55 protein-coding genes, 2 tRNA genes and 1 riboswitch (1 of these 58 running past the window's edge) are annotated in these 54,935 nt (G+C 67.4%); of the genes, 26 read left to right on the forward strand and 31 right to left on the reverse strand.

Features of this window, described 5'->3' with window-relative positions:
* The first annotated feature begins 224 nt into the window (after positions 1–224).
* The 4 genes from FBT96_RS06125 (at position 225) to hisH (ending at position 1,760) form a co-directional block, all read left to right on the forward strand.
* Positions 225–299: transfer RNA gene (locus FBT96_RS06125), tRNA-Gly, on the forward strand.
* A gap of 54 nt (positions 300–353) precedes the next feature.
* Positions 354–428: transfer RNA gene (locus FBT96_RS06130), tRNA-Gly, on the forward strand.
* Between the two features lie 103 nt (positions 429–531).
* Positions 532–1,119 carry an imidazoleglycerol-phosphate dehydratase HisB gene (hisB, locus tag FBT96_RS06135; protein WP_136905445.1) on the forward strand — a complete coding sequence of 196 codons (588 nt, stop codon included), beginning with the start codon at positions 532–534 and terminating at the stop codon, positions 1,117–1,119.
* Positions 1,119–1,760, forward strand: coding sequence for an imidazole glycerol phosphate synthase subunit HisH (gene hisH / locus FBT96_RS06140; RefSeq protein ID WP_136905446.1), 642 nt, complete (start codon positions 1,119–1,121; stop codon positions 1,758–1,760). The genes hisB and hisH overlap by 1 nt, the downstream gene beginning before the upstream one ends.
* 133 nt (positions 1,761–1,893) lie before the next feature.
* Here hisH and FBT96_RS06145 read toward each other — a convergent pair whose 3' ends face one another.
* A complete protein-coding gene (locus FBT96_RS06145) occupies positions 1,894–2,103 on the reverse strand; it encodes a YgaP family membrane protein (protein ID WP_136905447.1) in 210 nt (69 codons plus the stop codon).
* 130 nt (positions 2,104–2,233) lie between these two features.
* On the opposite strand from FBT96_RS06145, the gene FBT96_RS06150 reads away from it, so the two are divergent.
* Both FBT96_RS06150 and FBT96_RS06155 read left to right on the forward strand, forming a co-directional pair.
* Positions 2,234–4,654 carry a heavy metal translocating P-type ATPase gene (locus FBT96_RS06150; protein ID WP_136905448.1) on the forward strand — a complete coding sequence of 807 codons (2,421 nt, stop codon included), beginning with the start codon at positions 2,234–2,236 and terminating at the stop codon, positions 4,652–4,654.
* Positions 4,655–4,764: 110 nt separating this feature from the next.
* Entirely contained in the window at positions 4,765–5,232 is a 468-nt protein-coding gene (locus tag FBT96_RS06155) for a transglycosylase SLT domain-containing protein (RefSeq protein WP_136905449.1), read from the forward strand.
* Between the two features lie 60 nt (positions 5,233–5,292).
* On the opposite strand, the gene FBT96_RS06160 is transcribed toward FBT96_RS06155, so the two are convergent.
* Complete coding sequence (locus tag FBT96_RS06160) at positions 5,293–7,800, reverse strand: ABC transporter permease (RefSeq protein WP_136905450.1); 2,508 nt, start codon at positions 7,798–7,800, stop codon at positions 5,293–5,295.
* Positions 7,797–8,465, reverse strand: a complete 669-nt coding sequence (locus tag FBT96_RS06165; RefSeq protein WP_136905451.1) for an ABC transporter ATP-binding protein — start codon at positions 8,463–8,465, stop codon at positions 7,797–7,799. The genes FBT96_RS06160 and FBT96_RS06165 overlap by 4 nt, the downstream gene beginning before the upstream one ends.
* On the opposite strand from FBT96_RS06165, the gene FBT96_RS06170 reads away from it, so the two are divergent.
* Entirely contained in the window at positions 8,455–9,162 is a 708-nt protein-coding gene (locus FBT96_RS06170; protein WP_249306335.1) for an arylesterase, read from the forward strand. The two genes, FBT96_RS06165 and FBT96_RS06170, sit on opposite strands and share 11 nt — an antisense overlap.
* A 39-nt stretch (positions 9,163–9,201) precedes the next feature.
* Here the strand turns inward: FBT96_RS06170 and FBT96_RS06175 are convergent, their stop codons facing one another.
* The 3 genes from FBT96_RS06175 to hemC all read right to left on the reverse strand — a co-directional run bounded on the left by FBT96_RS06175 (position 9,202) and on the right by hemC (position 12,869).
* On the reverse strand, positions 9,202–10,404 hold the full coding sequence (locus tag FBT96_RS06175; protein ID WP_136905452.1) for an MFS transporter: 1,203 nt from the start codon (positions 10,402–10,404) through the stop codon (positions 9,202–9,204).
* A 38-nt stretch (positions 10,405–10,442) separates the two neighbouring features.
* Positions 10,443–11,819 carry an FAD-binding oxidoreductase gene (locus FBT96_RS06180; protein WP_136905453.1) on the reverse strand — a complete coding sequence of 459 codons (1,377 nt, stop codon included), beginning with the start codon at positions 11,817–11,819 and terminating at the stop codon, positions 10,443–10,445.
* Positions 11,820–11,924: 105 nt separating this feature from the next.
* Entirely contained in the window at positions 11,925–12,869 is a 945-nt protein-coding gene (gene hemC, locus FBT96_RS06185; protein ID WP_169583253.1) for a hydroxymethylbilane synthase, read from the reverse strand.
* A gap of 119 nt (positions 12,870–12,988) precedes the next feature.
* Here hemC and hemE point away from each other — a divergent pair, with 119 nt between their 5' ends.
* Positions 12,989–14,023, forward strand: a complete 1,035-nt coding sequence (gene hemE, locus FBT96_RS06190) for a uroporphyrinogen decarboxylase (protein WP_136905455.1) — start codon at positions 12,989–12,991, stop codon at positions 14,021–14,023.
* Positions 14,024–14,093: 70 nt separating this feature from the next.
* On the opposite strand, the gene FBT96_RS06195 is transcribed toward hemE, so the two are convergent.
* The gene (locus tag FBT96_RS06195) at positions 14,094–16,079 is read right to left on the reverse strand and encodes a DEAD/DEAH box helicase (RefSeq protein ID WP_136905456.1); all 1,986 of its coding nucleotides are present in this window, start codon (positions 16,077–16,079) and stop codon (positions 14,094–14,096) included.
* 204 nt (positions 16,080–16,283) lie between these two features.
* On the opposite strand from FBT96_RS06195, the gene FBT96_RS06200 reads away from it, so the two are divergent.
* Positions 16,284–16,685, forward strand: coding sequence for a hypothetical protein (locus FBT96_RS06200; protein ID WP_023921029.1), 402 nt, complete (start codon positions 16,284–16,286; stop codon positions 16,683–16,685).
* A gap of 18 nt (positions 16,686–16,703) precedes the next feature.
* Here the strand turns inward: FBT96_RS06200 and FBT96_RS06205 are convergent, their stop codons facing one another.
* Both FBT96_RS06205 and clpS read right to left on the reverse strand, forming a co-directional pair.
* Positions 16,704–17,768, reverse strand: coding sequence for a class I SAM-dependent methyltransferase (locus tag FBT96_RS06205; RefSeq protein ID WP_136905457.1), 1,065 nt, complete (start codon positions 17,766–17,768; stop codon positions 16,704–16,706).
* A gap of 21 nt (positions 17,769–17,789) precedes the next feature.
* Positions 17,790–18,143: an ATP-dependent Clp protease adapter ClpS gene (gene clpS / locus FBT96_RS06210; RefSeq protein ID WP_023921033.1), complete on the reverse strand. Its 354-nt coding sequence runs from the start codon at positions 18,141–18,143 to the stop codon at positions 17,790–17,792.
* A 173-nt stretch (positions 18,144–18,316) separates the two neighbouring features.
* Between clpS and FBT96_RS06215 the strand changes: the two genes are divergently transcribed.
* Positions 18,317–19,027, forward strand: coding sequence for an HAD family hydrolase (locus FBT96_RS06215; protein ID WP_136905458.1), 711 nt, complete (start codon positions 18,317–18,319; stop codon positions 19,025–19,027).
* A 200-nt stretch (positions 19,028–19,227) separates the two neighbouring features.
* Positions 19,228–20,850: a D-alanyl-D-alanine carboxypeptidase family protein gene (locus FBT96_RS06220; protein WP_136905459.1), complete on the forward strand. Its 1,623-nt coding sequence runs from the start codon at positions 19,228–19,230 to the stop codon at positions 20,848–20,850.
* 107 nt (positions 20,851–20,957) lie between these two features.
* On the opposite strand, the gene ccoS is transcribed toward FBT96_RS06220, so the two are convergent.
* The 8 genes from ccoS to ccoN all read right to left on the reverse strand — a co-directional run bounded on the left by ccoS (position 20,958) and on the right by ccoN (position 29,019).
* Complete coding sequence (ccoS, locus tag FBT96_RS06225) at positions 20,958–21,116, reverse strand: cbb3-type cytochrome oxidase assembly protein CcoS (protein WP_013066901.1); 159 nt, start codon at positions 21,114–21,116, stop codon at positions 20,958–20,960.
* 17 nt (positions 21,117–21,133) lie between these two features.
* On the reverse strand, positions 21,134–23,362 hold the full coding sequence (locus FBT96_RS06230; protein ID WP_136905460.1) for a cation-translocating P-type ATPase: 2,229 nt from the start codon (positions 23,360–23,362) through the stop codon (positions 21,134–21,136).
* A 5-nt stretch (positions 23,363–23,367) separates the two neighbouring features.
* Positions 23,368–23,823, reverse strand: a complete 456-nt coding sequence (locus FBT96_RS06235; RefSeq protein WP_136905461.1) for a FixH family protein — start codon at positions 23,821–23,823, stop codon at positions 23,368–23,370.
* A 1-nt stretch (position 23,824) separates the two neighbouring features.
* The gene (ccoG, locus tag FBT96_RS06240; protein ID WP_136905462.1) at positions 23,825–25,285 is read right to left on the reverse strand and encodes a cytochrome c oxidase accessory protein CcoG; all 1,461 of its coding nucleotides are present in this window, start codon (positions 25,283–25,285) and stop codon (positions 23,825–23,827) included.
* Between the two features lie 267 nt (positions 25,286–25,552).
* A complete protein-coding gene (gene ccoP, locus FBT96_RS06245) occupies positions 25,553–26,446 on the reverse strand; it encodes a cytochrome-c oxidase, cbb3-type subunit III (RefSeq protein WP_136905463.1) in 894 nt (297 codons plus the stop codon).
* Between the two features lie 45 nt (positions 26,447–26,491).
* Positions 26,492–26,668, reverse strand: a complete 177-nt coding sequence (locus tag FBT96_RS06250) for a cbb3-type cytochrome oxidase subunit 3 (protein WP_136905464.1) — start codon at positions 26,666–26,668, stop codon at positions 26,492–26,494.
* Positions 26,669–26,679: 11 nt separating this feature from the next.
* Positions 26,680–27,408: a cytochrome-c oxidase, cbb3-type subunit II gene (ccoO, locus tag FBT96_RS06255; protein WP_136905465.1), complete on the reverse strand. Its 729-nt coding sequence runs from the start codon at positions 27,406–27,408 to the stop codon at positions 26,680–26,682.
* Between the two features lie 12 nt (positions 27,409–27,420).
* Positions 27,421–29,019 (reverse strand): cytochrome-c oxidase, cbb3-type subunit I, encoded by a 1,599-nt coding sequence (ccoN, locus tag FBT96_RS06260; RefSeq protein WP_136905466.1) that lies wholly within the window; start codon positions 29,017–29,019, stop codon positions 27,421–27,423.
* A gap of 249 nt (positions 29,020–29,268) precedes the next feature.
* Between ccoN and FBT96_RS06265 the strand changes: the two genes are divergently transcribed.
* Positions 29,269–30,108: a universal stress protein gene (locus FBT96_RS06265; RefSeq protein WP_136905467.1), complete on the forward strand. Its 840-nt coding sequence runs from the start codon at positions 29,269–29,271 to the stop codon at positions 30,106–30,108.
* A gap of 74 nt (positions 30,109–30,182) precedes the next feature.
* On the opposite strand, the gene FBT96_RS06270 is transcribed toward FBT96_RS06265, so the two are convergent.
* Positions 30,183–30,566 carry a DUF2147 domain-containing protein gene (locus FBT96_RS06270; RefSeq protein WP_136905468.1) on the reverse strand — a complete coding sequence of 128 codons (384 nt, stop codon included), beginning with the start codon at positions 30,564–30,566 and terminating at the stop codon, positions 30,183–30,185.
* 137 nt (positions 30,567–30,703) lie between these two features.
* Here FBT96_RS06270 and hisA point away from each other — a divergent pair, with 137 nt between their 5' ends.
* The 4 genes from hisA to FBT96_RS06290 all read left to right on the forward strand — a co-directional run bounded on the left by hisA (position 30,704) and on the right by FBT96_RS06290 (position 33,036).
* Positions 30,704–31,423 carry a 1-(5-phosphoribosyl)-5-[(5-phosphoribosylamino)methylideneamino]imidazole-4-carboxamide isomerase gene (gene hisA / locus FBT96_RS06275; protein WP_136905469.1) on the forward strand — a complete coding sequence of 240 codons (720 nt, stop codon included), beginning with the start codon at positions 30,704–30,706 and terminating at the stop codon, positions 31,421–31,423.
* 170 nt (positions 31,424–31,593) lie between these two features.
* A complete protein-coding gene (gene hisF, locus FBT96_RS06280; protein ID WP_136905470.1) occupies positions 31,594–32,355 on the forward strand; it encodes an imidazole glycerol phosphate synthase subunit HisF in 762 nt (253 codons plus the stop codon).
* Positions 32,352–32,663, forward strand: coding sequence for a phosphoribosyl-ATP diphosphatase (locus tag FBT96_RS06285; RefSeq protein WP_136905471.1), 312 nt, complete (start codon positions 32,352–32,354; stop codon positions 32,661–32,663). Before hisF ends, FBT96_RS06285 begins: the two co-directional genes overlap by 4 nt.
* Positions 32,664–32,733: 70 nt before the next feature.
* Positions 32,734–33,036 carry a DUF1330 domain-containing protein gene (locus FBT96_RS06290; RefSeq protein WP_136905472.1) on the forward strand — a complete coding sequence of 101 codons (303 nt, stop codon included), beginning with the start codon at positions 32,734–32,736 and terminating at the stop codon, positions 33,034–33,036.
* Between the two features lie 3 nt (positions 33,037–33,039).
* Here FBT96_RS06290 and aroC read toward each other — a convergent pair whose 3' ends face one another.
* Entirely contained in the window at positions 33,040–34,140 is a 1,101-nt protein-coding gene (gene aroC, locus FBT96_RS06295; protein ID WP_136905473.1) for a chorismate synthase, read from the reverse strand.
* Between the two features lie 280 nt (positions 34,141–34,420).
* Here aroC and FBT96_RS06300 point away from each other — a divergent pair, with 280 nt between their 5' ends.
* Genes FBT96_RS06300 through FBT96_RS06320 form a run of 5 tightly spaced genes read left to right on the forward strand, consistent with a single transcriptional unit; the run spans position 34,421 to position 38,213 of the window.
* On the forward strand, positions 34,421–34,924 hold the full coding sequence (locus FBT96_RS06300; RefSeq protein ID WP_136905474.1) for a type III secretion system chaperone family protein: 504 nt from the start codon (positions 34,421–34,423) through the stop codon (positions 34,922–34,924).
* A 24-nt stretch (positions 34,925–34,948) separates the two neighbouring features.
* A complete protein-coding gene (gene proC / locus FBT96_RS06305; protein ID WP_136905475.1) occupies positions 34,949–35,761 on the forward strand; it encodes a pyrroline-5-carboxylate reductase in 813 nt (270 codons plus the stop codon).
* Complete coding sequence (locus FBT96_RS06310; protein WP_136905476.1) at positions 35,758–36,096, forward strand: tRNA-binding protein; 339 nt, start codon at positions 35,758–35,760, stop codon at positions 36,094–36,096. The genes proC and FBT96_RS06310 overlap by 4 nt, the downstream gene beginning before the upstream one ends.
* Complete coding sequence (locus tag FBT96_RS06315) at positions 36,096–37,037, forward strand: 2-hydroxyacid dehydrogenase (protein ID WP_136905477.1); 942 nt, start codon at positions 36,096–36,098, stop codon at positions 37,035–37,037. The genes FBT96_RS06310 and FBT96_RS06315 overlap by 1 nt, the downstream gene beginning before the upstream one ends.
* A gap of 57 nt (positions 37,038–37,094) precedes the next feature.
* Positions 37,095–38,213, forward strand: coding sequence for a beta-ketoacyl-ACP synthase III (locus FBT96_RS06320; RefSeq protein WP_136905478.1), 1,119 nt, complete (start codon positions 37,095–37,097; stop codon positions 38,211–38,213).
* Positions 38,214–38,446: 233 nt separating this feature from the next.
* On the opposite strand, the gene gcvP is transcribed toward FBT96_RS06320, so the two are convergent.
* The 4 genes from gcvP to gltX all read right to left on the reverse strand — a co-directional run bounded on the left by gcvP (position 38,447) and on the right by gltX (position 44,503).
* Positions 38,447–41,281 carry an aminomethyl-transferring glycine dehydrogenase gene (gene gcvP, locus FBT96_RS06325; RefSeq protein WP_136905479.1) on the reverse strand — a complete coding sequence of 945 codons (2,835 nt, stop codon included), beginning with the start codon at positions 41,279–41,281 and terminating at the stop codon, positions 38,447–38,449.
* A gap of 13 nt (positions 41,282–41,294) precedes the next feature.
* Complete coding sequence (gene gcvH / locus FBT96_RS06330; protein WP_031323340.1) at positions 41,295–41,651, reverse strand: glycine cleavage system protein GcvH; 357 nt, start codon at positions 41,649–41,651, stop codon at positions 41,295–41,297.
* A 15-nt stretch (positions 41,652–41,666) separates the two neighbouring features.
* Positions 41,667–42,776: a glycine cleavage system aminomethyltransferase GcvT gene (gcvT, locus tag FBT96_RS06335; protein WP_136905481.1), complete on the reverse strand. Its 1,110-nt coding sequence runs from the start codon at positions 42,774–42,776 to the stop codon at positions 41,667–41,669.
* A gap of 135 nt (positions 42,777–42,911) precedes the next feature.
* Positions 42,912–43,002, reverse strand: a riboswitch (glycine riboswitch).
* Between the two features lie 172 nt (positions 43,003–43,174).
* The gene (gene gltX, locus FBT96_RS06340; protein WP_136905482.1) at positions 43,175–44,503 is read right to left on the reverse strand and encodes a glutamate--tRNA ligase; all 1,329 of its coding nucleotides are present in this window, start codon (positions 44,501–44,503) and stop codon (positions 43,175–43,177) included.
* Between the two features lie 100 nt (positions 44,504–44,603).
* On the opposite strand from gltX, the gene FBT96_RS06345 reads away from it, so the two are divergent.
* Complete coding sequence (locus tag FBT96_RS06345; protein WP_136905483.1) at positions 44,604–45,008, forward strand: metallopeptidase family protein; 405 nt, start codon at positions 44,604–44,606, stop codon at positions 45,006–45,008.
* A gap of 44 nt (positions 45,009–45,052) precedes the next feature.
* On the opposite strand, the gene FBT96_RS06350 is transcribed toward FBT96_RS06345, so the two are convergent.
* Both FBT96_RS06350 and FBT96_RS06355 read right to left on the reverse strand, forming a co-directional pair.
* The gene (locus FBT96_RS06350; protein WP_136905484.1) at positions 45,053–46,042 is read right to left on the reverse strand and encodes a DUF6976 family protein; all 990 of its coding nucleotides are present in this window, start codon (positions 46,040–46,042) and stop codon (positions 45,053–45,055) included.
* 13 nt (positions 46,043–46,055) lie between these two features.
* The gene (locus tag FBT96_RS06355) at positions 46,056–46,265 is read right to left on the reverse strand and encodes a hypothetical protein (protein ID WP_136905485.1); all 210 of its coding nucleotides are present in this window, start codon (positions 46,263–46,265) and stop codon (positions 46,056–46,058) included.
* A 143-nt stretch (positions 46,266–46,408) separates the two neighbouring features.
* Here FBT96_RS06355 and FBT96_RS06360 point away from each other — a divergent pair, with 143 nt between their 5' ends.
* Positions 46,409–47,356: a 1-phosphofructokinase family hexose kinase gene (locus FBT96_RS06360; protein WP_136905486.1), complete on the forward strand. Its 948-nt coding sequence runs from the start codon at positions 46,409–46,411 to the stop codon at positions 47,354–47,356.
* 169 nt (positions 47,357–47,525) lie between these two features.
* On the opposite strand, the gene FBT96_RS06365 is transcribed toward FBT96_RS06360, so the two are convergent.
* The 3 genes from FBT96_RS06365 to FBT96_RS06375 are packed head-to-tail and all read right to left on the reverse strand — an operon-like array spanning position 47,526 to position 49,607.
* Positions 47,526–48,311 (reverse strand): metal ABC transporter permease, encoded by a 786-nt coding sequence (locus FBT96_RS06365; protein WP_136905487.1) that lies wholly within the window; start codon positions 48,309–48,311, stop codon positions 47,526–47,528.
* On the reverse strand, positions 48,304–49,101 hold the full coding sequence (locus FBT96_RS06370; protein ID WP_136905501.1) for an ATP-binding cassette domain-containing protein: 798 nt from the start codon (positions 49,099–49,101) through the stop codon (positions 48,304–48,306). The genes FBT96_RS06365 and FBT96_RS06370 overlap by 8 nt, the downstream gene beginning before the upstream one ends.
* 2 nt (positions 49,102–49,103) lie before the next feature.
* A complete protein-coding gene (locus FBT96_RS06375) occupies positions 49,104–49,607 on the reverse strand; it encodes a Fur family transcriptional regulator (protein WP_136905488.1) in 504 nt (167 codons plus the stop codon).
* 84 nt (positions 49,608–49,691) lie between these two features.
* Between FBT96_RS06375 and FBT96_RS06380 the strand changes: the two genes are divergently transcribed.
* The 3 genes from FBT96_RS06380 to FBT96_RS06390 are packed head-to-tail and all read left to right on the forward strand — an operon-like array spanning position 49,692 to position 52,222.
* Positions 49,692–50,651, forward strand: a complete 960-nt coding sequence (locus FBT96_RS06380) for a zinc ABC transporter substrate-binding protein (RefSeq protein ID WP_136905489.1) — start codon at positions 49,692–49,694, stop codon at positions 50,649–50,651.
* 53 nt (positions 50,652–50,704) lie between these two features.
* Positions 50,705–51,703: an aldose epimerase family protein gene (locus FBT96_RS06385; RefSeq protein ID WP_136905490.1), complete on the forward strand. Its 999-nt coding sequence runs from the start codon at positions 50,705–50,707 to the stop codon at positions 51,701–51,703.
* Between the two features lie 9 nt (positions 51,704–51,712).
* On the forward strand, positions 51,713–52,222 hold the full coding sequence (locus FBT96_RS06390) for a GbsR/MarR family transcriptional regulator (protein ID WP_136905491.1): 510 nt from the start codon (positions 51,713–51,715) through the stop codon (positions 52,220–52,222).
* A gap of 6 nt (positions 52,223–52,228) precedes the next feature.
* On the opposite strand, the gene FBT96_RS06395 is transcribed toward FBT96_RS06390, so the two are convergent.
* The 3 genes from FBT96_RS06395 to trpB form a co-directional block, all read right to left on the reverse strand.
* Entirely contained in the window at positions 52,229–52,846 is a 618-nt protein-coding gene (locus FBT96_RS06395) for a helix-turn-helix transcriptional regulator (protein ID WP_136905492.1), read from the reverse strand.
* Between the two features lie 6 nt (positions 52,847–52,852).
* Positions 52,853–53,323, reverse strand: coding sequence for a hypothetical protein (locus FBT96_RS20995; protein WP_212635359.1), 471 nt, complete (start codon positions 53,321–53,323; stop codon positions 52,853–52,855).
* A 384-nt stretch (positions 53,324–53,707) separates the two neighbouring features.
* A protein-coding gene (trpB, locus tag FBT96_RS06405) for a tryptophan synthase subunit beta (RefSeq protein ID WP_136905493.1) crosses the window boundary here: on the reverse strand, positions 53,708–54,935 show its 3' portion. It continues 5 nt past the right edge of the window; 1,228 of the gene's 1,233 nt are visible here — the last part of the coding sequence; the start codon falls outside the window, past its right edge; it ends in the stop codon at positions 53,708–53,710.

A 54,935-nucleotide genomic window follows, 5' to 3' on the forward strand; every position in this document is an offset into this window, starting at 1 on the left:
GACCGGACCCGGGGGCCGAAGGACCCCCGGGTCCGGTCCGGCACTCCCGAGACAGCGTTTCGACAGCAGATCGTCGCCCGGCGTCTTCGCCGCATCCGCGGCAGTCGGTTTCCCGATGCCGCCGGGGCTGTTTCGGGTCTCGCGGCAGTTTTTCGTCCGACCGTGCATTTTCCTCTTGCAGGCCCCGGCGCGATTTCATAAATCCCCCCTCACCGAAAGGCAGCGCGGGCGTAGCTCAGGGGTAGAGCATAACCTTGCCAAGGTTAGGGTCGTGAGTTCGAATCTCATCGCCCGCTCCAATCGGAACCCGGTCGCAAGACCGCACCTCAGGCCGCAAGGCCATCGCCAAGGAAGCGGGCGTAGCTCAGGGGTAGAGCATAACCTTGCCAAGGTTAGGGTCGTGAGTTCGAATCTCATCGCCCGCTCCAGACGAAAAACCCTCCCCTCGGGGAGGGTTTCGTCTTTTCGGCTTCCCGCTTAACATCCGCCCCTGCCCGCCCTATAAGGCGCTGAAACCAGCAGGAGCAGCCGATGCGGACAGCCACGATCCATCGCAAGACCGCCGAGACCGAGATCTCGGTGACGGTGAACCTTGACGGCACCGGGGTCTACAAGAACGCCACCGGCGTCGGCTTTTTCGATCACATGCTGGATCAGCTGTCGCGGCATTCGCTGATCGATCTCGACATCACCGCCAAGGGCGATCTGCATATCGACGATCACCACACCGTCGAGGACACGGGCATCGCGCTCGGCCAGGCCTTGACCGCGGCTTTGGGCGACAAGCGCGGCATCCGCCGCTACGGGCATTTCGTCCTTGCGATGGATGATGCGCAGGTCGCTTGCGCGCTCGATCTGTCGGCGCGGCCGTTTCTGGTCTGGAATTGCGATCTGCCGACGCAAAAGATCGGCAGCTTCGATTGCGAGCTGGTGCGCGAGTTCTTTCAGGCGCTGTCGACGCATGGCGGGATCACGCTGCATGTCGACCGCGTGCATGGGGTGAACAGCCACCACATCGCCGAGGCCGCGTTCAAGGCGGTCGCCCGGGCGTTGCGGATGGCGGTCGAGCCCGATCCCCGGATGGCGGGCGTTCTGCCCTCAACGAAAGGGGCGCTCTGATGAGCCTGACGGTTCTGGTCGATTACGAAAGCGGCAACCTGCATTCGGCGCAAAAGGCCTTTGAACGCATGGCGCGCGAGGCCGGGCATGGCACGGTCGTCGTCACCTCGGAGCCCGATGTGGTGGCGCGCGCCGACCGGATCGTGCTGCCGGGCGACGGGGCCTTTCCGTCCTGCCGGGCGGCGCTGATCCGGCACAGCGGGCTGTTCGAGGCGGTGGACGAGGCGGTGACCCGCCGCGCCGTGCCCTTCATGGGGATCTGCATCGGCATGCAGATGCTGGCGACGCGCGGGCTGGAATTCGAGCCCACCCCGGGTTTCGGCTGGATCGGCGGCGAGGTGGTGCGGATCGCGCCGACCGATGCCACGCTGAAGGTGCCGCATATGGGCTGGAACGATCTGGTTCTGGATCACGCCCATCCGGTGCTTGACGGCATCACGACGGGCGATCATGCCTATTTCGTGCATTCCTATCATTTCGTGGTGGAAAACCCGGCGCATCGGCTGGCGCACGCCGATTATGCGGGCGCGATCACCGCGATCGTCGGGCGCGACAACATTGTGGGCACGCAGTTCCACCCGGAGAAATCGCAGCGCACCGGGCTGCGGATCCTCTCGAATTTCCTGAGCTGGAAACCGTGAGGGATTTCGCCTCGGCTTTCGCCGAGGCGACCCGGCGGGGGCTCCGCCCCGTCGTCCATTGGTTCTTGAACCAATGGCGCCCCAATGGACGCCCCCCGGGATATTTGCAGCAAGATAAAAGCAAGCCCGAGGTTTACTTCGCCTCGAAGGCGCAGCCGGGCTGGAAGCCGAGTTTGCCCAGAACGATCGCGGCCGGGCAGAAGCCGGTGAAGGCCGACTGGATCAGGTTCAGGCCGATGAAGACGGTGAACCACAGGAAATACGTCGACACGGTCCAGGTCAGCACGACGCTGAGCAGAACCATGATCCCTGCAAAGACAAGAACGGCGCGGTCAAGGGTCATCGGAAGCCTCCGGTTGCGGATGTCATTGCCCCTCAGATAGCATCGCCGCCCTACAAATTCAAGTTCTCGAATATTTCAGCGCTTGACCTTGCCGCGCGGCGGCGCAACTGAAGGGCAAAGGGAGAGCGCCATGGCCAGCACCAGCTTCATCGTCGAGGGGATGCATTGCGGCGCCTGCACCGGACGGGTGGAACGGGCGTTGCAGGCGGAAGCGGGGGTCACGCTGGCGGCGGCCAATCTGATGGCGCGTTCGGTCCGGGTCGCCTTCGAGCCGCCCGCCAGCGCCGAGACGCTGGCCGAGGCGCTGGCGCGGGCGGGCTATCCGATTGCGCAGGCCGAGACCTGTCTGGGCTTTGATGCCCCGCCCGAGGCCGGAAAGGTTGTGGCGGCGTTGCAGGCGACGCCCGGGGTGCTCTCGGTCCGGATCCTTCCCGAGGGCACGGCGCGGATTTCCTATGCGCAGGGCGCGGTGGCGCCCTCGGAGCTGGTGCGGATCCTGGGCGCGCTTGGGGTGCAGGCCCGGGTGATCAGCGCCACACCCGCCCCCGCCCCGGTGGCCGAGCGGCAGGCGGCGGAAGCCGCGCGGCTGAGGGGCCAGGTCCTGCTGTCGGCGCTTCTGACCGCGCCGGTCTTCTTCCTTGCCATGGGCCCGCATCTTTACCCACCGCTGCACCACGCACTTGCCCGGGCCATCGGCGAGGACGGGATGCAGAACCTGCAATTCTTCTTCACCACGCTGGTTCTGGCCTTTCCGGGGCGGGTCTTCCTGCGCCTTGGCCTGCCTGCCCTGTTTCGGCTTGCCCCCGAGATGAACGCGCTTGTCGCGCTTGGCGCCTTGGCCGCCTGGGGCTATTCGGCGCTGGTCGTGCTGGTGCCGCAGATCCTGCCGCCCGGCACCTTTGACGTTTATTTCGAGGCGGCGGCGGTGATCGTGACGCTGATCCTGCTGGGCCGCTGGCTTGAGGCGCGGGCCAAGGGGCAGGCGGGCGAAGCGATCTCGCGGCTGGTCGCGCTGCGCCCTGCCACGGCGCGGGTGCAGCGACCGGGCGGCACGGTCGAGCTGCCCGTCGCGGAACTCGCCCCCGGCGATCTGGTCGAGCTGGCCCCGGGCGGGCGGGTCGCGGTGGATGGGATCGTCACCGAAGGCCATGGATTCGTGGACGAAAGCATGCTGACGGGCGAACCCGTCCCGGTCGGGAAAGCCCCGGGCCAGCCGGTCACCGGGGGCACGGTGAACGGCACCTCGGCGCTGGTTTACCGCGTCACCGCGACCGGGGCGGATACGGTGCTCTCGCGCATCATCGCGCTGGTCGAAGCCGCGCAGGGGCAGAAATTGCCGGTGCAGGCGCTGGTCGACCGAGTCACCCGGGTCTTCGTGCCGGTGGTGATGGCGCTGTCCACCCTGACCTTCGCGGTCTGGTTCGCGTTGGGGCAAGGGCTTGCGCCCGCGCTGGTCGCGGCGATTTCGGTGATGATCATCGCCTGCCCCTGCGCGATGGGGCTGGCGACGCCGGTCTCGATCCTGGTCGGCACCGGGCGGGGGGCGGAGCTGGGCCTTCTGTTCCGGCGCGGCGATGCGCTGCAACGGCTGGCCGAGGTGAAAACCCTTGCCTTCGACAAGACCGGCACCCTGACCGAGGGGCACCCGGCGCTGACCGATCTGTTCGTCCTTCCGGGCCTGACCGAAGCGGATCTTTTGCGGCTGGCCGCCGGGGCCGAGGCGCGGTCCGAGCACCCGCTTGCCCGCGCCTTGGTGCAGGCGGCCGAGGCGGCGGGGATCGCCCCCGCCCGCGCCCGCAAGGTGGTGGCGACGCCCGGCCGGGGCCTGTCGGCCGAGGTCGAGGGGCGGCAGATCCTGCTCGGCAATGCCGTCGCATTGACCGAGGCCGCGATCGACCCGGCCCCGCTGCTGGCGACTGCCGAAACCTTTGCGCAGGATGGCAAAACCCCGGTTCTTGTGGCGCTGGATGGCATGCCCGTCGCGGTGCTGGCGCTCGCCGATCCGCTGAAACCCCATGCCGCCGCGGCCGTCGCGGCGCTGGTGCGCGAGGGGATCGCCGTGGCGATGATCTCGGGCGATGTCGCGGCCACGGCCGAGGCGGTCGGGCGGCAGCTGGGCATTTCGCGCGTCATCGCGGGCGTGCTGCCCGCGGGCAAGGTCGCGGCGCTGACGGCGATGAAGGACACCGGCGCCGTGGCCTTTGTCGGCGACGGGATCAACGACGCCCCTGCCCTTGCGGCGGCCGATGTCGGGCTGGCGCTGGGATCTGGCACCGATGTCGCGATCGAGGCGGCCGAGGTGGTGATCGTCGGCGCCGATCCGCGCGGGGCCGCCCGCGCGGTGGTGCTCTCGCGCGCGGTGATGCGCAACATCCGGCAGAACCTGTTCTGGGCCTTCGCCTACAACGCCGCGCTGATCCCGGTCGCGATGGGCGTTCTGGTGCCCTTTGGCGGACCTGGCCTGTCGCCGATGCTGGCCGCCGCGGCGATGTCGCTGTCGTCGGTCTTCGTCGTCACCAATGCCCTCAGATTGCGCCGCGCCGCCGCCTGAGCATCGGCGAAGCTCCGCCCATTGTCGCCCGGGCGTGGAAAATTCCTTTGCCGCAGGGATCACGGCTCGGTATCAGGGCTGAAACGAACCCGTGAGCGACTGGAGGCCACATGCTGTCCCGCCGATCCCTGCTGTTGAGCTTTGGTGCCGCCCTGGCGCTTTCGGCTTGTGGTACGGGCCGTCAATCTTCGAAAAACCCGCCCGATGGCCTGCTGAAAGCCGGTGAAAGCCCCGCGATGCGGGCGAAGATCAACCGCTGGGCCGATCATTACGACGTGCCGCGCAGCCTGGTGCACCGGATCGTGCAGCGCGAAAGCGGCTACAATCCGGGCGCCCGCAACGGCCCCTATTACGGGCTGATGCAGATCCATCCGCGCACCGCGGGCACGATGGGCTTTGACGGCTCTGCCGCGGATCTGCTCGATGCGGATACGAACCTGAAATACGGGGTGAAATACCTGCGCGGCGCCTGGATGTGCGCCGATGGCAGCGAAAGCCGCGCCGTAAGCTGGTATGCCAAGGGCTATTACTACGAAGCCAAGCGCCGCGGCATTCTGGAAGACGTCGGGCTCGCCTGAACCGCCGCCAGATCTGCCTGAAAAGCCCCGCCGGACCCTGTCCCGCGGGGTTTTTCCGTCTTAATCCTGTGCCCGCAGCACCTGCGCCGGCCGCACCGAGAGCGGGCGCGCCGCGAACAGCGTGCCCGCCGCCAGCACCGCCACCATGCCGCCCAAAACGATCCCCCCGGCCGAGACCGGATCGAAGCGGAACGACGCCTCCATCACGAAGCGCAGCACCGCCCATCCGGCCAGGGCCCCCACCGCCACCGCAATCGCCCCCGAGGCCGCGCCAAGGATCAGCGCCCGCAGCGCAAAGGACCAAAGGATCAGCCCGCGCGTCGCGCCCAGCACCTTGAGCAGCGCGGCTTCCCGCGCGCGGGCCTCTTCGCCCGCCGCCGCCGCGCCCAGAAGCACGGTGAAGCCGGTCAGCAGCGTGACCGAGGCCGCCAAAGCCACCGCCTGCGCGATCGAGGCCAGCGCGTCACTGACCCGCGCCATCGCCTCGCGCACCGGAATGGCGGTGACGGTCGGGAAGTCTTTCGAGAGCGCGCGCAGGATCGGCGCCTCGTCCGCGGGGGGCGCGTAGATCGTCGCCAGTTCGGTATGCGGCGCCCCCGAAAGCGCATTGGGCGAAAAGGTCAGCACGAAACCGATCCCCATCGTCGAAAAATCGACATCGCGGAACGAGGCGATCCCGGCCTCGATATCCCGCCCAAGAATGTTCACCGTCAGCCGGTCGCCCAGCTTCAGCCCCAGTTCCGCGGCCTCCTTGGCCGAGACCGAGACCAGCGGCGGCCCGGCGTAATCCTTGGGCCACCATTGCCCCTCGGTCAGTTTCTCGCGCGGGGCGTCCGCAAAGGTCACGCCACGGTCGCCGCGCAGCACCCAATGCTCGCCCGCGACCTTGCGCGCGTCCTCGCCGTTGATCTTCGTCAGGATGCCGCGCAGCATCGGCACGGTATCGACGCGCGAGACGCCCGCGAAATCCTGCATCCGGTCCACCAGCGCGGCGCGTTCGGGCGGCGGAATGTCCATCAGGAAGAAGGCGGGGGCGAGTTTCGGCAGGTCTTTCGCGATGGCGCCGCGCAGCCCGCTTTCGACCTGACCGACCGCGGCCAGAACCGACAGCCCAAGGCCCAGCGCCAGAATGACCGCCGTCGCCTCGGATCGCGGCGCACCGATGGCGGCCAGCGCCGCATGCAGCGCCGGAAACCGCGCGCTGCGCGGGCCAAGGCGCCGGGCCAGACGGCGGATGCCCGCGGCCGCCAGCGCCAACGCCACAAGCGCCCCGGCAACGCCGCCCAAAGTGCCCAGCGTCAGCGCGGGCAGGCCCGAAAACGCCACCGCCGCGCCCAGCAGCATGGCCGTCAGCGCGCCGATCAGCACCAGCATCCCCCAGCCCGGCAGGCCGCGCCGGGCCGTCTGCGCCTCGCGGTAAAGCGTGGCGGCGCGCAGTTCGGACAGCTGCGCCAAAGGCCAAAGCGCGAAGATCGCCGCCGTCAGCGTGCCGTAAAGCGCGGCCTCGAGCAGCGGGCGGGCGGCAAGCGTCACCGTGACCGGCACCGGCATCGCGGCGGCAATCGGGCCCTGCGCCGCCAGCACCAGCGCCGCGGCCAGCGCCAGCCCCGCCGTCACCCCCAGCGCCGTCAACGCGGCGAGCTGGATCAGAAACGCACCGCGGATCGTCGCCCCCGAGGCGCCCAGCGCCCGCAGCGTGGCGATGGTGGCGGCCTTGCGCGCGATCCAGGCCTGCACCGTGGCAAAGATGCCGACGCCCCCCACGGCCAGCCCGGCGAGCCCCACCAGCACCAGGAAAGAGCCGAGCCGGTCGGTGAACCGCTCGACCGAGGGGGCGGCGCGGCGCGCATCGCTCCAGCGCATCCCGGCGCCCTCGAAGCGCTTTTGCGCCGCGGATTTGAGCGCGGGCAGGCTTTGCCCCTCGGGCAGGGTCAGGCGGTATTGCGTTTCGTAAAGCGAGCCGGGGTTCAGGAGCGGCGTGCGTTCCAGCGCCGAAAGCGCCACCACCGAGCGCGCGCCAAAGGCCATGCCCGCCCCGCCCGCATCGGGTTCGCGCAAGAGCCGCGCCATGAAAACGAACGCCTGCCCGCCCAGCTTGAAGCGGTCGCCCGGTTGCAGCGCCAGACGCTCGGCCAGCACCGGATCAAGGAAAGCACCGGGCAGACCGCCCTGCCCCGCCAGCGCGGATGTGCCCACCGGCGGATCCAGCACCACCTGCCCGACGAGCGGCCAGTTTTCGTCCACCCCCTTGAGCTGCGTCAGCGCGGTTTCCGCGCCGTCGCCCGTGCTGGCCATCGAGCGCAGATCGACCACCTCCGAGATCCGCTCGCCCTGCGCCGCGATCCAGTCGCGCTCGGGGCCGGTCGCACGCCGATAGGTGAATTCCAGCTGCGCCTGCCCGCCCAGAAGCACCGCGCCCTGATCGGAAAGCCCCGCCCGGATCGCCTCGCGCACCAGGCCGACGGCGGCGATGGCCGCCACGCCCAGCATCAGGCACAGAAGAAAGATCCGGAACCCCTTGATTCCGCTGCGCAGTTCCGCGCGGGCGATGGACAGGGCGAGCCTCATGCCAGCCGCCCGTCCGTCAGACGCACCAGACGGCTGCAGCGCGCGGCAAGATCCGGGGCATGGGTGACCAGCACCAGCGTCGCCCCGGTTTCCGCCTGCAGGGTGAACAGAAGCTCGATGATCGCCGCACCATTCGCCGCATCGAGATTGCCGGTCGGTTCGTCGGCCAGAAGGATCGCCGGGCGCGGCGCGACGGCGCGGGCCAGCGCCACGCGCTGCTGCTCGCCGCCCGACATTTCCGACGGATAATGGTTGCGCCGATGGCCCAGCCCGACCCGGGCCAGTTCCGCCTCGGCGCGCGGCAATGCATCCTTTGCCCCGGCGATCTGCAGCGGCAGGGCGACGTTTTCCAGCGCGGTCATCGTGGGGACGAGGTGGAAAGACTGGAACACGATCCCCATGTTGCCGCGACGGAAGCGGGCCAGATCATCCTCGCCCAGCGCGGTCAGATCGCGGCCCAGCGCCATGACCTGCCCCGAGGTGGCGCGTTCCAGCCCGCCCATCAGCATCAGGAGCGACGACTTGCCCGACCCGGACGGCCCCACCAGCCCCACGCTTTCGCCGCGCAGGATATCGAGCGTGATGGCATGCAGGATCTCGACGGGACCGGCATTTCCGGCCAAGGTCAATCGCGCGTCGGCAAGGGAGAGAACGATGTCGGTCATCTGGGCCTGTCTGCAAAGGGGATCAGTCGGATATGGGGTGCGGCGGCGGCTGGGCAAGGCGGGGCTTGCGGGGATTTTCGCGCTTGTGATCGGCGGCGCGGCGGCGGCCGAGCCGGTGACGCTGCTTGCCGTGGGCGACAGCCTGACCCAGGGCTACGGGCTGGATCCGGATCAGGGGCTGGTGCCGCAGCTGCAGGCCTGGCTGACGGCGCGGGGCGCCGAGGTGACGGTGATCAATGCGGGGGTGTCGGGCGACACGACATCGGGCGGGCGGGCGCGGCTGGGCTGGTCACTGACGCCCGAGGTCGATGCGGTGATGATCGCGCTTGGTGGCAACGACATGCTGCGCGGACAGCCGCCCGCGCAGGCGCGCGCGAACCTCGACGCGATGCTGGCCGAGGTGAAAGCGCGGGGGCTGCCGGTGGCGTTGGTCGGGTTGAAGGCGCCCGGCAATTACGGCCCGGACTGGCAGGCCGGTTACGATGCGATCTGGCCGGAGCTTGGGGCGCGCTATGGCGCCGTCGTGGTGCCCGATCTGCTGGCGCCGATCGCCGCGAAGACGCCCGAGGCACGCGCGGCTGAGGGGCTGATGCAGGGCGACAACATCCACCCCTCGGCCAGGGGGGTGGGGCTGGTGGTCGGCGCCCTGGGGCCGAAGGTATTGGACTTGCTGGACCTTGTGAAGCCTGCGCCCTGAAACCGCGGTCGACAAGGGCGTATTTGGGCCAAGAAGAAATCAGCGGTTGCGGTCAAGCGCGATCAGCAGCGCGGCACCGATCAGCGAAAGCGCCGCGCCAAGGAAGGCGGCAAGGCCATAGCCGCCAAGGCTGGTGCCAAGCGCGAAGCAGGTGGCGGAAAAGGCGTCGCCCGCCAGTTTTTGCAACGCCATCAGCGAGGCGCCCGCGCCGGGGCGCTCGGCCATCAGGTCCTGCAGATAGGCCATTGGCTGGGTCAGCACGATGGCGCCGCCGATCGCACCAGACAGCGTCAACGCCCAGACGGCGGGGGTCTCGGCCAGAAGCGGGATGCCCGCCAGATGGACGGCGTAGAGAAACGTGCCCAGCGCGATCAGATGGGTGCGTTTGACCCTGGTCGCAACGAAGGGCAGCGCCAGCATGAAGGGCACTTCAAGCCCGGCCATGAGGCCCGCGTAAAGCGCGGTGTCAGAGGCGCCGCGAAACGGAATGCCCGCGAAAACCAGCCCGACGACGACCATGTAAAGCATCACCGCGCCGTTGATCGTGCCCAAAGCCAGAACCCGGATCAGCACCTGCGGATGGGCGATCTCGGTCAGCGCTTCGCGGAACGAAAGGCCCGAGGGCACGTCTTCCCAATGGGTTGCGCCGTCGCGCGGCCAAAGCCGGACGGTCAGCCCCAGCATCAGCACTGCCAAGACAAGGCAGACCGGATAGATCGCGGTGAGGGGGGTGTCGCCCTGAAACACCACCGACCAGATCGGCAGCACCACGACCCAGGGCAGCGCGAAAAGCGCGCGCAGGGTCGACAGGATCGCGGGCCGGTCGGCCTCGGGCTGGGTGGTGGCGGCCAGGCGGGCAAGCGCGAAGATCTGCCCGAAGATCGCGCTGGAGATCGGCAGCAACAGCGCATGGGCCAGAACGAAGGCGGGGGTGGCGGGGGCAAGGGCCATCAGCGCCGTGCCCAGCGTCAGCGCGGTGACGGTGGTCAGCGCGATGGCGCGGCGGTTGGCGCGCTGATCGGCCAGAATGCCGAAGCCGACCGAGGTGGCGACGGCGACCAGCGAGGCCAGGATCAGCAGCGCCGAAAACGCATGGTCCGAGAGGCCGAAGACCTTCACGGCAAGCGAGGACACATAGGGCGCGATCGTCGCGGCATGGGCGCCGAAAAGCACAAGCAGGCCGGCGGCCAGCATCAGGGTGCGGTCGCGCAGGATCGGGCGGAAGGGGGCGGCGAGGGACATGCGGCCTGATGCGCCTGGCAGAGGCGATTCTCAACCCCCTACGGCAGCACCTTGCCGGGGTTGAGGAGGCCCTTGGGGTCGAGCGCCGCCTTGATCGCGGCCATCATCGCCAGCGCGACCGGGTCTTTATGCGCCGCCATGGTGGCGCGTTTCGAAATCCCCACCCCGTGTTCGGCACTGAAACTGCCGCCCAGGGCGACCGCCTCGGCGCTGACCCGGGCACGGATCGCCTTGGCCAGCCCGGGGTCGGGACGCGCGGGGTAAGCGGTGTAATGGATGTTGCCGTCGCCCAGATGCGCGATCACCAGCTCCTCGGCGCCGGGATCAAGCGCGGCCAGCACGGGCGTCATCCGGGTCAGGAAAGTCTCCAGCCGGTCGAGCGGCAGGGCGATGTCGCAATCGACGATGTCCGGCGTGGTGAAGGTGATCTCGGCCGCCGATTCGCGCATCTCCCACAGCTTGCGGCGCTGCGTGGCCGATTGCGCGATCACCGCTTCGGTCACCTGCCCCGCCTCCAGCGCGGCACCCAGCAGGGCTTCCAGCGCGGCGACCGGATGGGCGCCGGGAATGGTCGTCGCGGTCTCGATCAGCACATTGACCGGGCGGGGGGCATAGGGACAGGCGAGCGCCGGTTTCAGCCGGGCAAGCCGCGCCATGTAGCGGTCGGGCATGAATTCAAACGCCTCGACCGCGCCGCCGGTGCCGGATTGCACGGTGTTGAGCAGCGCGAGCGCCTCGGACAGGCTCTCCAGCCCGACCAGCGCGGTTGCGTAGGCCGTGGGCGCGGGCACCAGTTTCAGCACGGCAGCGGTGATGATGCCCAAGGTCCCCTCGGCCCCGATGATCAGATCGCGCAGGTCGTAGCCGGTGTTGTCCTTGTGCAGGCCGGTCAGCCCGTGCCAGATCCGGCCATCGGCCAGAACCACCTCCAGCCCCAGACACAAGGCCCGGGCCGAGCCGTAGCGCAGCACATTCGAGCCGCCCGCATTGGTGGACAGAAATCCCCCCACCATCGCCGAGCCCTTGGCCCCGAAGCTCAGCGGAAAGGCCAGCCCCTGCCCGGCGGCAAGATCCTGCAGGGTTTCCAGCACCACCCCGGCTTCCGCCACCACCGTCCGCGCGGCGGGGTTCAGATCGCGGATGCGGGTCATGCGGGCCAGCGACAGCATCAGCGCGCCGGGCGCATAGGTGCCGCCGTTCAGCCCGGTGTTGCCGCCGACGGGCACGACCGGCGTGCCGGTCTGATGCGCCAGCCGCAGGACCGCCGCCACCTCCTCGGTCGTGCCGGGGCGGACAACGGCCAGGGGTTCCCAGGTATAATGCCCGGTCCATTCGCGGCCATGGGCCAAGGCTTCGGCCCCGCGCAGAACCTGCGCAGGGCCGAGAATTTCGCTCAAACGGTCAAGAAGATCCATCGGATCGCCCGGGGCTTTGGCCGCGCTTTTGCGTATTTGCACCAAGAAGAAACGGCATGGGTTTCTTCTTGGCCCAAATACGCCCTTTGCGCGGGGGCGGCAGGCTTAGCGCCAGCAGAAGAAATCCGCGGGCGCCTTGGCCAGCAGCTGCTTCGCCAGCTCCGCGCCAAGGGCCACGCCATCGGCGGCCGGACCACGGATCTCGCCGGTGATCGTCTCGGAGCCATCGGGACGCAGGATCTCGCCGCGCAGCCAGATCTGATCGCCTTCCAGCACCGAAAGACCGCCGATCGGGGTCTCGCAGGAGCCGTCGAGCGTCAGAAGGAAGCTGCGTTCGCAAGCCAGACGCAGCCCCGAGGGCGCGTGATGGATCGCATCGAGCAGCATCTTCGCGCGGGTATCGGCCTCGCGGCGTTCGATCCCGATGCAGCCCTGCGCCACGGCGGGCAGCATGTCTTCGGGCTCGATCGCGGATTTCGCGACGTCGGACATGCCCAGACGGTTCAGACCGGCGAGCGCGAGGAAAGTGGCATCGGCCACGCCTTCGCCCAGTTTCTTCATCCGCGTCTGCACGTTGCCGCGGAATTCGACCATCTTCAGATCGGGGCGGCGCGCCGCAAGTTGCGCGCGACGGCGCAAGCTGGAGGTGCCCACCACCGCGCCCTCGGGCAGCTCGGCGAGCGAGTTGTATTTCATCGAGACGAAGGCATCGCGGGTGTCTTCGCGCGGCAGGTAGCAGTCGAGGATCAGCCCCTCGGGCTGAAGCGTCGGCATGTCCTTCATCGAATGCACGGCGATGTCGATCGAGCCCGCCAGCATCGCCTCTTCGATTTCCTTGGTGAAAAGGCCCTTGCCCCCCACCTCTTTCAAAGGCTTGTCGGCGGCGATCAGCGCCGCGTTGTCGCCCGAGGTCTTGATCACGACGATCTCGAAGGCCTCTTCGGGCAGATCGAAGGCGGCCATGAGCCGCGAGCGGGTCTCAAAGGCTTGCGCGAGCGCCAGAGGGCTGCCGCGGGTGCCGATCTTCAGCGGGGCGTTGGGCGAGGGCATCTGTTCCATGCGCTTGGCATAACCGCGTCAGATTGCCCGCGCAAGCTTTACAAGTGTCAACAGTGCTTGACATTCAGCCGCAGGGGACGCTGTTAAGGGGCAAGAAGGAGGCCCTCCAAATGACCGACAAGACGATCCTGCGCGCCCTCAAGGGCGAAGTTCTTTCCACGCCGCCGGTGTGGCTGATGCGGCAGGCGGGCCGTTATCTGCCCGAATACCGCGCCACCCGCGCGCAGGCGGGCGATTTCCTCTCGCTGTGCTACACGCCGGACCTGGCCGCCGAGGTGACGCTGCAGCCGATCCGCCGTTACGGCTTTGACGCGGCGATCCTGTTTGCCGACATTCTGCTGCTGCCGCAGGCGCTTGGGCTGGATCTGTGGTTTGAAACCGGGGAAGGCCCCCGGATGTCCACCGTGACCTCGATGGAGGGCGTCAAGGGCCTGAAGGGCAAGGACGACATCCACGAGAAGCTTGCCCCGGTCTATGAGACCTGCAAGATCCTGTCGCGCGAGCTGCCGAAGGAAACCACCTTCATCGGCTTTGCGGGCATGCCCTGGACCGTGGCCACCTACATGATCGCGGGCCGCGGCTCGAAGGATCAGGCCGCCGCGCACAAGTTCAAGGACACCGACCGGGCGGCCTTCTCGGCGCTGATCGATGCGGTGACCGTGGCGACGATCGAATACCTCTCGAAACAGGTCGAGGCGGGCTGCGAAGTGGTCAAGCTCTTCGACAGCTGGGCCGGGTCGCTCAAGGGCCAGGATTTCGAGGATTTCGCGGTCGAGCCCGCCCGGATCATCACCGCCGAGATGAAGCGCCGCTTCCCCGGCCTGCCGGTCATCGCCTTCCCGCGCGAGGCGGGCAATGGTTACATCGGCTTCGCCGAGAAGACCGGGGCGGATTGCGTCGCCATCGACAATTCGGTTTCGCCCGACTGGGCGGCGGCGAATGTGCAGATGGGCAAGACCTGCGTGCAGGGCAACCTTGACCCGTCCTACATGGTGACCGGCGGCGAAGCCCTTGTCGAAGCGACGAAAAAGGTCGTCGCCGCGTTCAAGAACGGGCCCCATATCTTCAACCTCGGCCATGGCATCACCCCCGAGGCGAACCCGGACAACGTCACCCTGCTGATGGAAACCATCCGCAAGGGCTGAGCGCGCAGGGCGTATTTGGACCAAGAAAAAGGGGGCCGCGAGGCCCCCTTTGCATGTCTGGCGCAGCGGTTCAGAAGCTGCGCGGTTTTTTCGGGCCGGGCTTGCCCGCGGGTTTCGCGCCCGGCTTGGCAAAGCTTTTCGCGCCGTATTTCGGCGCCGGTTTGCCCTCTTTCGCGGCGGCGCCATGGCCGCCTTCGCGCGCCCAGGGGGCGGCCTTGCGGGGTTTCGGCGCCGGGGCGTCGCCCACGGGCTTGCGGGCCGGACGCTCGGCTTTCTCGAACCGCTCGGCGCGTTCGGGGCGCTCGGCCCCCTCTTCGCGCGGCGGGCCCTTGCGATGCGGCTTCAGCGCGGGCTTGTCGCCATAGCTGCCGCGCGGCGCATAGGGTTTCTTCTCGTAGGGCTTGCGATCGCCGGTCTTGGTCCAGCGGTCAGGCTTCGGCGCCGGACGGTCGAGGCCCTCGGGCATGCCCGGCAGATTTTCCACCGTGCATTTGCCTTCCATCACCCGGTCGGCGCCCAGACCCGCCTCGAAGCGGTCGGCCATCGATTCATGGATCTGCACGAAGGTCTCTTGCTGCATCACCCGGATCATCCCGATGTCGCGCCGGGTCAGATCGCCCGCGCGGCACAGCATCGGCAAAAGCCATTTCGGATCAACCCACTGGTCATGACCCATCGAGAGCCGATACCAGCGCGCGGCGCCGAATTCCTCGCGCGCGCGGGGCTTCGGCCCCTCGCCCACGGTGACGGCGATCACATCCTCGGGCGCGGTGCGGGCGGCGCGGAAATGGCGCAGCACGGCGGCGGCCAGCTGCTTCGGCTCATGCGTTTCCAAAAGCCGGGCGATGGCGTCAAATTCCTCGGCCGTCGCGGGCTCGACCAGCGCCGGTTCCGTCAGCAGACGTTCCTGATCGCGGGCCAGAATATCCTCGGGCGTCGGCGCCCCTTCCCAGGTCACCGAGACCTGCGCCTCGCGCAGCAGCCGCTCGGCCTTGGCGCGCACGTTCAGCGGCACGACAATCGCCGACAGCCCCTTGCGCCCGGCCCGGCCGGTGCGGCCCGAGCGGTGCAACAGCCCCTCGCGGTTCATCGGCAGATCGGCGTGAATCACCAGCTCCAGCCCCGGCAGGTCGATGCCGCGCGCGGCGACGTCGGTCGCAATGCAGACCCGCGCCCGGCCATCGCGCATCATCTGCAGCGCGCGCGAACGTTCGTCCTGCGTCAGCTCCCCCGACAGCGCCACGACCGAGAAGCCCCGGTTCAGAAGCTTGCCCGTCAGATGCGTCACCGCCGCCCGGGTCGAGCAGAACACGATGGCGCGCTCGGCCTCGTGCAGGCGCAGCAGGTTGACGATGGCGTTTTCCCGGTCGGACCGGTCCACCAGCACGCCGCGATAGTCGATATCGGCATGGCTTTCGCGCGACGACACGGTGGAAATCCGCTCCGCCTCGCGCTGGAAGGTCTGCGCCAGCCGCTCGATCTCGCGCGGGACCGTCGCCGAAAACATCAGCGTGCGACGCCCCTCGGGCGCGGATTCCAGAATGAATTCCAGATCTTCGCGGAAGCCCATGTCGAGCATCTCGTCGGCCTCGTCCAAGACGACGGCCGAGAGCGCCGACAGATCCAGCGCGCCGCGGCGGATGTGATCGCAGATCCGCCCGGGCGTGCCCACAACGATATGCGCGCCGCGTTCCAGCGCCCGGCGCTCGGCGCGGGCATCCATGCCGCCGACGGCGCCGGTGATCACCGCCCCCGCCTTTTCGTAAAGCCAGCTCAGCTCGCGGCTGACCTGCACGGCCAATTCGCGCGTCGGCGCGACAACCAGCGCGCGCGGCAGATCCGGATAAGGCGAAATGCCGTTTTCGCCCAAAAGCTCGGCCGAGATCGCCAGCCCGAACGCCACCGTCTTGCCCGACCCCGTCTGCGCCGAGACGAGGAGATCCCGTCCGGCCAGCTCGGGGCGCGTCACCGCGTCCTGAACGGGCGTCAGGGCATCATAGCCCCGCGCGGACAGAGCCTCGGCAAGCGCCGCGGGAAGATGGGGGAAGTCGGTCATATGGGGGGGGCTTTCGCTACAATCAAAGCGCAGCCCATACGCCCAATCTCCCCGAAAGGAAAGCCCCGTTCTGGCATCACGGCAAATATCCCGCTTTCACCTTGGCCAAATATCCCGGGGGGCGGCGCAGCCGGGGGGCAGAGCCCCCCTCCCCGGTTGCCTTTTTGCGCCGCGGGCGCAAGAATGCCGCAAACGGAGGGTTCCATGCGCAAGCTGATCGTGTTCGGTGTTCTGGCTCTGGCCGCCTGCGGCACGCCGCAGGAACAATGTATCAACCGCGAAACCCGCGAGATCCGGCATCTGCAGGACATGCTCGACGAGGTCGAGGGCAATCTGGCGCGCGGCTACGCCTATGAGGATTACGACGTGCCGATGACGCGCTGGGAACAATGCGGCACCGACGTGATCCGCCGCGGCAACGGCACGGTGATCGAAAAGCCGCGCATGTGCATGGAAGATTACACCGTCACCCGCACCCGCGAAGTGGCGATCGATCCGGTCTCGGAACGGCGCAAGCGCGACGGGCTGCGCGACAAGATCGACGAGCTGACCCCCGTCGCCAATGCCGCGATCCGCGCCTGCAAGGCGGCCTATCCCGAGGAATAGGCCCCCTCGCGCCAGCTGTCAGCGCCGCCGCCGCACCACCCGGCGCGCGGCGGGATCGGGCGCGGGCTTGGCCGGTTTCGTCGCATGCGCCACCGGACGCTCGGCCCGGAAGATGCGGAAGGCGCCGTCGCGGCCGCTGGGCGGGGTGATTTCCGTCACCTCGTGGAAGCATTCGCGCAGCACGGCTTCATAGGGCAGATGCCGGTTCGCCACCATCCAGAGCGTCCCCGAGAGCGACAAAAGCCCCGCCGCGGCGCGGATGAAGGCCACGCCCAGCCCCGGATCGGCGGCGCGGCTGGTGTGGAAGGGCGGGTTCATCACCACGGCCATCGGACGCGTCTCCAGCTTCACCTGCGTCGCATCGGCCCAATGAAACCGCGCCCGCGGATCGGTCACGTTGCGCGTCGCGCAGTCCAGCGCGGCATGGTCCGCCTCGATCAGGTCGATCTGCTCGACCCCCTTGCGCGTCAGAACCTGCGCCGCAAGCCAGCCCCAGCCCGCGCCCAGATCGACCACCCTTGCGGGCAGCGTCTCGGGCAGGCAGGCGGCGAGCAGCGCCGAGCCGCGGTCGATGCCATCGGCCGAAAACACCCCGGGCAGCGTGGTGAAGCCGGGCGCGGGCTGCAGCGGCCGCGCCTCCCAGCCCGCCAGCGCGCCCGGCGTGGCGGCAAAGCGGAAGATCTTGCCATGCGCCTTGGCGATCGGCTCCGAGATCGGCACGAGCGCGCGCAGATCTTTCAGCAGCGAATCGATGCCGTCGGTCTTCAGCCCGTCGACCCAGATCGGCCCGCCCGGCACGACGCGGGCGCAAGCCTCGGCCAGCAGCGCCCGCGCCTCGGCCTTGGCGCGCGGCACGAAGATCACGGCCGCGGCAAAACCGCGCTCCTCGGTCGCGGGCGCGACGGCATGGCCGCGCGCGGCCAGCGCCACATGATCGGGGCAGAACCCCTGCACCAGCTGCAGCCGGTCCTTTGGCAGATCGGACAGGTCGGTCTCGGCGGTGGGACGGTAAACGACGATCCGCCCTTCGGACGGCAAAGCTTCGGGCGCCTCAAGCGCCAGCGACAAACGGGGATGGCTCATCAGATCGGAGGGGTGCCCCCCTCACTCCTTTTCCATGGTGCATTGCAGCGGGTGCTGGTGACGGCGGGAAAAATCCATCACCTGCGAGACCTTGGTCTCGGCCACCTCGAAGGAATAGACGCCGACGACGGCCAGCCCCTTCTTGTGCACGGTCAGCATGATCTCGAAGGCCTGGGCATGGGTCATGCCGAAAAAGCGCTCCAGAATGTGCACGACAAATTCCATCGGCGTGTAATCGTCGTTCAGCAGCATGACCTTGTACATCGGCGGCCGGGCCGTGCGGGGCGCGGTCTTGACCGCAAGTCCGGCCTCGCCCGTACCATCCCCCTCGCCGTCTCCGGCGCGAGGGGCGCTGAGGTAAAGAGGGTGAAGCACGGGCAGTCCTCCGCAGTGTCGAAAGGGTCGAATCGGTGTCAAATATCCATGATCGCAGGGAATCGTGGATCCGGGGATCAATATAGGACCATGGCGCGGCAAGAAAAGCCAGTGCGGCGCATCTTGCCAACCGCGCGCCCCGGCGTCAGGTTGACCGCGCAAGGAGAGCCCCGATGACCCTGACCACGATCGGCTTCGACGCCGATGACACGCTTTGGCACAACGAGCGGTTCTTTCGCCTGACCCAGGCGCGGTTTCACGACCTGCTGGCCGATCACGCCGAGACCGCGGATCTGGAACAGCGCCTGCTGGCCGCCGAGCGCCGCAACGTCGGCGCCTATGGATTTGGCGTCAAGGGCTTCACCCTGTCGATGATCGAGACCGCGATCGAGGTCAGCGCGGGCCGCGTGCCCGCCGCGGTGATCGGCGAGATCCTGGCGGCCGGGCGCGAGATGCTGGCGCATCCGATCGAGATCCTGCCCCATGCCCGCGAAGCGGTCGAGGCGCTGTCGGACCGCTACCGGCTGGTGCTGGTGACCAAGGGCGATCTGCTCGATCAGGAACGCAAGCTGGCGCAATCGGGCCTCGGCGATCTTTTCGACGCGGTCGAGATCGTCTCGGACAAGCGCCCCGACACCTACCGCGCGGTCTTCGCGCGGCACGGCACCGGCGCCGATCAGGGGCTGATGGTGGGCAATTCGCTGAAATCCGACGTGCTGCCGATGCTCGAGGCGGGCGGCTGGGGCGTGCATGTGCCGCACGAGATGACCTGGGCGCTGGAACATGCGGCCCCGCCCGCGGCGCATCCGCGCTTTGCCGCGCTGCCGGATCTGGGCGGGCTGACGGGGCTTGTCGGCGCGATCGAGGCAGCCGCCAAAAGCTGATCGGCGCCGGGCAACCACAACCTCTGGCATGCATCCCCGCCGCCGCCGCAACATGTTGACGGAATTCAGCCCTGCGTTGCACGAACGCCTCAGTTGAAGCCTTTGAATCTTCGTGGTTTTCAGCACCGGGAAGCCGTGCTAATCTTGCCGCCAAGTCCCAGACCACAACGGGGCACATAGAGGCAGTAAGGGCAGTTATCGTGACCAGGCTGACGCACTGGGGCCTTTCGGGGCTTTTGGCAGTATTCTTGGCTCTTCTTCCGGTGGCGCTTTCGGCGGCACCGTTTGCGGCCTATGTGATGGACGCCCGCACCGGCGAGGTTCTTTACGAAAAGAACGCCGACACGCGGCTTCACCCGGCCTCGCTGACCAAGATGATGACGCTTTACATCGCGTTTCAGGCGATCGAGTCGGGCGAGGCGAGCCTTGACACGATGGTGACGGTCTCGGCCAATGCGGCCGGTCAGGCGCCCTCGCGGCTGGGCCTGCGCACCGGGCAAAAGATCGCGCTGCGCTATCTGATCCGCGGCGCCGCGATCAAGTCGGCCAACGATGCCGCCGCGGCGATCGGCGATTTTCTGGGCGGCGACGAGGCGCGTTTCGCGGCGCGGATGAACCGCACCGCCAAGGCGCTTGGCATGAAGAACACCACCTTCAAGAACGCCAACGGGCTGACGAAGCCGGGGCACCTGTCGACCGCGCATGACATGTCTCTGCTCGGCCGCCACCTGCTTTACGATTTTCCCCAATATTACAACCTGTTCTCGCGCCGGACCGCAGATGCGGGCATCGCCCATGTGGCGAATACGAACCGCCGCTTTCTGGACGCCTACGAGGGCGCGGACGGGATCAAGACCGGCTACACCGTGCCCGCGGGCTTCAACCTGACCGCCTCGGCGCAGCGCGGCAACAAGCGCATCATCGCGACGGTCTTCGGCGGCACCTCGCCCGCGGCGCGCAATGCGAAGATGGCCGAGCTGCTCGATCTGGGCTTTGAGCGCGCGCCGGGCAAGGTCAATGCGCAAAAGCCCGAGCCGCCGATGCTGATGGCCAATGCCGACAGCGACATCGCCGGTCCGCAGGTCGACGCCGCACAAACGGCCGAAGACGGCGACGAGGAGGCGGTGAAACTCGCCGCCGCCGCCGCCGGGGCCGCGACCGTCGCCGCCCGCGCCGCCGCCCCCGAAGAGGTCGCCCCCGAGACCGTGGAGCTTGCCGGCCTTGCCCGCAGCCCGCGCCCGCAGGCCCGCCCCGCCGCTGCGCCCGAGCCGGAAGACGCGCCGGTGCAACTGGCCGCCGCCGCCCCCGAACCGGCCCCCGAAGCCGAGCCTCTCGAACAGGTCACCGCGCCGCAGCCCGAGACGCTGGCGATGATCGAACCCGCCGACGAAACCGTCGAGGCGCAGGGCGACACCGATCCCTCCGGTCCGGTCTTCATCCAGACCGCCACCGCGCAGCCCGAAACCCTGGCGCTCGGCTCCTCGGCGCAGGTGCCGCGCAACGACACGGTGATTCTCGCCGCGCTGACGCCGCCCGCGCCGATGCCCGAAGGCAAGCGCGAGGTCGTCGCCCGCGCCTCTTCCTCGGGCGGGCGCAACTGGGGCATCAGCCTTGGCAAATATCCGTCGCAATATGCCGCCGAACAGGTGCTGCTGAAAACCGCGCTGATGGAAAGCACCGCGCTGTCGCAGGGGCTGCGCAAGGTCGCCACCCGGAAATCGGGCTATGACGCGCTCTTTGTCGGGCTCAGCCGCGGCGATGCCGATCTGGCCTGCGCGCGCCTTGCCGCCCGCGCGGTCGATTGTTCGGTGATCGGGCCGTAAGCCCGGCCCTGCCCGCGACAAGAGCGTATTTTTGCCAAGAAGAAACCCGGATCCCTGAAAAAGAGGTCCGGGTTTCTTCTTGGTCCAAATACGCCCTTTGCGCCGTGTCAGCTTTTGGGACGGTCGTCGTATTTGCCCGACAGGATCCGTTCGGCATCGCCCTTCGGGTCGTCATATTGCCGGGCGCGCAGCGACCACAGGAAGGCGACAAGGCCGAAACCGCCCAGAAACAGCGAGATCGGGATCAGATAGGTCAGGACCGACATCTTGGGCTCCGTTCGGGCTATTTCAGCCGCATCGAGTTCAGCGACACAGTAATCGACGAGGTGGACATCGCCAAGGCCGCCGCGAGCGGCGTGGCAAGACCCACCAGCGCCAGCGGCACGGCGACGACGTTATAGGCGGCGGAGATCACGAAATTCTCCTTGATCCGGCGCCGCGCCTGTCCGGCGATGCGCAGGGCATCGCCCACCGGCGCCAGATCGGCGCCCAGAAGCACGATGTCGGAGGCCGTGCGCGCCGCATCGAGCGCCGAGGCGGGCGAGATCGAGACATGCGCCGCCGCCAGCGCCGCGGTGTCGTTGAGCCCGTCGCCCACCATCAGGACGCGCCGCCCCTGCCCCATCAGATCGGCCACAAGCGCCGCCTTTTCGGCGGGCAGCGTGCCCGAATGCCATTCGGTGATGCCCAGCTTGCCCGCAAGCGCCGAGACCGCCGTCTCGACATCGCCCGAGACCATCAGCACCCGCTTGCCCTGCGCGGTCAAAAGCGCCACCGCCTCGGCCGCGCCCAGACGCAGGTGATCCGAGAAGCGGAAGGTCACCGGAGCGGCCTGCCCCAGCCGCAGATGCGTGGAGGTGCCATCGCAGGGCGCGGCACCGACCCAGTCGGCCCGGCCCAGACGCAGCGCCAGACGGCCCAGCCGCCCCTCGATGCCGAAGCCGGGCACCTCGCGCAGATCATCGAGCGCGACGGGGCGGATTTCGCGGGCTTCGGCCGCCGCCACCAGCGCCCGCGCCAGCGGATGCGAGGAGGCCTGCGCCAGCGCCGCCGCAACCGAGAGGGTTTCCTCCTCGATCGTGTCGAGCCCTTCCAGAACCGGCGTGCCCATGGTCAGCGTGCCGGTCTTGTCGAAAACCACCGTATCGACCTCGGCCAGCCGTTCAAGCGCGGTACCGTCCTTGATCAAAAGCCCCTTGCGGAAGAGCTTGCCCGAGGCCGCGGTGATCACCGCGGGCACCGCCAGCCCGAGCGCGCAGGGGCAGGTGATGATGAGGACGGCGGCCGAGATGTTGACGGCAAAGCGCAGATCGCCGCCCGTCGCCCACATCCAGTAGCCGAAGGCGGAGAACGAGAGCGCATGCACCAGCGGCGAATAGGCCCGCGCGGCACGTTCGGCCAAGGTCGTGTAGCGGGTCTTCGCGCTTTCGGCCATCGCCACCAGATCGGCCATCCGGTGCAGCGAGCTGTCCTTGCCCGCCGCGGTGACACGCAGCGTCAAAGGTCCGGTCAGGTTCACCTCTCCGGCGGACAGCATCGTGCCCGGGCCGACATAGACCGGCAGGGTTTCCCCGGTCAGAAGCGAGCGGTCGGTTTCCGACGTGCCCAGGGTCACCTCGCCATCGGCCGGGATGCGGCCGCCCGGGCGCACCCGGATCAGATCGCCGGGCTTCAGATCGGCCACCGGCACGACGGTTTCGACGCCCTCGCGCAGCAGCGTCGCGCGGGGGACTTCGAGCGCCGCCAGCTCCTCGGCGGCGGAGCGCGCCACGGCGCGGGTGCGGTAGTCAAGATAGCGGCCGACGAGCAGGAAGAAGGACAGCATCACCGCCGCGTCGAAATAGGCGTGATGGCCGTGGTTCATCGTCTCGAAGATCGAGATCGAGGAGGCGAGGATCAGCGCCAGCGAGATCGGCACATCCATGTTGACGCGGCCGTGTTTCAGCCCGCCCCAGGCCGAGGCGAAGAAGGGCTGGCCGACGAAGACCACGGTGGGCAGCGCGATGGCGGCGGAAATCCAGTGGAACATGTCGCGCGTCGCGGCCTCGGCGCCCGACCAGACCGCGATCGACAGAAGCATGATGTTCATCATCGCGAAACCGGCGACGCCGATCCGCATCAAAAGATCCCTGCCCCGCTTGTCGGTTTCCGTCGCCGAGAGCATGCCGGGGTCCAGCTCATAGGCCTCGTAGCCGATCTTGCCGAGCGCCTCGACCAGCGCCTCGGCGGTCACCCCCGCCTCGGCATCGACCGAAACGCGCTTCAGCGTCAGGTTGACCCGCGCCGAGCGCACGCCCGGCTGCGCCTCCATCTCGCGTTCGACATCGGTGATGCAGACCGCGCAATGGGCGGTGGGCAGCGACAGCATGATCCGCGCCCCCTTGATATCGCCCGATTTCGCCAGATCTTCGGCCGAGGGCGCGGCAAGGCAGGCCGGGCAGGCGGAAGCGGACAGGTGATCTTCGGTGACCCCCGCAGGGGAGGTCACCGACGCAAGGGGGGCAGCGGTCATTGGGCTCAGCCTTCGACGAAGAAATCGAGGCGCTGCCGGAACAGCACCCCGTCCGCGGATGTGGCAGAAAGGTGGATCAGCCAGGCCCCGGGGGCAAGGCTGAGGGGCGCGGAATAGACGCCGTCGGTCCGGGTCATCTGCGGTTTGCGGTCATCCGCGGCCATGGTGGTGCGGCCGACCAGAACCTCGAGCTGGCCCAGCGGCGCGGGGTTCCCCGCCCGGTCGCGGATGTCGAGGGTGAGCAGACCGTTCGCGTAGGCGGGCTTCACCGTCCAGCCAAGCCGCTCCTGCGCGGCGCGGTCGGCGTCGAAGGTCTGCGAGGCGACATAGGAATTCGCCACCTCGAGCCCCGGGAAGGTCTTCACCGCCTGCACCGCCATCGTCACGTTGACGGCGATGATCAGCCCGAAGAAGGCCACGAACATCAACAGGACCTTGCGGCCGGTCAGCGGTTTCGCCATCTCACTTGCCCTTGCCATTGAAGACGGTCCCGGCCGAATCCGACACCGGCTCGTCCTCGCCCACCTGTTCGACCCAGATCATGATCTCGGTCCGCTTGGCCCCGGCAAGATCCGACGCGGGACCAGCATCGAGATAAAGGCGCTGGTTGTAAAGCTGGTCGGCGGGCACGGTGATCGTGTCGCCCTCGACCCCTTCCAGCGTCAGTTTCAGCGCCTGGGTTTCCTCGTAATCCGCCGTCGTGGCCGAGATGCGGAAGGTTTCTTCCGAACCGTGCTTGTTGCGGATGCGCAGGGTGTAGATGTTGCGGATCGTGCCGTCCGATTGCGTCACGAACAGCGGATCACGGCTGGGCGTGACGTTGAAGTCGAGCGGCGAGCGCAGGAAGAGCCCCACCACCAGCGCGATGCCGAAGCCCGCCCAGAGCGTGAAGTAAAGCAGCGTGCGCGGCCGCAGCACGTGTTTCCAGATGTTGGTGACCTTGTTGCCGGCGCGTTCGCTCGTTTCGTCCTTCAGCGCCATGTAGCCCACCAGGCCGCGCGGCTTGCCGATCTTGTCCATCATCTCGTTGCAGGCGTCGATGCACAGCCCGCAGGTGATGCATTCGAGCTGCTGGCCGTTGCGGATGTCGATCCCCATCGGGCAAACGTTGACGCAGGCCATGCAATCGATGCAATCGCCCTGCCCCTCGGCCAGTTTCTCGTTCTTTTGCAGCTTGCCGCGGGGTTCGCCGCGCCAGTCGCGATAGGCGATGGTGATCGTGTCCTCGTCCATCATCGCGGCCTGAATGCGCGGCCAGGGGCAGGCATAGATGCACATCTGTTCGCGGGCGAAACCGCCAAAGGCAAAGGTCGTCGCGGTGGCGATGGCGATGGTGGTGTAAGCGATCGGCGAGGCGTCGCCGGTGAGAAGATCGGAAAGCAGCGTCGGCGCATCGGTGAAATAGAACACCCATGCCCCCCCGGTGGCCAGACCGATGAACAGCCAAAGCCCCCATTTGATCAGCCGCTTGCGGATCTTCTCGGCGTTCCAGGCCTGACGGTGCAGGCGGATGCGGTTGTTGCGGTCGCCCTCGACCCAGCGTTCGACAAGGATGTAAAGATCGGTCCAGACCGTCTGCGGGCAGGCATAGCCGCACCAGACCCGGCCCAGCGCCGAGGTGAACAGGAACAGCCCAAGCCCCGCCATGATCAGAAGGCCCGCGACGAAGTAGAATTCGTGCGGCCAGATCTCGAGCCCGAAGAAGAAGAAGCGCCGGTTGCCAAGATCAAGCAGAACCGCCTGATCGGGCAGCGCCGCGCCGCGGTCCCAGCGGATCCAGGGCGTGATGTAATAGATGCCCAGCATCAGCGCCATCAGCACCCATTTGAGCGAACGGAACTTGCCGGAAATGCGTCGGGGGAAAATCGGTTCACGCGCAAAGTAAAGCGGCGCGTCGTCGGGACTTGGTTGATTGGCGCTCACGGGTGTCTCCGTTGGCTGGGCTCCGTCCTGACGGGATTGAACAGGAACGGGCCGGGTTTGCAACTGCACCTTAAAGCTATATTGCCGATGCAGCTTTTTGGACGTGCGTTCCCCGGATCGGGGCATTTCGGCCAGTGTGTCCCCTTGATCGACAGGGCCAGGGGGCAGATATGCTGAAACGCACCGACGCCCCGGGAAACGCGCGAACAGGACGGGGCGTCGGTGCTTCCCGGGGGGCAGGCACCCCCCCGGGATCAGGTTTCGCTGTTACTGGCCGCCGCCAAGGCTGTGGACGTAGGACGCCACGGCCCGGATCTGCGCCTCGCTCAGACGCGGTTTCGCGCCCGGCTCGGCCCAGCTCCACGACGGCATCACGCCGCCCCGGCCATACTGGATCGTGCTGGTGATCGTCGCCGCATCGCCGCCATAAAGCCAGATCCCGTCGGTGAGGTTGGGCGCGCCCATCTCCACCAGGCCCTTGGCGTCTTCGCCGTGACAGGCGACGCAGTTTTCGGCAAAGACCTGCTGACCGGCCCCCGCCCGGGCTTCGTCGGCCGTCTGCCCCGAGATCTTCAGGACATATTGCACGACGTCGTCGATCTGCGCCGGTTCAAGCAGCTCATCGGTCAGATGCGCCGGCATGTTCGCCACCGGCAGCGTGTCCGGGTCTTTCGGGTCGCGGATGCCGTGCTTGATGTTGGTGTAGATCGTCTCGATCGCGCCGCCATGCAGCCAGTCGCCATCAAGCAGGCTGGGGAAGCCCGCGTTGCCGCCCGCCCCCGCACCGTGGCACTGCGCGCACCAGGTGCGGAACACCGCGGCGCCCGCGTTGCGGGTGTAGGTCACCAGCTCCGGATCGGCCGCGATCGCGGTCAGCTCCGTCGCCACCAGCTTGTCTTCCACCGCCTTGTTCATCTCGGCGAATTTGGCGATGTCCTTTTCGACATCGGCGCGGGTCGAAGACCCGAGCACCCCCGGCGTCGCCCCCGAGGCGAAGATCGGCCAGGCCGGCATCGCGATCGAATAGGCCACACCCCAGACGATGGTGGCGTAGAAGGTCCACAGCCACCAGCGCGGCAGCGGCGTGTTCAGTTCCTCGATGCCATCCCACTGGTGTCCAGTGGTCTGCACCTCTTTCTTGGTCGTCGGTTTTTTGCTCATCTCCACGCCTCCTTACCGCGTGGCGCCGTCGTCGTGTCCGGGGGGTCAGCCCTGGCCACGATCGGCGGGTTTGTCTTCATGGCGGAAAGGGATGTTCGCGATATCGTCGTGAACCTTGGACGAGCCGGGCCGGAAGGCCCAGATCACGGCACCGATGAAGGTGAGCAAAAGCGCAAGCGCCGCCCAGCTGTCGGCGAATTCACGCAGGATATGATAGTCCATCCCCAGCTCCTTCAGCGACTTGCCACGGGTTGGAAGGTCGAGAAATCGACCATCGTGCCGAGCACCTGCAGATAAGCCACCAGCGCATCCATCTCGGTCAGACCGGGCTGACCGTCGAAGTTGCGGATGTTGACCTTTTCGCCATAGCCCGCCAGCAGCGTGGCGCTGTCGGCGTTCGGGTCCGCCTGGGCGACGAAGTCGGCCTTGGCCGAGGCGATCATCTCCGAGGTGTAGGGCACGCCCACGAGCGCATCGGTGCTGACGCGATCTTCGATCCAGGTGCTGTCAAGCGGCACTTTGGCCAGATAGCCGTAGCTCGGCATCACCGATTCCGGCACCACCGATTGCGGGTTCGACAGGTGTTCGACATGCCACGCATCCGAATAGCGGCCGCCCACGCGGGCGAGGTCGGGCCCCGTCCGCTTCGAGCCCCACTGGAACGGATGGTCATACATCGATTCCGCCGCCAGGCTGTAATGGCCATAGCGTTCCACCTCGTCGCGCATCGGGCGGATCATCTGCGAGTGGCAGACATAGCAGCCCTCGCGGATGTAGATGTCCCGCCCGGTCAGCTCGAGGGGGGTGTAGGGACGCATGCCCTCCACCTTCTCGATGGTGTTTTCCAGATAGAACAGCGGCGCGATTTCCACGATGCCGCCGATGGTGACGACGAGGAAGGCGAAGATCAAAAGCAACGTCGCGTTCTTTTCCAGAACGTGGTGTTTGTCCATGATTGACATCTGCGTTGCTCCTTATTCCGCCGGAACCGCAACGGCGAGATTGGCCGTCTTCGGTTGTTTCGCGACCGTGGCCCAAAGGTTGTAGGCCATGATCAGACCGCCGGTCAGATACAGCACACCACCGACGCCACGCACGACGTTCATCGGGAACTTGGCGCCCACGGTGTCGGCAAAGCCGTTCACCAGGAAGCCCTGCGCATCGACTTCACGCCACATCAGGCCTTCCATGATGCCCGACACCCACATCGAGGAGGCGTAAAGCACGATCCCGATCGTGGCGAGCCAGAAGTGCCAGCTGACCAGTTTCAGCGAGTAAAGCCCCGAACGGCCCCACAGGCGCGGCGTCAGGAAGTAGAGCATGCCGAAGGTGATCATGCCGTTCCAGCCCAGCGCGCCCGAATGCACGTGACCGATGGTCCAGTCCGTGTAGTGCGAGAGCGAGTTGACCGCCTTGATCGACATCATCGGGCCTTCAAAGGTCGACATGCCGTAAAAGCCGATCGAAACCACCATCATCCGGATCACCGGATCGGTGCGCAGCTTGTCCCAGGCGCCCGAAAGCGTCATCAGGCCGTTGATCATGCCACCCCAGGACGGCATCCACAGGATCACCGACATCACCATGCCCAGCGTCGAAGCCCAGTCCGGCAGCGCGGTATAGTGCAGGTGGTGCGGACCGGCCCAGATGTAGAGGAAGATCAGCGCCCAGAAGTGCACGATCGAGAGCTTGTAGGAATAGACGGGACGCTCGGCCTGTTTCGGCACGAAGTAATACATCATGCCAAGGAAGCCCGCGGTGAGGAAGAAGCCCACGGCGTTGTGGCCGTACCACCATTGCGTCATCGCATCCTGCACGCCCGCCATCAGCTGCACCGACTTGGTGCCGAAGATCGAGACCGGGATGGCCAGGTTGTTGACGATGTGCAGCATGGCGATCGTCACGATGAAGGACAGGTAGAACCAGTTCGCCACGTAGATGTGGGGTTCCTTGCGCTTGAAGATCGTGCCGAGGAAGGCGATCAGATAGGCCACCCAGACCACCGCGACGAGGATGTCGATATGCCAGTTCAGCTCGGCATATTCCTTGCCCTGCGAGCCGCCCAGCACATAGGAGGTCGCGGCGGTGACGATGATCAGCTGCCAGCCCCAGAACACGAACCAGCCAAGGCTGGTGCCGCCGAACAGGCGCGCCGCCGAGGTGCGCTGCACGACATAGAAGGCCGAGGCGATCAGGGCGTTGCCGCCGAAGGCGAAGATCACCGCCGAGGTGTGCAGCGGACGCAGACGCCCGAAGTTCAGCATCCCGTTGCCGAATTCAAGGTTCAGCGCGGGAAAGGCAAGCTGGAAGGCGATGACGACGGCCACGAGGAAGCCGACGATCCCCCAGAAGGTGGTTGCGATCACGCCGGCGCGGATCACGCCGTCGAAATACTCGTCTTTCGAGGGTTTGGCGTCCCCCATGGTGCGCAGCACCCAGATGAACGCGATCACGGCCGCAAGCGCGACCTCGACCATGTTCACCATATACGGCAAATCTCGCGCCTGACTGGCGGCGTAAGCGGCAATAGCCGCCACGACGCCAAGCGCGACAAGCTTGACGTAATCCCACATGTTTTTTGCGTCCCTTCGCGTTTTTAATTCCCGCACCGACGATTCGGCCGGAGCAGGAAATCTCTCTCTCTTGTTCTTTGTGACTTCAGGGTATGACACCCGCTTTGACCTTGATCAAACTCTTGACAAGAGGATGCGACCGTTCGTCGCACCGTGTCACGGTGTCCACTTGAAAGCTTGATCCGCGTCAAGGCGTGACCGGACGGAACCCGTTAATTTAAGGACAGAATCGGCACATGGAGGGGTCACATGGCCTACAAAACAGTTTTGACGATTGTGACGGATGTCTCACAGGCCCGGCTCCAGCTTGAGTCGGCAATGGCGGTGGCTCGCGCCGAAGATGCCCATCTGGAAGTGCTTTGCATGGGCGTCGACCGGACCCAGACGGGCTATTATTACGCGGGGGCCACGGCCTTCGTGCAGCAGGAAGTTCTGGACCGCGCGCAAGATGAGGCGCGCGAGCTGGAACGGACGATGCGCGAGCGTCTGGCGGGCGAGGAAATCCGCTGGAGCAGCGAGGCCGTGGTGGCGCAGATCGGCGCGATCGCGACCGTCGTCGGGCTGCGCGCCCGCTTTGCCGATCTGGTGGTGATGGGGCATCCCTATGGCAAGGGGCGTGGTCAGGAACTTGAAGCCGCGGTCGAGGCCGCGCTGTTCGAGGGGCAATCGCCGGTGATGATCATGCCCGATGCGGCGGTGCCGTCGCTGGCGCCGCGCCGCGTCGTGGTGGCCTGGAACCAGTCGAACGAGGCGATGAACGCGATCCGCAAGGCGCTGCCGCTGCTCAAGGCGGCGACGCTGGTGGACATCACGGTGATCGACCCGCCCGCGCATGGACCGGAACGGTCCGACCCGGGCGGACAGCTGAGCCAATGGTTGGCGCGGCATGGCGTGAAGGTCGAAGTGTCGGTTCTGGCCAAGACGCTGCCGCGGATCTCGGATGTGATCAACCGCCATGTGCGCGACACCTCCTCGGAGATGGTGGTGATGGGCGCCTATGGTCACTCGCGCTTCCGCGAGGCGATTCTGGGCGGTGCCACGCGCAACATGCTGGAAATGGCCGAAGTGCCGGTCCTGATGGCGCATTGAACGAACGACGACTGCCACTCACGCAACGGAACGGCGCCCCGCGGGGCGCCGCTTCATTTTCGGCGCAAGCCGGATCAGTTCACCTTGGTCCAGGCCTGCGCCTTGCAGATCAGCCCGCCCGCGACGCAGCCCGAAAGCTTCATCGCGCTGCCTGAAAGCGCGATCTTGCCGATGTAGATCTTGTCGTTCGAAGGCCGCCAGACCTTGCCCTCATAGGTGCCCGGCCCCTTCGGCACCATGTCGATGACGATCTGCCGGCCGACATTGGGCGAGTCGTAAGGCCCCGTCTCCTTGAACGATTTCACGATCGTACCGCAAAAGGCCGGACCGCAGGGGGCGATCTTCACATGGGCATAGGCGCCGTCATCGGGCTGGGTCTGCCACAGCCCCTCGATCGGATCGGCCGCGGCCATCCCCGCCACAAGGCAAAGCGCCGCCGCCATCAGGGTCGTCTTCATCGGTGTCTCCTCCCGGTTTCCCTGCGCGTCATTGCGACACAGAGCCCGATTCCCGGCAAGCCTGACGTGACGTTGACCCGGACTTGGCAAGCGCCGCCGCCCATGGCAAGAGGCGGGCAGCGACAAGGAGCCAGCCCATGATCCTCTACCCCGCAATCGACCTCAAGGACGGCAACTGCGTGCGGCTTTTGCACGGCGAAATGGACAAGGCCACGGTCTTCGGCACCGACCCGGCGGCGCAGGCGGCGAAGTTCGAGGCGGCGGGCTGCGCCTGGGTGCATCTGGTCGATCTCAACGGCGCCTTCGCGGGCGAGCCGGTGAACGGCGCCGCGGTCGAGGCGATCCTCGCCCGCATCACCGTTCCCGCGCAGCTGGGCGGCGGCATCCGCGACATGGCGACGATCGAGCGCTGGCTGCAAAAGGGCCTTGCGCGGGTGATCCTCGGCACGGTGGCGGTGGAAAACCCGGACCTCGTGCGCGAAGCGGCGAAGGCCTTCCCCGGTCAGGTCGCGGTCGGCATCGATGCGCGCAACGGCAAGGTGGCGACCAAGGGCTGGGCCACGGAAACCGACGTGCTGGTGACGGATCTGGCGCAAAGCTTCGAAGATGCGGGCGTTGCCGCGATCATCTACACCGACATCCTGCGCGACGGCGCGATGACCGGCCCGAATATCGAGGCGACCGAGGCCCTTGCCCGCGCCGTCTCGATCCCGGTGATCGCCTCTGGCGGCGTGTCGTCCCTGCCCGATCTGATCGCGCTGCGCGACACCGGCGTGATCGCGGGCGCGATTTCGGGCCGCGCGATCTATGATGGCGCGCTTGATCTGACGGCGGCGCTTGCGGCGCTGAAGGCCTAGGGGGGGCGCTGCCCCCCGTCCCTGCGGGACTCCCCCCGGGATATTTGTGGCAAGATAAAGGGGCCTTGTTTTATCTTGCCACAAATATCCCGGGGTGCGGGGCAGAGCCCCGCGTCCAGCGCTTTCCAAGCCGCGTGACGCCCGCTAGAAAGGCGCCAAAGGAGTGCCCCATGCTCAAGACGCGCATCATTCCCTGCCTCGACGTGGCCGATGGCCGCGTGGTGAAAGGCGTGAACTTCGTCAACCTGATCGACGCGGGCGACCCGGTCGAGGCGGCCAAGGCCTATGACGCGGCGGGCGCGGATGAGCTGTGTTTCCTCGACATTCACGCCACGCATGAAAACCGCGGCACGATGTTCGATCTGGTGACCCGCACTGCGGAACAATGCTTCATGCCGCTGACCGTGGGCGGGGGCGTCCGGACGCACAATGACGTGCGCGCGCTGCTTCTGGCGGGCGCCGACAAGGTGTCTTTCAACTCCGCCGCCGTCGCCAATCCCGATGTGGTGGCCGAGGCGGCCGATCGTTTCGGGTCGCAATGCATCGTCGTCGCGATCGACGCGAAGACGGTGGAGCCGGGCCGCTGGGAGATCTTCACCCATGGCGGGCGCAAGTCGACCGGCATCGACGCGGTGGACTTTGCGCGGCACGTCGAAGCCAGGGGCGCGGGGGAAATCCTGCTCACCTCGATGGACCGCGACGGCACAAAGGCCGGATTCAACCTGCCGCTGACCCGCGCCATCGCCGATGCGGTGAAGATCCCGGTGATCGCCTCGGGGGGCGTCGGCACGCTCGATCACTTGGTCGAGGGCGTGACCGAGGGCCATGCCTCGGCCGTTCTGGCCGCCTCGATCTTCCATTTCGGCACCTATACGATCGGCGAAGCGAAAGCCCACATGGCCGCCGCCGGCATTCCGATGAGGCTTGCATGACCGCGCTTTCCCGTCTGGCCGCCACCGTCGAAGCCCGCAAGGGCGCCGATCCCGACAGTTCCTGGACCGCGAAGCTTTTCGCCAAGGGCCCGGAAAAATGCGCCGAGAAATTCGGCGAGGAAGCGGTCGAGGCGATCATCGCCGCGGTGAAGAACGACCGCGAAAATCTGGTCTATGAGGCCGCCGACGTGCTCTACCACCTCGTTGTGATGCTGGCCGCGCGCGACGTCACGGTGGACGAGGTTCTGGCCGAACTCGACCGCCGCGCGGGCGTTTCGGGCCTTGCGGAAAAGGCCGCGCGGGGCTGAAAGGTCGCGGGCGAAGGCGCTTGCAAAATCCCCCCCTGCCCCGCAGGCTGAGGCAAAGCGGGAGGGGAAAATGAACGACACAGCCAAGGGGTATTGGGTCGGCCATGTCACCGTGGACGATCCGCAGGCCTATCAGGCCTACCGCGCCGCCAATGCCGCCGCCTTCGCGAAATATGGCGCCCGTTTCCTTGTCCGCGGCGGCGCGATGGAGGTGGTGGAGGGCGATCTGCGCCCCCGCACCATCGTCATCGAATTTCCAAGCCTCGCCGCCGCCCGCGCCTGTTATCTCAGCCCGGAATACCAGCACGCGCTGGCGCTGCGCACGCCGGTCTCCGACGCCGACATCTGTATTGTGGAAGGCTGGATCGGCTGAGCCTCAGCCGATCTTGCCGCGGACGCCGCCGGTCTGGGCGCGATCCAGAAGCAGGTGATCCAGGATCACGCAGGCCATCATCGCCTCGGCCACCGGCACGGCGCGGATGCCGACGCAGGGGTCGTGACGGCCCTTCGTCACCACCTCGACCGGCTCGCCCGCGGTGTTGATCGAGCGGCGCGGCGTCAGGATCGAGGAGGTCGGCTTGACCGACATCCGCACCACGATCGGTTGCCCGGTGGTGATGCCGCCCAGGATGCCGCCCGCGTGGTTGCTCAGATATTCGGGCCCGTTCGGCCCCATCACGATCTCGTCGGCATTGTCGGTGCCCAAAAGCGCCGCCGCCGCCATGCCCTCGCCGATCTCGACGCCCTTGACCGCGTTGATCGTCATCATCGCCGCCGCCAGATCGCTGTCCATCTTGGCATAGATCGGCGCCCCCAGCCCCACGGGGCAGCCCGTCGCCACCACCTCGATCGCCGCGCCGACCGAGTTCTGGTCCTTGCGGATCGCGGCCAGATAGTCGCTCCACTCCGCCACCGCCGCGGCATCGGGCAGGAAGAACGGGTTGCGCAGGATTTCCGCGGCATCGAAATTGGCCCGGTTCAGATGTTTCTCGCCCATCTGCACCATGTAGCCGGTGATCGTCAGACCCGGCACCAGCGCCTTCAGCACCGCCTGCGCGACGCCGCCCGCCGCCACCCGCGCCGCGGTTTCCCGCGCCGAGGACCGCCCGCCGCCGCGCGGATCGCGCAGCCCGTATTTCTGGTGATAGGTGATGTCGGCATGGCCGGGGCGGAACTGCCGCGCGATCTCGCCGTAATCTTTCGACCGCTGGTCGGTGTTCTCGATCATCAGCTGGATCGGCGTGCCGGTGGTGCGTCCCTCGAAGGTGCCCGAGAGGATCCGCACCCGGTCGGGTTCCTGCCGCTGCGTCGTCATCGCCGATTGGCCGGGGCGGCGGCGGTCCAGAAACACCTGGATGGCCTCTTCGGAAATTTCGATGCCGGGCGGGCAGCCGTCGACCGTGGCGCCGAGCGCAGGCCCGTGGCTTTCGCCCCAGGTGGTGACGCGGAAGATGTGACCGAAGCTGTTGAACGACATGGGGCCCTCCGTTTGCATCCGCCATAAGCCAAGGCCGCGCGCCGATAAAGCGCGAATTGCCCCGCCCCCCGGCCGGTTTCGCCCCCCCGGCGCCGCAAGCACCGGATTTATCCCCGGGATTCCGCAGGCTTCACGACTTATCCACGATAATCTGCTTTACACAGGGGTCTGCAGGCCCCACGATATCTTGTAGGGACGGCAGGGAAAACTGCCGCTCATAGTGGCCCTTGCGAATCCTAGCGGGGCTCTTTGATGGGCATACAGGCAAGCAGGGACGCGCATGGCACTGAGCGAAGATTTCCTGGACGGCTCCGATCTGCATCCGATTGATGTGGTCGAAAGCGTCGCGCTTGCCTATGATTGGGAATTCGACCGCGTCGCCCATGACCAGATCGCGATGACGGTCGAGGGGCAGTGGCGGTCCTATGCGATCACCCTCGCCTGGTCGGACAGCGAAGAGACGCTGCGGCTGATCTCCACCTTCGAGATCGACCCGCCGAAAGACCGCGAAGCCGCGCTTTACGAACTTTTGAACGCGATCAACGACCAGTGCTGGACCGGCGCCTTCACCTTCTGGTCGGCGCAAAAGCTGATGGTCTGGCGCTATGGTCTGGTGCTGGCGGGCGGTCAGATCGCCGCGCATGAACAGATCGACCGGATGATCCGCTCGGCGCTGACGGTGTCGGAACGCTTCTATCCGGCGATGCAGCTGGCCACCTGGGGCAATGAAACCCCCGAGGCGGCGATGAAAGTCGCCATTGCCGAGGCTTACGGCCGCGCCTAATCTCCCGCCAAAAGGGGGATTGCGATGGATTTTTCCGATATCGAGGCCCGCGGGCTGGTGCTTCTGGGCTGTGGCAAGATGGGCTCGGCGCTGCTGTCGGGCTGGCTGCGGCAGGGGCTTGCCGCTTCCGCCGTGCATGTGGTCGAGCCGTTTCCGAGCGACTGGCTGACGGCTTCCGGCGTGGCGCTGAACGGCGCCCTGCCCGCCGCGCCCGCCGTGGTTCTGGTGGCGGTGAAGCCGCAGATGATGGCCGAGGCACTGCCGGGCCTGCAGGCGATGGGCGGCGGCGCGACCTTGTTCGTCACCGTGGCCGCGGGCACGACGCTTGCGAAATATGCTGCGATTCTGGGCGCTTCGACGCCGGTCGTGCGGGCGATGCCGAACACCCCCGCCGCGATCGGCCGCGGCATCACCGCGATCTGCGGCAATGCCACCGCCACGCAAGCGCATCTGGATCTGGCCGAGGGGCTTCTCTCCGCCGTCGGTCAGGTGGTGCGGCTGGAGGGCGAGCAGCAGATGGATGCGGTCACCGCCGTCTCGGGTTCGGGCCCGGCCTATGTCTTTCACCTGATCGAGGCGCTGGCGGCGGCGGGCGAGGCCGAGGGGCTGCCCGCGGATCTAGCGATGACACTGGCCAAGGCCACCGTCGGCGGCGCCGGGCAACTGGCGGAAGACGCTGCCGAAAGCCCGGCGCAATTGCGGGTCAACGTCACCTCTCCGGGCGGCACCACGGCGGCGGCGCTGGCGCATCTGATGGACCCCGAAACCGGCTTTCCGGCCCTGTTGCAGCGCGCCGTCAAGGCCGCCGCCGACCGCGGCCGGGAGCTGGGCCAATGAGCGAGATCAGCTACGACGACTTCGCCAAGGTCGATATCCGCGTCGGCCGCATCGTCGACGTGCAGCCCTTCCCCGAGGCGCGCAAGGCCGCCTACAAGCTTTGGGTCGATTTCGGCCCGGACATCGGCGTGAAGAAATCTTCGGCGCAGGTGACGGCGCATTACACGCCGGAAACCCTGATGGGCCGGCAGGTTCTGGGCGTCGTCAACTTCCCGCCGCGCCAGATCGGGCCGTTCCGCTCCGAAGCTTTGGTGCTGGGCCTGCCCGATGAAACCGGCGCCGTGGTGCTGATCGGGCCGGGGCAAGAGGTGCCGCTCGGGGGAAGGATGTTCTGATGCGGGTTCTGGTCACGCGGGCGCTGACGCCCAGGGTCGCGGCGATCCTGCGCGACGACTTCGCCGCCGAGTTTCGCACGATCGACGCGCCGATGACATTGGCCGAGGCGCAGGACGCGCTGGCCAACTATGACGCGGTGCTGCCGACCCTGGGCGATGCCTTGCGGGCCGAGGCCTTCACCGGCCCGATCCGCGCGAAATTGCTGACGAATTTCGGCGTCGGCGTGAACCATATCGACGTGGCGGCGGCCAAGGCGGCGGGGCTTGCGGTGACGAACACGCCCGGCGCCGTCACCGATGCCACGGCCGATATCGCGATGACGCTTTTGCTGATGTCGGCGCGGCGCGCGTCGGAAGGCGAGCGGATGCTGCGGGCGGGCACCTGGACCGGCTGGGCGCCGACGCAGATGCTGGGCGCGCATGTGACGGGCAAGCGGCTGGGCATCATCGGCATGGGCCGGATCGGTCAGGCGGTGGCGCGGCGCGCCCATTTCGGCTTCGGCATGCGGGTCGGCTATGCCGCGCGCAGCCCGAAGAGCCTTGATTTCCCGGCCCAACCGCTCCCCCTGCCCGATCTTCTGGCGCAATCGGATTTCGTCGTTCTGGCCGTGCCCGCAACGCCCGAGACGCGCCACATGATCGGCGCGGCGGAACTTGCCCTGATGCCCCCCCACGCGCATCTGATCAATGTCGCGCGCGGCGATGTGGTCGATGAGGCCGCGCTGATCGAAGCCCTGCAGACGGGCCGGATCGGCGGCGCCGGGCTTGATGTTTACGAACGCGAGCCCATCGTCCCCCCGGCCCTGACCGCGCTTCAAAACGTCACGCTGCTGCCGCATCTGGGCACCGCGACCGAGGAGGTCCGCGATGCCATGGGGCTGATGGCGGTGGAAAATCTGCGCGCCTTCCGTGACGGCACGCCGCTGCCAAACCCTGTATGAAGGCTTGACGACAGCCGCGGCCCGGAAGAATTTGACCCCGACCCTGGGGGAGCCTTCATGTATCAGCCAGCCATCACCGCAACCGGCGTCTTCGTGCCGCCCGATGCGATTTCGAACGATGACCTTGTGGCCGCGTTCAACGCCTATGCCGACCGGTTCAACGCCGCGCATTCGGACCAGATCGCCGAAGGCGAGATGAGCCCGATCGAGCATTCCTCGTCCGAATTCATCCTGAAGGCCTCGGGGATCGAGAACCGCTATGTGATGGACCGCAAGGGCGTTCTGGACCCCGACCGGATGTATCCGGCGCTGCGGCAACGCTCTGACGACGAGCCCGGGATCATGGCGGAAATGGCCGTGGACGCCTGCCAAAAGGCGCTGGCGAAGGCCGGGCGGACGGGGGCCGAGGTCGATCTGGTGATCTGCGCGGCGTCCAACATGGAACGCGCCTATCCGGCCGTCGCCATTGAAATTCAGCAGCTTCTGGGCGCCAGCGGCTTTGCCTTCGACATGAACGTCGCCTGTTCCTCGGCCACGTTCGGGATTCAGGCGGCCGCCGACATGATCCGGGCGGGCTCGGTGCGGCGTGCGCTGGTGGTGAACCCGGAAATCACCTCGGGGCATCTGGAATGGCGCGACCGCGACTGCCATTTCATCTTCGGCGACGTGGCGACGGCGGTGCTGATCGAGCGGCAGGAAGATGCCGCGCAGGGCTTCGCGATCCGCTCGGTGAAATGCGCGACCGAGTTTTCCAACAACATCCGCAACAACAACGGCTTTTTGCGCCGCACCCGGCCCGACGGGCTGGCGGATCGGCGCGACATGCAATTCATGCAGGAGGGCCGCAAGGTCTTCAAGGAAGTGCTGCCGATGGTCTCGGCGCATATCCTGAGCCATCTGGACACCGAGGGCGTGGCGGCCAGCGATCTGAAGCGGCTCTGGCTGCATCAGGCGAACAAGACGATGAACGATTTCATCGGCCGCAAGGTGCTGGGGCGCGATCCGGAACCGGGCGAGCAGCCGAACATCTTGCAGGAATTCGCCAATACCTCCTCGGCCGGGTCAATCATCGCCTTTGACCGGTTCTCGGATGACATGGCGCCGGGCGAGACCGGGCTGATCTGCTCTTTCGGCGCGGGCTATTCGGTCGGCTCGGTGATCGTGGAGCGGTTCTGAAACAGCCGGTTCGGGCGGATCAGGAAAGGCACCGCCTTTCCCCGCCCGTCGGTGCGACGCCATCCCAAGACCGTTTGCCCCAAGCCCGAACAAAGGCCGGCGCCCGACCCGGCGGGCGAGAAGCGCCCGCCGAGGGCGGGGCGGGCGCTGGCCGGGACGCTTTGGCGTCCGGCCTGACAAGGGGACAGGATACGCATGGCCGAGGCACGGGCCTCGGCCAAGACGGGCAGCTCTTATTCCGCCGCCCAGTCCGCCACCGGCGGGCAGGTGCAGACCAGATTCCGGTCGCCATAGACGTTGTCGACACGCCCCACCGGCGGCCAATACTTGTCGACGCGGAAGGCCCCGGGCGGGAAACAGCCCTGCTCGCGCGAGTATTTCCGATCCCATTCCGCCACCAGATCCTCGACCGTATGCGGCGCGTGATGCAGCGGGCTGTCCTCGGCGGCAATCCGGCCCTCGGCCACGTCGCGCACTTCTTCCCGAATGGCCAGCATCGCGGTGATGAAGCGGTCGATCTCGGCCTTGGTCTCGCTTTCCGTGGGTTCGACCATCAGCGTCCCCGCCACCGGCCAGCTCATCGTCGGCGCGTGAAAGCCGTTGTCGATCAACCGCTTGGCGATGTCATCCACGGTCACGCCCACTTCGGCAAAGGGGCGGGTGTCCAGGATGCATTCATGCGCCACCCGGCCCCGGTTGCCCATGAAGAGGATCGGGTATTCAGACTTCAGCCGCGCCGCGATGTAGTTGGCGTTCAAGATCGCCACGCGGGTCGCCTGCGCCAGACCCTCGCCCCCCATCATCAGGCAATAAGCCCAGGAAATCAAAAGGATGGACGCCGAGCCATAGGGCGCGGCAGACACCGCCCCGGCCTTGCCGTCGGTCTCCACATGGCCGGGCAGATAGGGCGCCAGATGCGCCTTGACCCCGATCGGCCCCATGCCGGGACCGCCGCCGCCATGCGGAATGGCAAAGGTCTTGTGCAGGTTCAAATGGCTCACGTCCGAGCCGCATTCGCCCGGCTTCACCAGCCCGACCAGCGCATTCATGTTCGCGCCGTCCATATAGACCTGCCCGCCAAAGCGATGGGTGATCGCGCAGATCTCCTTCACCGTTTCCTCAAACACGCCATGGGTCGAGGGATAGGTGATCATGCAGGCCGCCAGCCGATCCCCCGCCTGTGCCGCCTTGTCGGCGAAATCCTCAAGATCCACGTCGCCATTCGGCGCGGATTTGACCACGACCACCTTCATCCCCGCCATCGCCGCCGAGGCCGGGTTGGTGCCATGCGCCGAAACCGGGATCAGACAGACATCGCGTTGGCCCTCGCCGCGGGCGCGGTGATAGGCGGCAATCGTCATCAGCCCGGCATATTCGCCCTGCGCGCCGGAATTCGGCTGCATCGAGAACGCGTCATAGCCGGTGATTTCGCACAGCTTCGCCGTCAGATCCGCGATCATCTCGGCATAGCCGCCCGCCTGATCGGCCGGAACGAAGGGGTGCAACGAGTTGTAACGATGCCAGGTCAGCGGCGCCATTTCCGCCGCGGCATTGAGCTTCATCGTGCAAGACCCCAAGGGGATCATCGCCCGGTCGAGCGCCAGATCGCGGTCCGAAAGCCGCCGCATGTAGCGCATCATTTCCGACTCGGCGCGGTTCATCTGAAAGACCGGATGCGTCAGATAGTCGGTTTCGCGCAGCATTTCCGCCGGGAAGCCAAGGGTTTGCCCCATCTCCGGCACGGATTTGATGCCGAAACTGTCCAGAAGCCGCACCAGCACGTCTTCATCGGTCAGCTCGTCGATCGAGATGCCGACGCGCCCCTCGCCCACCTTGCGCAGGTTGATCCCGTGTTGGCGCGCGGCGGCCATGATGCCCTGCTGCCCCACGCCCACCCGCACGGTGATCGTGTCGAAAAACGCCTGCGGCGCCACATCGGCGCCCGCGGCCACCAGCGCATCGCGCACCCGCACGGCGTTCAGATGCACCCGCTCGGCAATCGCGCGCAGACCCTTCGGCCCGTGGAAGACCGCGTAGAAGCTGGCGATGACGGCCAGAAGCGCCTGCGCCGTGCAGACGTTCGAGGTCGCCTTTTCGCGCCGGATATGCTGTTCACGCGTTTGCAGCGACAGCCGGTAGGCCTTGTTGCCGCGCGCGTCGATCGACACGCCGACAATCCGCCCCGGCATCGTGCGCTTCAAGGAATCGCGGCAGGACATGAAGGCCGCATGCGGACCGCCAAAACCCATCGGCACGCCAAAGCGCTGCGCCGATCCGACCGCAATATCGGCCCCCATCGCGCCCGGTTCCTTCAGCAGGCACAAAGCCAAAAGGTCGGTCGCCACCACCGCGATCGCCCCCGCCGCATGCAGCATCGCGATGTAATCGGTGAAGTCGCGGACATGGCCATAGGTGCCCGGATACTGGAAAATCGCCCCGAAAACTGCATCGGGCACCAGCTCGTCGGGCTGGCCCTTGACGATCTCGATCCCGAACGGTGCGGCCCGGGTTTCGAGCACCGCCACCGTCTGCGGATGCAGGTTGAGATCGACAAAGAACGCCCGCGCCTTCGACTTGGCAGAGCGTTCCGCCATCATCATCGCCTCGGCCGCGGCCGTCGCCTCGTCAAGCAGGCTGGCATTCGCCACCGGCAGCCCGGTCAGATCGGCGACCATGGTCTGATAGTTCAACAAAGCCTCCAGCCGGCCTTGCGCGATTTCCGGCTGATAGGGCGTGTAGGCGGTATACCAGGCCGGGTTTTCCAGCACGTTGCGCTGGATCGCGGGCGGCGTCGCGGTGCCATAATAGCCCTGCCCGATCAGCGAGGTCATCACGGCATTCTTTTTCTGCACCTCGCGCAGCTTGTCGTGCAGCTCGTGCTCGGTCATCGGCGGCCAGGACAGCGGCGCCGCCTGACGGATCGCCTGCGGCACCGTCTCGTCGATCAGCGCGTCGAGGCTTTGCACCCCCACCACCTTGAGCATCTCCGCCATCTCGGACGGGCTTGGCCCGATGTGGCGGCGGTTGGCGAAATCGTAAGGGTCGTAATCGGTGGGGGCGAAGCTCATGTTTTTACTCGATTTATCCGATAAAGTCCTCATAGGCGCCCGCGGACATGTAGTCCTCGACCGCCGCCAGATCGGCGACCTTCATCTTGAAGAACCAGGCCTCCATCGGCTTTTCATTCACCAGCGCGGGGGTGTCGGGCAGCGCCTCGTTCACTTCGACGATCTCGCCTGCAAGCGGCGCCAGAATGTCGGAGGCGGCCTTGACCGATTCGATCACCGAGACCTCGTCGCCCTTTTCGACCTTGCGGCCCACCTCGGGCAGCTCGACGAAGACCACATCGCCCAGCTGCTCGCTGGCATGTTCGGTGATGCCGACGACGACAAGGTCGCCCTCGACGCGCAGCCATTCGTGTTCGGGGGTGTAACGGATCGCCATCGTTGGCTCCTATCGCTTGTAGCTGGTGGGATGGAAAGGCAGGTCGGTAACGCGGGCGGGCAGCCGCTTGCCGCGGACCTCGCCGTAAACGGTGGCGCCGGGGGCCAGACCCGCGGGCAGGAAGGCCATCGCCATCGGCCCGTCGATCGAGGGGCCAAAGCCGCCCGAGGTGACCCGGCCGATCGGGCTGCCGCCCGCGGCTTCGGCATAGATCTCAACACCTTCGCGCATCGGCGCCCGGCCCTCGGGGCGCAGGCCGATGCGCTTGCGGGCGGGGCCTGCGGTCAATTCCGAAAGGATGCGGTCGGCGCCCGGAAAGCCGCCTTCGCGCGCGCCACCGCTGCGCCGGGCCTTCTGGATCGCCCAGGCGAGCCCGGCCTCGACCGGCGAGGTTTCGGTGTCGATGTCATGGCCGTAAAGCGGCATCCCGGCTTCAAGCCGCAGGCTGTCGCGCGCGCCAAGGCCGATCGGTTCCACCTCCGGCATCGCCAGAAGCGCGCGGGCAAAGCCCTCGATCACGCTTTCGGGGACCGAAATTTCAAAGCCGTCCTCGCCGGTATAGCCCGAGCGCGAGACCCACAGATCGACGCCCTCCCAAACGAAGCGCGCGGTGTCCATGAACCGCATCGCGGCGACGCCGGGGACCAACCGCGCCAGCGCGGTTTCCGCCAGCGGGCCTTGCAGCGCCAGCAGGCCCCGCCCCTCGACCACGGTCACGCCCGGCACATGGGCGCGCAGATGCGCGATGTCGGCCTCGGCCATCGCGGCATTGACGACCAGAAACAGATGATCGCCGCGGTTCGCCACCATCAGATCATCCAGAATCCCGCCCGCGGCATTGGTGAACATCGCATAACGCTGCCGGTTCAGCCCCAGCCCGGCGATATCGACCGGCACCAAAGCCTCCAGCGCCGCCACCGCTTCGATCGGCAGGATCACCTGCCCCATATGGCTGACGTCGAACAGCCCGGCCGCGGCGCGGCTGTGCAGATGCTCTTTCAGCACCCCCATCGGATATTGCACGGGCATGTCCCAGCCCGCAAAGGGGACCATCTTCGCCCCCAATTCCACATGCAGATTGCAAAGCGCCGTGCGCTTCAAGCCCGTATCCCCGGCCATCGCATCCCCCAAGCCGGAAACCCGGCACCGAATCCCTGGACTTTCGTCCGCTCGATGCCCCCCCTGTCCCTGCCTGTCGGCGCCTGAGATCGTTATCCCTTCGGCGGACCCGTTTCGGGTCACTCTCCAGAGTTCTTTGTCAGAACGGTCCTTTTGCCTGAGAGTTTACCGGGGCGGTTGCTCCTTCGGCCCTGACCTTGCGGCCAGCGTCTCCCGATCCTGACGCCCCTGATCTAGCCCGTCGTGCGACACTCTGGCAAGAGGGAAAAACAAATCCGACGCTTCCGCGATAAAATCCGACACCTTCGCGCCAGAGCAACAAAAAAGGGCCGGAAAACCGGCCCCCCCTTTATCTTGCCCCAAATATCCCGGGGGTCTGGGGGCAGCGCCCCCAGCCGTCACGCCTTGGCGCGGACCTTCTGCATCAGCGGCATCAGATCGGCCATCTCCGGCCCATGCGCCTGACCGGTCAAGGCCTTGCGCAGCGGCATGAAGAGCCCCTTGCCCTTGCGGCCCGTGGCGTCCTTGACCGCGGCGGTCCAGGCGGCCCAGCTATCCTTGGCAAAGGGCAGATCGGGCAGAAGCGCCAAAGCCACGGCGACGAATTCGGCATCTTCCGGGTCGATCACCGCCTCGGCGCCCTCGATCACCAGCTCGGCCCAATGCGCCAGATCCGAGAGTTTGTCGATGTTCTTCGAGGCGACGGCCCAGAAGTCGCGCGCCAGATGCGGCGGGATGCCCAGCTTGCGGATCTCGTCTTCGACCCTCTCGAAGGGCAGATGCTGGTTGCGCGCCCGCGTCAGCGGGATCAGATCTTCGGGGTCGAATTTCGTCGGCGCCGCGCCGAATTGCGACAGATCGAAGCCCTCGGCGATCTCGTCGAGGCTCATCCGCAGCTCGACCGGCTGGCTCGATCCGAGCCGCGCCATCAGGCTCAACAACGCCTCGGGCGCAATGCCATTCGCCCGCAGATCGCGGATCGAGAGCGTGCCAAGCCGTTTCGACAGCTCCTCGCCCTTGGCGCCGGTCAGCAGCGAATGGTGCGCGAAACTCGGCGGCACGCCGCCCAGCGCTTCCATGATCTGGATCTGCGTCGCGGTGTTCGTCACATGGTCGGCGCCGCGCACGATATGGGTCACACCCATCTGGATGTCATCGACCGAGGAGGCGAAGGTATAAAGCACCTGCCCGTCGGCCTTGATCAGCACCGGGTCCGAGACAGAGGCCGCATCGATCGAAATGTCGCCGATGATGCCATCATGCCATTCGATCCGGGTCTGATCGAGCAGGAAGCGCCAGTAGCCGTCGCGGCCCTCCTCGCGCAGCCGCGCCTTGTCCTCGGCCGACAGTTTCAGCGCCGCGCGGTCATAGACCGGGGGCTTGTGCATGTTCAGCAGTTTCTTGCGCTTCAGGTCAAGCTCGGTCGGGCTTTCGAAACATTCGTAGAACCGCCCCACCCCGCGCAGGCTTTCCGCCGCCGCCTCGTAGCGGTCAAAGCGCGCCGACTGGCGTTCCTCGCGGTCCCAGGTCAGGCCCAGCCATTCCAGATCCGCTTTCAGCGCGTCCACATATTCCTGCTTCGAGCGTTCCTGATCGGTATCGTCGATGCGCAGGATGAAGGTGCCGCCGGCCTTGCGGGCGACAAGATAGTTCATCAGCGCGGTGCGCAGGTTTCCGACATGGATATAGCCGGTCGGCGAGGGGGCAAAGCGGGTAACGACGGTCATCGGGCTCTCCTGTAGACCTTCTGCTCTTTCACAGGCGGGGCGTTTTGTCCATATCTGGCAGGGGGAACCCCGCCCGCGCGGGAATGAAGGAGCCGTGAAGATGCTGCGATGGACCGGCCGCGAGGCGCCAAGCCTTGCCGAGATCGAGGCGATGGCGGAAGCCGCCCGCGCCGCCCTGCCCGAGGCGTTCCGCGCCCCCGCCGCCGCGGTGGTGCTGCGGGTCGAGGATTTCGCCGCCGATGCGGTGCTGGACGACATGCAGATCGAAGACCCGTTCGAGCTGACCGGGCTTTACGAGGGCGTGCCGCTGACGGAGAAATCGGTCTTCGACCCCAGCGGGCCGGATGTGATCTGGCTGTTCCGCCGTCCGATCCTGGATGAATGGGTCGGGCGCGGCGATGTGGCGCTTGATGCGCTGGTGGCGCATGTCTTCGTGCACGAACTGGCGCATCATTTCGGCTGGTCGGATGACGATATCGCCCGCATCGACCGCTGGTGGGAGTGAACGGGGCCGCCCGGCCGGACCGCCCCGCTGTCGCTTTGCGCCGTTCAGGCGGCGTCGGTGATCTCCATCCGCACCAGCGTCTGGTTGAGCAGGATGTAAGCGATCTCGCCGAAGGTGACCGGGCCGGTAAAGGCGCCGGTGCGCTGGCCTTCCAGCTCGCCATAGAGATAGTTCAGGATGCAGTTGCAGGAATATTGCCCCGCGCCCGCCGCGCCCGCGCCCTGCGCAAAGGCCTGCGCATAGGAGCCCAGCGCATTGGCCAGCCGATATTCCACCCCGGCCACGACCGGGGCATAGAATTTCACCTCGCCCGCCGCGACATCGACCGACTGGATCGAGACATTGACCAGCGCGCCCGCATAATTCGCCACCAGTGGCAGACGGGTGTCGATGCCGTTTTCGGTGATGTAGCTCGCCAGATCGACCTCGGCCCCGTTGACCGTCGCGGTCTTCGCCGCAAAGCCGCCCTCGGCGAAGCTGAAGGTCAGTTTCGCATCATCGCCCTGCGCGAAGATGTTGAGAATGTCGAGATCGATCGCCACGCCCTCGGGCAGGGCGACATGCAGCAGCACCGCGCCTTCGTCATGGCCCTTGCCGGTGGCGCCGTCGAAGACCTTCGGGGCCTTCTTGCCGATGTCGTCCAGATGCACGCCGGTGATCCAGCCCGCCAAGGGCTGATCGAAGAGGCCCGGCCAGGTCTGCCCGTCCACCGCGAATTGCGAATGCGCGACCGAGAAGGCCGGGATCATGATCATCGTGACGCCGCCGGGCTGGTAGCCTTCGGCGATGCGGGGCAGCTCGTCCACCCACAGATGCCGCGGCGTGGCGCCGCTGGCCTTGGGGAAGGTGGTGCAGAAAAGCTTGTCGCGCACCACCGCGCCGCCGTCCTCGGTGACGAAATAGACGGTGGTGCCGCCGATCCACGCCCCGCGCGGCAACTGCGCCAGAAGCGATTCGTCGCCCGCGATCGCCATCACGTCGCCCGCTTCGATCCGTTTGGCCGCTTCCGCGACCGAGAGCATTTCGTTCTTCATCGGTCGTCTCCGTTCAGAATTTCGCCGCATCGGCCAGCGCAAAGGGGTTCTTCGCCACAAAGTCCCGCAATTCCCCGACTTTTCCGGCCAGCGCCGCCGGCGCCTCCGCGACTTCGCGGCGCAACCGCGAGATCAGGATGCGCGTGGCAAGCGAGGCCGACGACAGATCGGAAGTGCCGGTAAGAACCCGCTTCCAGCGCGGATCGGACAGGTCGGGAATCATGTTTCTCCTCCTCAGGATGTGACGCGGATCACACCAGCAATGCGTTAAAGACCGGTTTCCGCCCTTCCCCCCCGCGCGTGAACCTGCAATGTTAGCGCCAAAGACCCGAAACCGGCCCGCGCGGGCCGCAAGAAAGACCCGGCATGACCGCCATTCTGACCGTCACCCTGAACCCCACCGTCGATCTTTCGATCCACGCCGATCAGGTCGCCCCCGAACGCAAGCTGCGCTGCACCCGCCCCGAGACCGACCCGGGCGGCGGCGGGCTGAACGTCAGCCGGGCGATCTCGGCGCTCGGCGGGCATTCGACGGCTTTCGTGGCGCTCGGCGGGCCGACCGGCGACAAGGTCATGCATCTGCTGGCCGAACAGGGGATCGGCCTGGCTCCCTTTCCGGCCCCCGGCGAGACGCGGCAAAGCCTGACCGTCACCGATGCGGCGACGGGCGAGCAATACCGCTTCGTGATGCCCGGCCCGACCTGGTCCACCAGCGACGTGACGAAGGTGATGGACCGCATCGCGAAGGCGGCGCCGGAAAACGGCATCGTCGTGCTCTCGGGCAGCCAACCGCCGGGCGTGCCCGACGATTTCCCGGCGCGGCTGGCGACGAAGATCTCCCGCACCCGGGCGCGGTTCTTTCTGGATACCTCGGGCAAAGCGCTGCACCAGCTGCTGACCGCCGGGGCGAAGCCCGTCGACGTGCTGCGGATGGATGACCTCGAAGCCGAGGATCTGGCGGGCCGCGCCCTGCCCGCGCGCGCCGACAGCGCCGATTTCGCCCAGGATCTGGTGCGTCGCGGCATCGCCCGCGCGGTCGTGGTGGCACGCGGCGCCGATGGCAACGTGCTGGCGACCGAGACCGAACGCTGGGTGGCGCAGGCGATTCCCGACAAGGTCGTGTCCAAGGTCGGCGCGGGCGACAGTTTCGTCGCCGCCTTCACCCTCAGCCTCGGCCGCGGCCTGGCCCTGCCCGAGGCGCTGCGCTGGGGCGCGGCGGCGGCGGCGGCGGCGGTGATGACGCCCGCCACCGACCTCTGCACGCTTGCTGATGTGAAACGGCTTTTGCGCAGCTCGACGCTCGAGAAGATCTGAGGCCCGAAAACCGAGGGCGAGGGGGGCTCTGCCCCCCGGCTGGCGCCCCCCCGGGATATTTGCCCCAAGGTGAAAGCAGACAGGATTTGCCCTTTCACCTTGGGACAAATATCCCGGGGGGTGAATTTTGGCGCAGCCAAAAGAGGGGGGCCGCGCCCCCCTGCCCGGCCTAGGTCTTGCGCCGCACCATGAGGGTGAGCGCAAAGATCCCGGCCGCCACCGCGACGATCGACGGCCCTGCCGGGGTGTCGAACGCAAGCGAGGCCTGCAACCCGCCCAGCACCGCCAGCGCGCCGATCAGGGTGGCGCCGAGCGCCATCGTCTCGGGGCTGCGCGCCAGTTGCCGCGCCGCCGCGGCGGGCACGATCAGCAGCGCCGCGATCAGCAGCGCGCCGACGATCTTGATCGCCACCGCCACCGTCAGCGCCAGCGCCAGCACCAGCACCAGACGCTCGCGCCGCGGATCAAGCCCCGAGGCCTGTGCCAGCTCCTCGTTCACCGTCGCGGTCAAAAGCCCCTGCCAGCGCCAGGCCAGCACCGCCGCGACCAGCGCCGAACCGCCCCAGATCACCCCCAGATCGGCCCGGCTGACCGCCAGGATGTCACCGAAAAGAAAGGCCGAAAGATCGACGCGCAGCCCGGACAGGAACGAGGCCGCGACCAGCCCGAAGGCCAGCGCCGAATGGGCCAGAACGCCCAGCACCGTGTCCATCGCATGGCCGCGCCCCGACAGGCTGGCCACCGTCAGCGCCATCGCCAGCGCCACGGCGAGCGTGCCCAGATAGACCGAGAGGCCAAAGCCATAGGCCAAAGCCACGCCAAGGATCGCGGCATGCGCCGTCGCATCGCCGAAATAGGCCATGCGCCGCCAGATCACGAAAGACCCCAAAGGCCCGGTCGCCAGCGTCAGCCCGACGCCGCCCAGCGTCGCGCGGGTCAGAAAATCGTCAAGCATCGGCACGGCACTCCGGTCCATGCACATGCGCAGAGGGATGCGGCTTGTGCGGCGCGGCGGGGTCGTGACCGTGACCCTCGTCCTCTTCGTGGTCATGGTCGTGCACATGGCGGTACAGCGCGAAGGCCCCGCCCGTCCCCAGCCCGAACAGCGCGCGATATTCCGGCGCGGCGGACACCACCTTGGGCGTGCCCGCGCAGCAGACATGACCGTTGAGGCACACGACCCGGTCCGAGGACGCCATCACCACATGCAGATCATGGCTGACCATCAGCACCGCGGCGCCGGTCTCGGCCCGGACCTCCTCGATCAGCCGGTAAAAGGCCGCCGTGCCGGGTTGATCAAGCCCCTGCGTCGGCTCGTCGAGGATCAGAACCTGCGGCGCGCCCAGCAGCGCGCGCGCCAGCAGCACGCGCTGGAACTGCCCGCCCGAGAGCCGCGCCAGCGCCCGCGCACCAAGACCCGGAACGCCGACCCGGGCCAGCGCCGCCGCCGCCGCGGCGTCACAGACGCGCTTGGGCAGCGACAGGAAGCGGCGCACCGTCATCGGCAGACCGGCGTCGATATGCAATTTCTGCGGCACATAGCCGATGCGCAGCCCGGGCGCGCGGGTGACCCGCCCGGTCGCCGCCGGTTCGAGCCCGATCAGCGCCCGGATCAGCGTCGATTTCCCCGAGCCGTTCGGCCCGACGACGGTCACGATCTCGCCCGGGGCCAGAGCGAAATCGACCCCCGTCAGCACCACCGCCTCGCCGTGCCGCACGGAAAGATTTTCGGCCGAAATCAACATGGTCACGCCGGACCTTCCGCGCGGGCGCGGCAGGCGGGGCACAGGCCCACCGCCTCGAAACTGGCGCGCTCGACGGCAAAGCCAAGCGCGCCCGCGACCTGATCCAAAGCCGCCCGCACCGGCGCCGCCTGCGCCTCGGCCACAGCGTCGCAATCGCGGCAGATCAGGAACACCGGCGCATGGGTTTCCCCGGGATGCATGCAGGCGGCAAAGGCGTTGAGCCCCTGCACCCGATGCGCCAGACCGGCCTCGACCAGGAATTCCAGCGCCCGATAGGCCACCGGCGGCTGATTGCCGAAGCCCTCGGCGGCCAGACGGTCAAGCACCTCATAGGCGCCCATCGCCCGGTGTGCTTCCAGCAGGATCTGCAACACCCGCTTGCGCACCGGGGTAAAGCGCAGGCCCCGCCGCGCCGCCTCGGCCTCGGCCCGCGCCAGCGTGTCGCCCGCGCAATGGGCGTGGTCGTGATGCGCGAAGGCGCGGCCCGGATCGGTCTTGCCGTTCATGTTACTCTATCACATTTTGCTTGACTTGTTATCTCATAACATAGAGAACCGGCACCCGACCTGCAAGCCTTGCCGAGGACCCCCATGAAACGCCCCGCCCTGACCGCCCTGCTTCTGTCCGCCCTTGCCGCACCGGCCTTTGCCGAGGTGCCGAAGGTGGTGACCGACATCCCGCCGGTGCAAGCGCTGGTCGCGCAGGTGATGGGCGATCTGGGCAGCCCCGCGGTGCTGCTCGAACAGGGCGGCAACGCGCATGACTATCAGCTCAAGCCCAGCCAGGCCGCGGCGCTGCAAGAGGCCGATCTGGTGCTTTGGGTCGGGCCCGAGATGACGCCCTGGCTGGATCGCGCCATCGACGGGCTGCAGGGCCCGGGCAAGGCGCTGGCGCTGCTGGATGCGCCCGGAACGTTGCTGCTTGATTTCGGCGGCAAGCCGCATGTCGGCGGTCCTGAAGGCCACGATCACGACGGGCACGATCACGACGGGCACGATCACGGGGAGCATGGCGAAGACCACCACCACGAGGGGCTTGACCCGCATGCCTGGCTCTCGCCGGTGAATGCGGGCACCTGGCTGACGCTGATCGGCTCGGAACTGGCGCGGCGCGACCCTGAACATGCCGCGACCTATGTGGCGAATGCGGCGCAGGCGCGGCTGCGGCTGGCGATGCTCGACGCGAAACTGATGGCGGATCTTGCTCCGCTCAAGGGGCGCCCCTTCGTCACCTTTCACGATGCCTATGGCTATTTCACCGCCCATTACGGGCTGAGCTCGGCGGGGTCTGTGTCGATGGGCGATGCGGCCGAGCCGGGCGCCGCGCATCTGAGCGCGCTGCGCGCCAAGCTGACCGCGACTGCGGTCGTCTGCGCCTTCCCCGAGGCGAACCACGATCCGAAACAGATCGACATGCTGCTGGAGGGGACGACGGTGAAACGCGGCGCGGCGCTTGACCCCGAGGGCTCGACCCTGACCTATGGCCCCGCGCTTTACGACCAGGTGCTCTCGGGTCTCGGCCAGGCGATGCGCGATTGCCTCGCGCCGTAATCCCTTGTTCTTTTGGGCCTTCCGTGCTGGAGTAAGACCAAGCGGGAGGCCCCATGACATCAGATATCCGCCATTTCGGCACCACCGCCACCGGCCAGCCGGTCGCGGCGATCACGCTGCGCGCGGGCGAGCTGACCGCGCGCATCCTGACCTTTGGCGCGACGCTGCAGGATCTGCGGCTGGCGGGCACGCCCTGGCCTTTGGTGCTGGGGTCGGACCTGCTTTCGGCCTATGAACAGCGCCTGCGCTGGTGCGGCGCGGTGGTCGGGCCGGTGGCGAACCGGCTGTGGCGGGCACAGGTGACGCTGGACGGGCGGCTTTGGCAAGCCCAGCCCAATGACGGCGCGAACCTGCTGCATTCGGGCGCCGAGGGAATCTCGCAGCGCATCTGGACCGTGGAAACGGCCAGCGCCGCGGCGGTGACGCTGCGCCTTGATCTGCCCCATGGCGCGGCGGCGCTGCCCGGCAACCGGGTGATCCGCGCCACCTATCGGCTGGTGCCCCCGGCCACGCTGGAAATCACGTTGGATGCCGAAACCGATGCGCTGACGCTGATGAACCTGGCGCATCACCCCTATTGGAACCTGGACGGCACGGCGACGACGGCGGGGCACAGCCTGTCGGTCGCGGCCGATCAGATCCTGCCCACCGATGCGGAAAACCTGCCGCTGGCCCCGGTGCCGGTCGAGACGCTGAACCTTGATCTGCGCCCCCCCCGCCCGCTGCCCGACCTGCCCCCCGTCGATCACAATTTCTGCCTGTCAGGCAAGGGCTTGCGCCCCGTGGCGCAGCTGACGGGCGCAAAGGGCGTGTGCCTTGATCTGCACAGCGACGCGCCGGGGCTGCAGGTCTATGACGGCCGCGCGCTCGCCTCCGCCCCCTTCCCCGGGCTGATGGGCAGCCCCTATGGCGCCCATGCCGGGGTGGCGCTGGAGCCGCAGCTTTGGCCCGATGCGCCCCGCCATGCCGATTTCCCGCCGATCACGCTTGCGCCCGGCACGCCTTGGCGGCAACGTAGCGCCGTGCACCTGACCCGCCGTCCCGCCGCTTGAAGAGGCCCCATGACCGCGCCTGCCCCCTCGGATCTGACGCAGCTTTTCGCCGATCTGGCCAGCGCCTTCGGCCTGAGCCGCGCCGCCGGGCAGTGCCTGGCGACGATCTGGCGGGCCACCGACACCCCCTCGGCCGAGGATCTGGCGACGGGGCTTGGCCTCTCACGCTCGAATGTTTCGGTCGCGCTCAAGGAATTGCGTCAGGCCGGGCTGGTGCAGGTCAGCCGCAAGCCCGGGCTGCGGCGCGATTTCTTCACCGCCGATCCGAACCCCTGGGCGCTGCTGCGCGCGGGTCTGGCGGAACGGCACCGGCGCGAGATCGCACCGCTGATCGACCGGATGACCGCCCTTGCCCAGGCCGAGGACGACACGCGGATGCAGGATCTGGCCGAAATGGCCGGGGCGGCCTCGCAGTGGTTTTCAAAGCTGATGCGCCGCGATCTGACGGAGCTGATGCAGACGATGGGCGCCGACCGCCCCGAGAAGAAGGCGAAGAAAAAGCACCGGCCCGAGAAGTGAGCCCGCCTACCGCCCGCCCTGCGCCGCGCGTTTGGGCGCGGCAATCGTGCCCGGGGCGATATCGGTGAACCGCGCGGTGGGCTCGTCCATCAGATCCTCGATGAAGATCGACACCAGCTGGCTGCGCGTCGAGACCCCGGCCTTGCGGTAGATCGACGCCGTCTGCGCCTTCACCGTGCCTTCCGACGTGGCGCGCAGACCGGCAATCTCGGCCAGGGTCAGCCCCTTGATCGCGAACAGCGCCACTTCGCGCTCGGCCGCGGTCAGCCGCCATTCGGCGAAGCGCTCGCTCAGCAATTCGGCAAAGGCGGTCGAGGCGCGGCGCAGTTTCTCGGTCGCCACCTCGGCCTCGTGCCGGGCCAGAAGCAGCGCCTGCGCGCCGAAGACCAGCCCCAGCACCAGCCCGAGCGCGGCCGAGATCTCCATCGCCTCGCGCAGTTTCCAGTTGATCGGGGCGACCTCGATGCCCAGCACCGAAAACACGATGTCGGAGACGAAGAACAGCGCGGTCACCGTCTGGACAAGGAACAGCGGCAGCAGCGCGACGCGCAGGTTCAGCCAGGCCGGGCGCCGCCGCGGGCCTTGCGGCGGCGGGGAAAGGTCGGTCGGATCGGTCGGGGCCATGATCGGTCAGGTCCCGTCCGGCCCGGCCCCCGCGGGGCCGCCGGGCCCGGGGCCGCCCGAATGCCCCGGACCACCGGGGCCGCCGTCCGGACCGCCCGGACGCCCGGGACCCTCGGGACGCGGCCGGTCGGCGCCCGGCATCTCGCCGGGCCGCAGTCCGGGCGGAGGGGCCATGCCCCCCGGCCGCAGCCCGGGCGGCGGGGCCATCCCGCCCCGACGCGGCGCGGGCTCGGTGAAATCGCGCAGCACCTCGCCGTTGCGGGGGTCGATCACCACTTCGCGCAGGCCCGCGCCGCCCTCGGCGACGATCCGCACCCGACGCAGCCAGGTGGTCGAGACCTCGATCGAGCGGTAGCCCTCGGCCTGCATCTGCGCGACGATCCCGGCCTGGGTCTCGGCGCGGGCGGCAAGCGCCCCCAGCGCCAGGCTCAATGCCAGCGGCGCGACGGGGGCAAGGCGGGGCAGGCGCGATCGCATGATCTCACTCCGAAAAAGGCGCGCCCCTCCCGCAGGATCGGGGCGCGCTCAGGAACCGCCGGACGCGGGCGCGCCCTGGCGAAAGCAGTACATCTGTCCGGGCCCCCCGACAACGGCCGCGCGCATCGTGAGTGGCGGCCCGGTCCGGTGTCGAGGTCAGTCCAGCGGCAGACCGGGCCGGGCCCCGCCCGTCCGATCCGCCCGTCACGTCTGGGGGACGGGACACCGATCTGTCGCCCGCCGCCGCCGGAAAGGCAATTCAGCGAAAGGTATAAACCGGCGAAGGTGAGGCGGAAATCCGCGCCATAAACTTTGGTGTAGGGGCCGAAAACGCAAAAGCGGCGCCCCGGGCGCCGCCTTTGTCGAGCCAGTCCGCCGGGCGGATCAGATCTTCATCTCGACGCCCAGATGCTTCGCCACGGTGAAGATGTCCTTGTCGCCCCGCCCCGACAGGTTGATCACGATGATGTGGTCTTTCGGCAGACCCGGCGCGATCTTCATCACATGCGCCAGCGCATGGCTGCTTTCCAGCGCCGGGATGATGCCTTCGGTACGGCAGCAGAACTGGAACGCCTCCAGCGCCTCCATGTCGGTGATCGAGACATATTCCGCCCGCTTGATGTCATGCAGCCAGCTGTGTTCCGGCCCGATCCCCGGATAATCAAGCCCCGCCGAGATCGAATGCCCTTCCAGGATCTGCCCGTCCTCGTCTTGCAGAAGATAGGTGCGGTTGCCATGCAGCACGCCCGGCCGCCCGCCGGTCAAGGACGCGCAATGCTGCATCCGGTCATCGACGCCCAGCCCCCCGGCCTCGACCCCGATGATCCGCACCGACGGGTCATCGAGGAACGGATGGAACAGCCCCATGGCGTTCGAGCCGCCGCCGACACAGGCGATGATCGTGTCGGGCAGACGGCCTTCGCCCTCCTGCTCCTCCAGCTGCCAGCGGGTTTCCTTGCCGATGATCGACTGGAAATCGCGCACCATCGCCGGATAGGGCGCAGGCCCCGCGACGGTGCCGATGCAGTAAAACGTGTCGCGCACATTCGTCACCCAGTCGCGCAACGCGTCGTTCATCGCGTCCTTCAGCGTGCCCCGCCCCGAGGTCACCGGCACCACCTCGGCGCCCAGAAGCTTCATCCGGAACACGTTCGGCGCCTGACGTTCGACGTCGGTGGCGCCCATGTAAACAATGCATTGCAGCCCGAACTTCGCGCAAACGGTGGCCGTCGCCACGCCATGCTGACCGGCGCCGGTCTCGGCGATGATCCGGGTCTTGCCCATGCGCCGGGCCAGCAAAATCTGCCCGAGCACGTTGTTGATCTTGTGCGCGCCGGTGTGGTTCAGCTCCTCGCGCTTGAGGTAAACCTTCGCGCCCCCCAGCTCCTCGGTCATCCGCGGCGCGAAATAAAGCGGCGAGGGACGGCCGACGTAATGCTTCCACAGCGCGTCCATCTCGGCCCAGAAGGTCGGGTCGGTCTTGGCGTGCTCATACTGCGCCTCAAGCTCAAGGATCAGCGGCATCAGCGTCTCGGACACGAACCGCCCGCCATGAATGCCGAAGCGGCCGTTGTCATCCGGAGCCGTCATGAAACTGTTGAGCCGATCTTCC

The sequence above is a fragment of the Rhodobacter capsulatus genome, assembly GCF_005144475.1.
GTDB lineage: Bacteria > Pseudomonadota > Alphaproteobacteria > Rhodobacterales > Rhodobacteraceae > Rhodobacter > Rhodobacter capsulatus_C.

Coding starts and splice junctions, on each gene's coding strand:
- hisB (WP_136905445.1), top strand. CDS start 532: ATGCGGACAGCCACGATCCATCGCAAGACCGCCGAGACCGAGATCTCG.
- hisH (WP_136905446.1), top strand. CDS start 1,119: ATGAGCCTGACGGTTCTGGTCGATTACGAAAGCGGCAACCTGCATTCG.
- FBT96_RS06145 (WP_136905447.1), bottom strand. CDS start 2,103: ATGACCCTTGACCGCGCCGTTCTTGTCTTTGCAGGGATCATGGTTCTG.
- FBT96_RS06150 (WP_136905448.1), top strand. CDS start 2,234: ATGGCCAGCACCAGCTTCATCGTCGAGGGGATGCATTGCGGCGCCTGC.
- FBT96_RS06155 (WP_136905449.1), top strand. CDS start 4,765: ATGCTGTCCCGCCGATCCCTGCTGTTGAGCTTTGGTGCCGCCCTGGCG.
- FBT96_RS06160 (WP_136905450.1), bottom strand. CDS start 7,800: ATGAGGCTCGCCCTGTCCATCGCCCGCGCGGAACTGCGCAGCGGAATC.
- FBT96_RS06170 (WP_249306335.1), top strand. CDS start 8,455: ATGTCGGTCATCTGGGCCTGTCTGCAAAGGGGATCAGTCGGATATGGG.
- FBT96_RS06165 (WP_136905451.1), bottom strand. CDS start 8,465: ATGACCGACATCGTTCTCTCCCTTGCCGACGCGCGATTGACCTTGGCC.
- FBT96_RS06175 (WP_136905452.1), bottom strand. CDS start 10,404: ATGTCCCTCGCCGCCCCCTTCCGCCCGATCCTGCGCGACCGCACCCTG.
- FBT96_RS06180 (WP_136905453.1), bottom strand. CDS start 11,819: ATGGATCTTCTTGACCGTTTGAGCGAAATTCTCGGCCCTGCGCAGGTT.
- hemC (WP_169583253.1), bottom strand. CDS start 12,869: ATGCCCTCGCCCAACGCCCCGCTGAAGATCGGCACCCGCGGCAGCCCT.
- hemE (WP_136905455.1), top strand. CDS start 12,989: ATGACCGACAAGACGATCCTGCGCGCCCTCAAGGGCGAAGTTCTTTCC.
- FBT96_RS06195 (WP_136905456.1), bottom strand. CDS start 16,079: ATGACCGACTTCCCCCATCTTCCCGCGGCGCTTGCCGAGGCTCTGTCC.
- FBT96_RS06200 (WP_023921029.1), top strand. CDS start 16,284: ATGCGCAAGCTGATCGTGTTCGGTGTTCTGGCTCTGGCCGCCTGCGGC.
- FBT96_RS06205 (WP_136905457.1), bottom strand. CDS start 17,768: ATGAGCCATCCCCGTTTGTCGCTGGCGCTTGAGGCGCCCGAAGCTTTG.
- FBT96_RS06215 (WP_136905458.1), top strand. CDS start 18,317: ATGACCCTGACCACGATCGGCTTCGACGCCGATGACACGCTTTGGCAC.
- ccoS (WP_013066901.1), bottom strand. CDS start 21,116: ATGTCGGTCCTGACCTATCTGATCCCGATCTCGCTGTTTCTGGGCGGT.
- FBT96_RS06230 (WP_136905460.1), bottom strand. CDS start 23,362: ATGACCGCTGCCCCCCTTGCGTCGGTGACCTCCCCTGCGGGGGTCACC.
- FBT96_RS06235 (WP_136905461.1), bottom strand. CDS start 23,823: ATGGCGAAACCGCTGACCGGCCGCAAGGTCCTGTTGATGTTCGTGGCC.
- ccoP (WP_136905463.1), bottom strand. CDS start 26,446: ATGAGCAAAAAACCGACGACCAAGAAAGAGGTGCAGACCACTGGACAC.
- FBT96_RS06250 (WP_136905464.1), bottom strand. CDS start 26,668: ATGGACTATCATATCCTGCGTGAATTCGCCGACAGCTGGGCGGCGCTT.
- ccoO (WP_136905465.1), bottom strand. CDS start 27,408: ATGTCAATCATGGACAAACACCACGTTCTGGAAAAGAACGCGACGTTG.
- ccoN (WP_136905466.1), bottom strand. CDS start 29,019: ATGTGGGATTACGTCAAGCTTGTCGCGCTTGGCGTCGTGGCGGCTATT.
- FBT96_RS06265 (WP_136905467.1), top strand. CDS start 29,269: ATGGCCTACAAAACAGTTTTGACGATTGTGACGGATGTCTCACAGGCC.
- FBT96_RS06270 (WP_136905468.1), bottom strand. CDS start 30,566: ATGAAGACGACCCTGATGGCGGCGGCGCTTTGCCTTGTGGCGGGGATG.
- hisA (WP_136905469.1), top strand. CDS start 30,704: ATGATCCTCTACCCCGCAATCGACCTCAAGGACGGCAACTGCGTGCGG.
- hisF (WP_136905470.1), top strand. CDS start 31,594: ATGCTCAAGACGCGCATCATTCCCTGCCTCGACGTGGCCGATGGCCGC.
- FBT96_RS06285 (WP_136905471.1), top strand. CDS start 32,352: ATGACCGCGCTTTCCCGTCTGGCCGCCACCGTCGAAGCCCGCAAGGGC.
- FBT96_RS06290 (WP_136905472.1), top strand. CDS start 32,734: ATGAACGACACAGCCAAGGGGTATTGGGTCGGCCATGTCACCGTGGAC.
- aroC (WP_136905473.1), bottom strand. CDS start 34,140: ATGTCGTTCAACAGCTTCGGTCACATCTTCCGCGTCACCACCTGGGGC.
- FBT96_RS06300 (WP_136905474.1), top strand. CDS start 34,421: ATGGCACTGAGCGAAGATTTCCTGGACGGCTCCGATCTGCATCCGATT.
- proC (WP_136905475.1), top strand. CDS start 34,949: ATGGATTTTTCCGATATCGAGGCCCGCGGGCTGGTGCTTCTGGGCTGT.
- FBT96_RS06310 (WP_136905476.1), top strand. CDS start 35,758: ATGAGCGAGATCAGCTACGACGACTTCGCCAAGGTCGATATCCGCGTC.
- FBT96_RS06315 (WP_136905477.1), top strand. CDS start 36,096: ATGCGGGTTCTGGTCACGCGGGCGCTGACGCCCAGGGTCGCGGCGATC.
- FBT96_RS06320 (WP_136905478.1), top strand. CDS start 37,095: ATGTATCAGCCAGCCATCACCGCAACCGGCGTCTTCGTGCCGCCCGAT.
- gcvP (WP_136905479.1), bottom strand. CDS start 41,281: ATGAGCTTCGCCCCCACCGATTACGACCCTTACGATTTCGCCAACCGC.
- gcvT (WP_136905481.1), bottom strand. CDS start 42,776: ATGGCCGGGGATACGGGCTTGAAGCGCACGGCGCTTTGCAATCTGCAT.
- gltX (WP_136905482.1), bottom strand. CDS start 44,503: ATGACCGTCGTTACCCGCTTTGCCCCCTCGCCGACCGGCTATATCCAT.
- FBT96_RS06345 (WP_136905483.1), top strand. CDS start 44,604: ATGCTGCGATGGACCGGCCGCGAGGCGCCAAGCCTTGCCGAGATCGAG.
- FBT96_RS06350 (WP_136905484.1), bottom strand. CDS start 46,042: ATGAAGAACGAAATGCTCTCGGTCGCGGAAGCGGCCAAACGGATCGAA.
- FBT96_RS06355 (WP_136905485.1), bottom strand. CDS start 46,265: ATGATTCCCGACCTGTCCGATCCGCGCTGGAAGCGGGTTCTTACCGGC.
- FBT96_RS06360 (WP_136905486.1), top strand. CDS start 46,409: ATGACCGCCATTCTGACCGTCACCCTGAACCCCACCGTCGATCTTTCG.
- FBT96_RS06365 (WP_136905487.1), bottom strand. CDS start 48,311: ATGCTTGACGATTTTCTGACCCGCGCGACGCTGGGCGGCGTCGGGCTG.
- FBT96_RS06370 (WP_136905501.1), bottom strand. CDS start 49,101: ATGTTGATTTCGGCCGAAAATCTTTCCGTGCGGCACGGCGAGGCGGTG.
- FBT96_RS06375 (WP_136905488.1), bottom strand. CDS start 49,607: ATGAACGGCAAGACCGATCCGGGCCGCGCCTTCGCGCATCACGACCAC.
- FBT96_RS06380 (WP_136905489.1), top strand. CDS start 49,692: ATGAAACGCCCCGCCCTGACCGCCCTGCTTCTGTCCGCCCTTGCCGCA.
- FBT96_RS06385 (WP_136905490.1), top strand. CDS start 50,705: ATGACATCAGATATCCGCCATTTCGGCACCACCGCCACCGGCCAGCCG.
- FBT96_RS06390 (WP_136905491.1), top strand. CDS start 51,713: ATGACCGCGCCTGCCCCCTCGGATCTGACGCAGCTTTTCGCCGATCTG.
- FBT96_RS06395 (WP_136905492.1), bottom strand. CDS start 52,846: ATGGCCCCGACCGATCCGACCGACCTTTCCCCGCCGCCGCAAGGCCCG.
- FBT96_RS20995 (WP_212635359.1), bottom strand. CDS start 53,323: ATGCGATCGCGCCTGCCCCGCCTTGCCCCCGTCGCGCCGCTGGCATTG.